Origin of the sequence: Neorhizobium sp. AL 9.2.2 (assembly GCF_013317225.1) — a bacterium.
GTDB lineage: Bacteria > Pseudomonadota > Alphaproteobacteria > Rhizobiales > Rhizobiaceae > Neorhizobium > Neorhizobium soli.
This window is the reverse complement of sequence record NZ_JAALXU010000007.1, coordinates 226,032-281,697: the sequence shown is the minus strand read 5'-3', so window position 1 is coordinate 281,697 and position 55,666 is coordinate 226,032. Positions and strand designations below refer to the sequence as shown.

Annotated in this window: 57 protein-coding genes (2 of these 57 only partly in view); 37 read left to right on the top strand and 20 right to left on the bottom strand. The window is 60.8% G+C overall.

The genetic code is table 11. The annotated features are described in order from the left end of the window. The 3 genes in view from G6K99_RS16275 to ccmA are tightly spaced (at most 41 nt apart) and all read right to left on the bottom strand, a layout consistent with a single transcriptional unit that may run on beyond the window. On the bottom strand, positions 1-366 hold the beginning of the coding sequence (locus G6K99_RS16275) for a heme ABC transporter permease (RefSeq protein WP_371816210.1). The gene continues 417 nt to the left of window position 1, outside the view; only the first 366 of its 783 coding nucleotides appear in the window; its start codon is at positions 364-366; its stop codon lies off the left edge, out of view. A 41-nt stretch (positions 367-407) separates the two neighbouring features. Continuing rightward, complete coding sequence (gene ccmB / locus G6K99_RS16270; protein WP_062581626.1) at positions 408-1,067, bottom strand: heme exporter protein CcmB; 660 nt, start codon at positions 1,065-1,067, stop codon at positions 408-410. Next, positions 1,067-1,711 (bottom strand): heme ABC exporter ATP-binding protein CcmA, encoded by a 645-nt coding sequence (gene ccmA, locus G6K99_RS16265; RefSeq protein WP_174197156.1) that lies wholly within the window; start codon positions 1,709-1,711, stop codon positions 1,067-1,069. The genes ccmB and ccmA overlap by 1 nt, the downstream gene beginning before the upstream one ends. 281 nt (positions 1,712-1,992) lie before the next feature. Between ccmA and acnA the strand changes: the two genes are divergently transcribed. The 4 genes from acnA to G6K99_RS16245 all read left to right on the top strand — a co-directional run bounded on the left by acnA (position 1,993) and on the right by G6K99_RS16245 (position 7,278). Next, positions 1,993-4,686 carry an aconitate hydratase AcnA gene (gene acnA, locus G6K99_RS16260; protein ID WP_062462356.1) on the top strand — a complete coding sequence of 898 codons (2,694 nt, stop codon included), beginning with the start codon at positions 1,993-1,995 and terminating at the stop codon, positions 4,684-4,686. 193 nt (positions 4,687-4,879) lie between these two features. After that, complete coding sequence (locus G6K99_RS16255; protein ID WP_202048834.1) at positions 4,880-5,617, top strand: sulfite exporter TauE/SafE family protein; 738 nt, start codon at positions 4,880-4,882, stop codon at positions 5,615-5,617. A 177-nt stretch (positions 5,618-5,794) separates the two neighbouring features. Continuing rightward, the gene (locus G6K99_RS16250) at positions 5,795-6,562 is read left to right on the top strand and encodes a thioredoxin family protein (protein ID WP_174197155.1); all 768 of its coding nucleotides are present in this window, start codon (positions 5,795-5,797) and stop codon (positions 6,560-6,562) included. Between the two features lie 326 nt (positions 6,563-6,888). Further along, entirely contained in the window at positions 6,889-7,278 is a 390-nt protein-coding gene (locus G6K99_RS16245) for a DUF2794 domain-containing protein (RefSeq protein WP_062462366.1), read from the top strand. A gap of 6 nt (positions 7,279-7,284) precedes the next feature. Here the strand turns inward: G6K99_RS16245 and G6K99_RS16240 are convergent, their stop codons facing one another. The 4 genes from G6K99_RS16240 to G6K99_RS16225 form a co-directional block, all read right to left on the bottom strand. Continuing rightward, positions 7,285-7,842, bottom strand: a complete 558-nt coding sequence (locus G6K99_RS16240; RefSeq protein ID WP_062462370.1) for a GNAT family N-acetyltransferase — start codon at positions 7,840-7,842, stop codon at positions 7,285-7,287. Positions 7,843-7,965: 123 nt separating this feature from the next. Continuing rightward, the gene (locus G6K99_RS16235; protein ID WP_062581634.1) at positions 7,966-8,712 is read right to left on the bottom strand and encodes a Bax inhibitor-1/YccA family protein; all 747 of its coding nucleotides are present in this window, start codon (positions 8,710-8,712) and stop codon (positions 7,966-7,968) included. Between the two features lie 156 nt (positions 8,713-8,868). Next, positions 8,869-11,412 carry an ABC transporter permease gene (locus G6K99_RS16230; RefSeq protein ID WP_174197154.1) on the bottom strand — a complete coding sequence of 848 codons (2,544 nt, stop codon included), beginning with the start codon at positions 11,410-11,412 and terminating at the stop codon, positions 8,869-8,871. Next, positions 11,409-12,119, bottom strand: coding sequence for an ABC transporter ATP-binding protein (locus G6K99_RS16225; protein ID WP_062581638.1), 711 nt, complete (start codon positions 12,117-12,119; stop codon positions 11,409-11,411). The genes G6K99_RS16230 and G6K99_RS16225 overlap by 4 nt, the downstream gene beginning before the upstream one ends. Before the next feature lie 75 nt (positions 12,120-12,194). Here G6K99_RS16225 and G6K99_RS16220 point away from each other — a divergent pair, with 75 nt between their 5' ends. The 4 genes from G6K99_RS16220 to G6K99_RS16205 all read left to right on the top strand — a co-directional run bounded on the left by G6K99_RS16220 (position 12,195) and on the right by G6K99_RS16205 (position 14,303). Then, positions 12,195-12,845, top strand: a complete 651-nt coding sequence (locus tag G6K99_RS16220) for a GDSL-type esterase/lipase family protein (protein ID WP_174197153.1) — start codon at positions 12,195-12,197, stop codon at positions 12,843-12,845. Positions 12,846-12,911: 66 nt separating this feature from the next. Next, positions 12,912-13,499, top strand: a complete 588-nt coding sequence (gene thpR, locus G6K99_RS16215; protein WP_092659293.1) for an RNA 2',3'-cyclic phosphodiesterase — start codon at positions 12,912-12,914, stop codon at positions 13,497-13,499. A 20-nt stretch (positions 13,500-13,519) separates the two neighbouring features. Then, on the top strand, positions 13,520-13,837 hold the full coding sequence (locus tag G6K99_RS16210) for a 4a-hydroxytetrahydrobiopterin dehydratase (protein WP_092660928.1): 318 nt from the start codon (positions 13,520-13,522) through the stop codon (positions 13,835-13,837). 64 nt (positions 13,838-13,901) lie between these two features. Further along, complete coding sequence (locus G6K99_RS16205) at positions 13,902-14,303, top strand: DUF1232 domain-containing protein (protein WP_174197240.1); 402 nt, start codon at positions 13,902-13,904, stop codon at positions 14,301-14,303. An 18-nt stretch (positions 14,304-14,321) separates the two neighbouring features. On the opposite strand, the gene G6K99_RS16200 is transcribed toward G6K99_RS16205, so the two are convergent. Next, complete coding sequence (locus G6K99_RS16200) at positions 14,322-14,885, bottom strand: sigma-70 family RNA polymerase sigma factor (protein WP_062462388.1); 564 nt, start codon at positions 14,883-14,885, stop codon at positions 14,322-14,324. Between the two features lie 417 nt (positions 14,886-15,302). Here G6K99_RS16200 and G6K99_RS16195 point away from each other — a divergent pair, with 417 nt between their 5' ends. From G6K99_RS16195 to G6K99_RS16185, 3 genes are all read left to right on the top strand, one after another. Then, the gene (locus tag G6K99_RS16195; protein ID WP_062462391.1) at positions 15,303-15,830 is read left to right on the top strand and encodes an invasion associated locus B family protein; all 528 of its coding nucleotides are present in this window, start codon (positions 15,303-15,305) and stop codon (positions 15,828-15,830) included. 237 nt (positions 15,831-16,067) lie between these two features. Further along, complete coding sequence (gene rlmN, locus G6K99_RS16190; protein WP_174197152.1) at positions 16,068-17,306, top strand: 23S rRNA (adenine(2503)-C(2))-methyltransferase RlmN; 1,239 nt, start codon at positions 16,068-16,070, stop codon at positions 17,304-17,306. Positions 17,307-17,580: 274 nt separating this feature from the next. After that, entirely contained in the window at positions 17,581-18,684 is a 1,104-nt protein-coding gene (locus G6K99_RS16185) for a hypothetical protein (RefSeq protein ID WP_371816208.1), read from the top strand. Between the two features lie 55 nt (positions 18,685-18,739). Here the strand turns inward: G6K99_RS16185 and G6K99_RS16180 are convergent, their stop codons facing one another. Continuing rightward, positions 18,740-19,381 carry a LysE family translocator gene (locus tag G6K99_RS16180; protein ID WP_062462396.1) on the bottom strand — a complete coding sequence of 214 codons (642 nt, stop codon included), beginning with the start codon at positions 19,379-19,381 and terminating at the stop codon, positions 18,740-18,742. Between the two features lie 71 nt (positions 19,382-19,452). Beyond that, positions 19,453-20,310, bottom strand: a complete 858-nt coding sequence (locus tag G6K99_RS16175) for an SDR family NAD(P)-dependent oxidoreductase (protein WP_174197151.1) — start codon at positions 20,308-20,310, stop codon at positions 19,453-19,455. Positions 20,311-20,459: 149 nt separating this feature from the next. Here G6K99_RS16175 and G6K99_RS16170 point away from each other — a divergent pair, with 149 nt between their 5' ends. The 3 genes from G6K99_RS16170 to G6K99_RS16160 all read left to right on the top strand — a co-directional run bounded on the left by G6K99_RS16170 (position 20,460) and on the right by G6K99_RS16160 (position 22,338). After that, positions 20,460-20,711, top strand: a complete 252-nt coding sequence (locus G6K99_RS16170; RefSeq protein ID WP_244631497.1) for a type II toxin-antitoxin system ParD family antitoxin — start codon at positions 20,460-20,462, stop codon at positions 20,709-20,711. Next, positions 20,671-21,003, top strand: coding sequence for a type II toxin-antitoxin system RelE/ParE family toxin (locus tag G6K99_RS16165; protein WP_371816220.1), 333 nt, complete (start codon positions 20,671-20,673; stop codon positions 21,001-21,003). Before G6K99_RS16170 ends, G6K99_RS16165 begins: the two co-directional genes overlap by 41 nt. 111 nt (positions 21,004-21,114) lie before the next feature. Next, a complete protein-coding gene (locus G6K99_RS16160; protein WP_092659300.1) occupies positions 21,115-22,338 on the top strand; it encodes an argininosuccinate synthase in 1,224 nt (407 codons plus the stop codon). Positions 22,339-22,397: 59 nt separating this feature from the next. On the opposite strand, the gene G6K99_RS16155 is transcribed toward G6K99_RS16160, so the two are convergent. Further along, entirely contained in the window at positions 22,398-23,573 is a 1,176-nt protein-coding gene (locus G6K99_RS16155) for a multidrug effflux MFS transporter (protein WP_174197238.1), read from the bottom strand. Positions 23,574-23,610: 37 nt separating this feature from the next. Then, positions 23,611-24,114: a MarR family winged helix-turn-helix transcriptional regulator gene (locus G6K99_RS16150; protein WP_174197150.1), complete on the bottom strand. Its 504-nt coding sequence runs from the start codon at positions 24,112-24,114 to the stop codon at positions 23,611-23,613. Positions 24,115-24,302: 188 nt separating this feature from the next. Between G6K99_RS16150 and G6K99_RS16145 the strand changes: the two genes are divergently transcribed. From G6K99_RS16145 to ppa, 4 genes are all read left to right on the top strand, one after another. Next, on the top strand, positions 24,303-26,393 hold the full coding sequence (locus G6K99_RS16145; RefSeq protein WP_174197149.1) for a M3 family metallopeptidase: 2,091 nt from the start codon (positions 24,303-24,305) through the stop codon (positions 26,391-26,393). A gap of 150 nt (positions 26,394-26,543) precedes the next feature. Next, complete coding sequence (gene typA / locus G6K99_RS16140) at positions 26,544-28,367, top strand: translational GTPase TypA (RefSeq protein ID WP_062581654.1); 1,824 nt, start codon at positions 26,544-26,546, stop codon at positions 28,365-28,367. A gap of 200 nt (positions 28,368-28,567) precedes the next feature. Then, entirely contained in the window at positions 28,568-29,074 is a 507-nt protein-coding gene (locus G6K99_RS16135) for a GNAT family N-acetyltransferase (RefSeq protein WP_062462422.1), read from the top strand. 115 nt (positions 29,075-29,189) lie between these two features. Beyond that, entirely contained in the window at positions 29,190-29,723 is a 534-nt protein-coding gene (ppa, locus tag G6K99_RS16130; RefSeq protein ID WP_062462425.1) for an inorganic diphosphatase, read from the top strand. 146 nt (positions 29,724-29,869) lie between these two features. Here ppa and G6K99_RS16125 read toward each other — a convergent pair whose 3' ends face one another. Continuing rightward, the gene (locus G6K99_RS16125) at positions 29,870-30,163 is read right to left on the bottom strand and encodes a YggT family protein (protein ID WP_062462428.1); all 294 of its coding nucleotides are present in this window, start codon (positions 30,161-30,163) and stop codon (positions 29,870-29,872) included. A gap of 142 nt (positions 30,164-30,305) precedes the next feature. On the opposite strand from G6K99_RS16125, the gene G6K99_RS16120 reads away from it, so the two are divergent. Next, entirely contained in the window at positions 30,306-31,541 is a 1,236-nt protein-coding gene (locus G6K99_RS16120) for an MFS transporter (RefSeq protein ID WP_174197148.1), read from the top strand. A gap of 1 nt (position 31,542) precedes the next feature. On the opposite strand, the gene G6K99_RS16115 is transcribed toward G6K99_RS16120, so the two are convergent. From G6K99_RS16115 to hemC, 6 genes are all read right to left on the bottom strand, one after another. Further along, positions 31,543-32,310 carry a glutamine amidotransferase gene (locus tag G6K99_RS16115; protein ID WP_174197147.1) on the bottom strand — a complete coding sequence of 256 codons (768 nt, stop codon included), beginning with the start codon at positions 32,308-32,310 and terminating at the stop codon, positions 31,543-31,545. Between the two features lie 26 nt (positions 32,311-32,336). Beyond that, on the bottom strand, positions 32,337-32,831 hold the full coding sequence (locus tag G6K99_RS16110; RefSeq protein ID WP_062462449.1) for a TerB family tellurite resistance protein: 495 nt from the start codon (positions 32,829-32,831) through the stop codon (positions 32,337-32,339). A gap of 27 nt (positions 32,832-32,858) precedes the next feature. Further along, positions 32,859-34,484 (bottom strand): heme biosynthesis protein HemY, encoded by a 1,626-nt coding sequence (locus G6K99_RS16105; protein ID WP_174197146.1) that lies wholly within the window; start codon positions 34,482-34,484, stop codon positions 32,859-32,861. 21 nt (positions 34,485-34,505) lie between these two features. Beyond that, complete coding sequence (locus tag G6K99_RS16100; RefSeq protein ID WP_244631496.1) at positions 34,506-35,873, bottom strand: COG4223 family protein; 1,368 nt, start codon at positions 35,871-35,873, stop codon at positions 34,506-34,508. An 83-nt stretch (positions 35,874-35,956) separates the two neighbouring features. Next, on the bottom strand, positions 35,957-36,670 hold the full coding sequence (locus G6K99_RS16095) for a uroporphyrinogen-III synthase (protein WP_174197144.1): 714 nt from the start codon (positions 36,668-36,670) through the stop codon (positions 35,957-35,959). A 4-nt stretch (positions 36,671-36,674) separates the two neighbouring features. Continuing rightward, positions 36,675-37,604, bottom strand: a complete 930-nt coding sequence (gene hemC, locus G6K99_RS16090) for a hydroxymethylbilane synthase (RefSeq protein WP_062462652.1) — start codon at positions 37,602-37,604, stop codon at positions 36,675-36,677. A 66-nt stretch (positions 37,605-37,670) separates the two neighbouring features. On the opposite strand from hemC, the gene tsaD reads away from it, so the two are divergent. The 5 genes from tsaD to G6K99_RS16065 are packed head-to-tail and all read left to right on the top strand — an operon-like array spanning position 37,671 to position 41,182. Continuing rightward, positions 37,671-38,768: a tRNA (adenosine(37)-N6)-threonylcarbamoyltransferase complex transferase subunit TsaD gene (gene tsaD, locus G6K99_RS16085; protein WP_174197143.1), complete on the top strand. Its 1,098-nt coding sequence runs from the start codon at positions 37,671-37,673 to the stop codon at positions 38,766-38,768. After that, complete coding sequence (locus tag G6K99_RS16080) at positions 38,765-39,766, top strand: NAD(P)H-dependent glycerol-3-phosphate dehydrogenase (protein WP_371816207.1); 1,002 nt, start codon at positions 38,765-38,767, stop codon at positions 39,764-39,766. The genes tsaD and G6K99_RS16080 overlap by 4 nt, the downstream gene beginning before the upstream one ends. Before the next feature lie 22 nt (positions 39,767-39,788). Continuing rightward, complete coding sequence (locus G6K99_RS16075; RefSeq protein ID WP_174197142.1) at positions 39,789-40,082, top strand: YciI-like protein; 294 nt, start codon at positions 39,789-39,791, stop codon at positions 40,080-40,082. 7 nt (positions 40,083-40,089) lie between these two features. Beyond that, positions 40,090-40,530, top strand: a complete 441-nt coding sequence (locus tag G6K99_RS16070) for an EVE domain-containing protein (RefSeq protein ID WP_062462467.1) — start codon at positions 40,090-40,092, stop codon at positions 40,528-40,530. Between the two features lie 7 nt (positions 40,531-40,537). Beyond that, positions 40,538-41,182, top strand: a complete 645-nt coding sequence (locus tag G6K99_RS16065) for a methyltransferase (RefSeq protein ID WP_174197141.1) — start codon at positions 40,538-40,540, stop codon at positions 41,180-41,182. A 5-nt stretch (positions 41,183-41,187) separates the two neighbouring features. On the opposite strand, the gene G6K99_RS16060 is transcribed toward G6K99_RS16065, so the two are convergent. After that, a complete protein-coding gene (locus G6K99_RS16060) occupies positions 41,188-41,682 on the bottom strand; it encodes a hypothetical protein (RefSeq protein WP_174197140.1) in 495 nt (164 codons plus the stop codon). Between the two features lie 285 nt (positions 41,683-41,967). On the opposite strand from G6K99_RS16060, the gene sdhC reads away from it, so the two are divergent. The 13 genes from sdhC to lpdA form a co-directional block, all read left to right on the top strand. Continuing rightward, positions 41,968-42,360 carry a succinate dehydrogenase, cytochrome b556 subunit gene (gene sdhC, locus G6K99_RS16055; RefSeq protein WP_062462475.1) on the top strand — a complete coding sequence of 131 codons (393 nt, stop codon included), beginning with the start codon at positions 41,968-41,970 and terminating at the stop codon, positions 42,358-42,360. Between the two features lie 12 nt (positions 42,361-42,372). Then, positions 42,373-42,753 carry a succinate dehydrogenase, hydrophobic membrane anchor protein gene (sdhD, locus tag G6K99_RS16050; protein ID WP_062462477.1) on the top strand — a complete coding sequence of 127 codons (381 nt, stop codon included), beginning with the start codon at positions 42,373-42,375 and terminating at the stop codon, positions 42,751-42,753. Between the two features lie 6 nt (positions 42,754-42,759). Beyond that, positions 42,760-44,613, top strand: a complete 1,854-nt coding sequence (sdhA, locus tag G6K99_RS16045) for a succinate dehydrogenase flavoprotein subunit (protein WP_174197139.1) — start codon at positions 42,760-42,762, stop codon at positions 44,611-44,613. A gap of 17 nt (positions 44,614-44,630) precedes the next feature. Beyond that, positions 44,631-45,410 carry a succinate dehydrogenase iron-sulfur subunit gene (locus G6K99_RS16040; RefSeq protein ID WP_062462483.1) on the top strand — a complete coding sequence of 260 codons (780 nt, stop codon included), beginning with the start codon at positions 44,631-44,633 and terminating at the stop codon, positions 45,408-45,410. Between the two features lie 201 nt (positions 45,411-45,611). Beyond that, positions 45,612-46,151, top strand: coding sequence for a protease inhibitor Inh/omp19 family protein (locus tag G6K99_RS16035; RefSeq protein ID WP_062462486.1), 540 nt, complete (start codon positions 45,612-45,614; stop codon positions 46,149-46,151). A gap of 21 nt (positions 46,152-46,172) precedes the next feature. After that, on the top strand, positions 46,173-47,336 hold the full coding sequence (gene zapE, locus G6K99_RS16030; RefSeq protein WP_174197138.1) for a cell division protein ZapE: 1,164 nt from the start codon (positions 46,173-46,175) through the stop codon (positions 47,334-47,336). Positions 47,337-47,509: 173 nt separating this feature from the next. Further along, a complete protein-coding gene (gene mdh / locus G6K99_RS16025) occupies positions 47,510-48,472 on the top strand; it encodes a malate dehydrogenase (protein ID WP_062462492.1) in 963 nt (320 codons plus the stop codon). 34 nt (positions 48,473-48,506) lie between these two features. Then, the gene (gene sucC, locus G6K99_RS16020; protein ID WP_113111732.1) at positions 48,507-49,700 is read left to right on the top strand and encodes an ADP-forming succinate--CoA ligase subunit beta; all 1,194 of its coding nucleotides are present in this window, start codon (positions 48,507-48,509) and stop codon (positions 49,698-49,700) included. A 15-nt stretch (positions 49,701-49,715) separates the two neighbouring features. Then, complete coding sequence (gene sucD, locus G6K99_RS16015; RefSeq protein WP_174197137.1) at positions 49,716-50,618, top strand: succinate--CoA ligase subunit alpha; 903 nt, start codon at positions 49,716-49,718, stop codon at positions 50,616-50,618. 243 nt (positions 50,619-50,861) lie between these two features. Further along, the gene (locus G6K99_RS16010) at positions 50,862-53,861 is read left to right on the top strand and encodes a 2-oxoglutarate dehydrogenase E1 component (protein WP_062581691.1); all 3,000 of its coding nucleotides are present in this window, start codon (positions 50,862-50,864) and stop codon (positions 53,859-53,861) included. 61 nt (positions 53,862-53,922) lie between these two features. Beyond that, on the top strand, positions 53,923-55,179 hold the full coding sequence (gene odhB, locus G6K99_RS16005) for a 2-oxoglutarate dehydrogenase complex dihydrolipoyllysine-residue succinyltransferase (RefSeq protein WP_062462503.1): 1,257 nt from the start codon (positions 53,923-53,925) through the stop codon (positions 55,177-55,179). Positions 55,180-55,194: 15 nt separating this feature from the next. Continuing rightward, complete coding sequence (locus G6K99_RS16000) at positions 55,195-55,608, top strand: MAPEG family protein (protein WP_174197136.1); 414 nt, start codon at positions 55,195-55,197, stop codon at positions 55,606-55,608. Between the two features lie 31 nt (positions 55,609-55,639). After that, a protein-coding gene (gene lpdA / locus G6K99_RS15995) for a dihydrolipoyl dehydrogenase (protein ID WP_062581696.1) crosses the window boundary here: on the top strand, positions 55,640-55,666 show its start. 1,380 nt of this gene lie beyond the right edge of the window; 27 of the gene's 1,407 nt are visible here — the first part of the coding sequence; the start codon lies at positions 55,640-55,642; its stop codon lies off the right edge, out of view.

Genomic DNA, 55,666 nt, shown 5'->3' with positions numbered 1-55,666 from the left:
CATCGGCTTTCCCCAGAGCGAGCCGGTGGCAAGAGCGATCAGCGTAAAAGCGGCGCCGAGCGGGGCGGCGGTCTTGTGGGCAACGTCTGCCAGCGGATGGCGCCAGACCAGCGTGCCGATCGCCGAAAGCGCCATCACCGTGTAGCACATCATCGACAGCCATGCCGCGGGCACGTGCACATACATGATGCGAACCGTCAGCCCCTGCTGATAGTCGCCTTCGCCGCCAAAGCTCAGATAGAGGCCTGCTGCAAATAGAATCGCGGTCACCGCCGACAGCCAGGGCAGGACGCGCGACGCCAGGCCGAGAAACCGGGTCGGGTTGGCGAGATCGCTGAATTTGGTGATGGCAAGGCTTTCGGACATCAGGGCTTTTCTACTTCAAGACGAGAAGAGGTTCCACTTAATCAATCGTCGGCGTTTCTCAAAGCGAGTGCCGCGCCAAGGGGCCCGAGCACCGCAAAAAACATCGTGATTGCCACCAGTATCAGAAAAGGTGGCAGGAATGGAGCGGGATCCTCCACCGCCGCATAGGAGGCGCTGACCCCGAAGATCAGCACCGGTACGGCAAGCGGCAGGACGAGGATCGAGACAAGCAGCCCGCCGCGCGGCAGGGTCACCGCAACAGCTGCGCCGACGGCACCGATAAAGGTGAGCGCCGGCGTGCCGACCAGAAGCGTCAGCATGGTGGCGCCGATCGCCACTTCGTCCATGTTCATGAACAGGCCAAGCAGCGGCGAGGCGATGACCAGCGGCAGGCCGTTGCCGATCCAGTGGGCCAGGCATTTGACGAGCACGGTCAGGACCAGCGGATGCTCCTGCATCAGCATCACGTCCAGCGATCCATCCTCGCGGTCGGTCTGGAACATCCGGTCGAGCCCGAGCAGGGCGGAGAGGAGCGCCCCGATCCAGACGATCGCCGGACCGATTCGCGCCAGGAGATTGAGATCGGGACCGACGCCGAAGGGAATGACGGCGACAACCGTGATGAAGAACAGGACGCCGATCAACGCGCCACCGCCGGCACGGACGGAAAGCTTCAGGTCGCGCAGAAGGAGAGCGGTCATCACCAGACCTCCTCCGCAAAACCGGCAAAGCCTGCCATCTTCAGTTCCTGTGCTTTTTTCAGTCCGAGCGACTGGTGCGTTGCGGCGATCAGCATGCCGCCATTTCGCAGATGTGATTCGATGAGCCCGGTGAACACACGTTCGGCACTGACATCGAGGGCTGCGGTCGGTTCGTCGAGGATCCAGACCGGCCGGAAGGAGACGAGAAGCTTGGCAAATGCCATGCGGCGCTGCTGGCCGGCGGAAAGATATCCGAACGGCAGATGGGTGATGTCGGAAAGCCCGACCGCATCGGCCGCATCGTCGACCGAGAGACAGTTGCCGTGCGGGGACTGGCCGAGAAACTGCTGCCAGAATGTCAGGTTCTCATGCACCGAAAGCTCGGTTTTCATGGCATTGCGGTGGCCGAGGTAGTGACAGGCTTCGGCTGCCCGCGTGCCCTTGTCGGCCGTGTCCGCCTGCCAGATGACGGTGCCGCTTTCGGGGCGCAGGAGGCCTGCCACGACGCGCAGGAGCGTGGATTTGCCCGATCCGTTTTTCCCCGTCAGAACAAGGCTTTCGCCGCCAGACAATGCGAAGGACACGCCCTGGAAGATCAGATCTTCGCCGCGCCGGGCACTCAGATTTTCGGCAATCAGCCGCATATGGTCTATGCCTTTTCGGGCCGGATTAAGCCTTCGATCACATCGCTGCCAAAAAATGTTTGGCGACCTGCGTCAAAGTGTCTGGAACGCTTCTTAGAAATTATCTATAAGCATCGCAACACGCCAGCGGCCGGCGTGATTTTCATCTAGCGCCGAACTTGAGGATCATCAAAAGTCCTTTCGTGCGGACAGCGGAAATGGTCGTACCCGCATCCTGATGTGCATGAAGTGCATAGGCGTCCGCACGCGCGTGTTGGCTCTTACATCAGCGGGGTTTATCCGTGGCTAAATCTGTCGACAGTTTCAATTGTCGCTCCGTCCTTACCGTAGGCGGTAAGGACTATGTCTATTACAGCCTTCCGAAAGCCGAGCAGAATGGTCTGCCGGACGTTTCCAAGCTGCCCTTCTCGATGAAGGTTCTGCTTGAAAACCTGTTGCGCTTCGAAGACGGAAAGTCCGTTACCAAGGACCAGATCCTGTCGGTTGCCGAATGGCTCAACAACAAGGGTCTGGCCGAGGCTGAGATCGCTTATCGTCCAGCCCGCGTGCTGATGCAGGACTTCACCGGCGTTCCGGCAGTCGTCGATCTCGCAGCCATGCGCGACGGCATCAAGGCACTCGGCGGCGATCCTGAAAAGATCAACCCGCTGGTTCCGGTCGATCTCGTCATCGACCACTCGGTCATCGTCGACGAATTCGGCACGCCGACTGCTTTTGCCCGCAACGTCGAGCTCGAATACGAGCGCAACGGCGAGCGTTACCGCTTCCTCAAGTGGGGCCAGCAGGCGTTCAAGAATTTCCGCGTCGTTCCGCCCGGCACCGGCATCTGCCACCAGGTGAACTTCGAATATCTCGGTCAGACGGTCTGGACCAGTGAAGAGGACGGCGAAACCGTCGCTTATCCGGACACCTGCGTCGGCACCGATTCGCACACGACCATGATCAATGGTCTCGGCGTTCTCGGCTGGGGCGTCGGTGGTATCGAAGCGGAAGCCTCGATGCTCGGCCAGCCGGTCTCGATGCTTCTACCTGAAGTCATCGGCTTCAAGCTGACCGGCAAGCTCAAGGAAGGCGTTACCGCGACCGACCTCGTGCTGACAGTCGTGCAGATGCTGCGCAAGAAGGGCGTGGTTTCCAAGTTCGTCGAATTCTTCGGCCCAGGCATGGACAACATGCCGGTCGCAGACCGCGCGACAATCGGCAACATGGGTCCGGAATACGGCGCGACTTGCGGCTTCTTCCCGGTCGATGCCGAAACCGTCAGCTACCTCCACATGTCCGGTCGCACCAAGGAGCGCATTGCGCTCGTTGAAGCCTATTCGAAGGCTCAGGGCATGTGGCGCGACACCGACGGTGCCGAGCTGGTCTTCACCGACACGCTGGAACTCGACCTCAACGACGTCGTGCCGTCGATGGCCGGCCCGAAGCGTCCGGAAGGTCGCATCTCGCTCGAGAACATCGCATCCGGTTTTGCCGGCTCGATGGACACCGACTACAAGAAGCCGGGCCAGCTTGAAAACCGCTACCCGGTCGAAGGCACGGATTACGATCTTGGTCATGGCGATGTGGCGATTGCCGCCATCACGTCCTGCACCAACACGTCCAACCCATCGGTCCTGATCGCTGCCGGCCTTCTCGCCCGCAACGCAGTCGCCAAGGGTCTGACGTCCAAGCCTTGGGTCAAGACGTCGCTTGCACCGGGATCTCAGGTTGTTGGCGAATATCTCGCCAAGTCCGGCCTGCAGGATTCGCTCGATGCGATCGGCTTCAACCTCGTCGGCTTCGGCTGCACGACCTGCATCGGCAATTCCGGTCCGCTGCCGGCGCCGATCTCCAAGACGATCAACGACAAGGGCCTGATTGCCGCCGGCGTTCTTTCCGGCAACCGCAATTTCGAAGGCCGTATCTCGCCTGACGTCCAGGCCAACTACCTGGCTTCGCCGCCGCTCGTCGTCGCTTATGCGCTGGCCGGCTCGGTGCGCAAGGACCTGACCACGGAACCGCTCGGCATCGGCAGCGATGGCCAGCCGGTATTCCTCAAGGATGTCTGGCCGACCTCGAAGGAAGTCCAGGAGTTCATCCAGAAATACGTGACCCGCGAACTGTTCGAGAGCAAGTATGCGGACGTGTTCAAGGGCGACGAGAACTGGCAGGCAGTCCAGATCCCTGACGGCGACACCTATGCATGGGACGACAAGTCGACCTATGTGCAGAACCCGCCGTATTTCGTCGGCATGGGCAAGACGGGAACCGGTCTCAAGAACATCCACGGCGCACGCGTGCTTGGCCTGTTCGGCGACAAGATCACCACCGACCACATCTCGCCGGCCGGTTCGATCAAGGCTGCTTCGCCAGCCGGTGCTTACCTCTCGGAGAACGGCGTCGCCGTTGCCGACTTCAACCAGTACGGCACGCGTCGCGGCAATCATGAAGTCATGATGCGCGGCACGTTCGCCAACATCCGCATCCGCAACCACATGCTCGGCCCGAACGGCAAGGAAGGTGGCTACACCATCCACTATCCGTCCAAGGAAGAGATGTCGATTTACGATGCGGCCATGAAGTACAAGGACGAAGGCACGCCGCTGGTCATCTTCGCCGGCGTCGAATACGGCAACGGCTCCTCGCGTGACTGGGCTGCAAAGGGTACCAACCTGCTCGGCGTCAAGGCCGTCATCGCGCAGTCGTTCGAGCGTATCCACCGCTCCAACCTGGTCGGCATGGGCGTCGTTCCCTTCGTCTTCGAAGAGGGCGTGACCTGGGCCTCGCTCGACCTCAAGGGTGACGAGACGGTCGAGATCGTCGGTCTCGAAGGCGATATCAAGCCGCGCGAATGGAAGATCGCAAAGATCACCTATGGCGACGGTTCGGTGAAGGAAATCAACATCCTTTGCCGCATCGATACGCTGGACGAGGTGATCTACATGAACAACGGCGGCATTCTGCAGACCGTTCTTCGCGATCTGGTCGCGTAACAAACATCATCCACCCGCCGGTCAGACCGGCGGGTGGAATTTCTTACGCGCGATCGGCTCACCCTCGTAGCTGCGCTTGTCGCAACACTTCGTCAGCCCGGATTCCTGGGCTGTACGCTCAATTCCCCTGACCAGCACGGGGATGCGGTGGTGAGCATTTCGCCTTGGCCACCGACGTTAAGGTCTTCATTCCTTGTCCCTCATCATTTTCATCGGCATGGCCGTCACGGTTTTCCTGACGTCGCTCCTGTCTGGAATTTTCGGCATGGCGGGCGGGCTGATCCTCTTGTGGGTCCTGCTGTTTCTCTATCCGGTCGGCACCGCCATCGCGATCCAGGGCGTCATCCAGATGGTCTCCAACGGATCCCGCGCCTGGTTCTCCCGCGCCTATATCGACTGGAAGATCCTCTCGGTCCTGTGTTCCGGCGTGGCCGTCTCCGCCGTCATCCTGTTTCTGACGAGCTATACGCCAAGCTTGATCGTGGTCCTGATCGGTGTCGGCCTGATGCCGGTTCTCGTCTGGCTGCCGGTCAACAGGCTGCAGCTCGATGCATCCCGTCCTTCACATGCTTTTCTTGCGGGGTTGCTGTCCGGCGGCATGACGATCAGCGTCGGCGTGGCGGGTCCGACGGTCGATATCTTCTTCATTCGCACCGAGATGGACCGGCGCAAGGTCATCGCCACCAAGGCGTCGATCCAGACGATCTCGCATCTGGCAAAGATCGCCTTCTACTGGGATGCCGCTTCGAACCTTCCGACCGTCGACATGGTGGCGGTGCTGCTCGCAGCGCCAATCGCCATCCTCGGCGCACGCGCTGGCAACGGTATCCTGCAAAAGATGACGGACGCCAATTTTCGGAACTGGACCCGATGGGTGGTGACCGGCGTCGGCGCGGTCTACCTGACCCAGGGATTGCTGAGCTTTTTCTAACAGGCGGAACGGGCCGGACACGCGATCGCAGAGAGCGATCACATGTCGGATCCTCACCCGTTCGTGACTTCCTCTTGAACCGGTGCCGCGGTTACTTATCCGGCGTCCCACCGTTATGGCCTTGATTGCCCCTCGCAATCGTGGATAACAAACAACCTATCAAAGGGTTTGCCATTCATGCTGCTTCGTTTTCGCTCCATGGTCGTCGTTGCCGGTCTGCTGATAGCAGGCTCGGCTTCGGCAGGGGAATCGAAGGCCCCGAAGGGCGTCGTGGAACTGTTCACCTCGCAGGGCTGTGCCTCCTGTCCGCCTGCGGACACCACGTTCAGCCAGCTTGTGGCCCAGGGCGACGTCGTGGCGCTGTCCTATCACGTCGACTACTGGAACTATCTCGGCTGGACCGATACGCTTGCCTCCAAGGAGAATACCGAGCGTCAGTACGGCTATGCCAAGACGATGGGCCGCAGCGGCGTCTACACGCCGCAGGCCATCATCAACGGTCGCGATCATGTCAAAGGTACGGATCTGGTCGGCATCAACTCCAAGGTCGATGGTATGCGCAGCAAGGGAGAGGGGCTGGTTGTTCCCGTCTCGGCTGCCATGCACGGAGACGAGATCGAAATCGAGATCGGCGCCGGCAATGCACAGATACCGGCCGAGGCCGAAGTCGTCGTCGCCTACTTCACGAAGAAGCAGCAGGTCGAGGTGACGAAGGGCGAAAACAGCGGCAAGAACATGGATTACTGGCATAGCGTCTACGACGTGCAGTCCGTTGGCATGTGGAACGGCCAGACCATTTCGCTGAAACTGCCAGGCAAGCTGATGGGCAAGTCCAAGAAGGACGGTTGCGCAATCCTGCTTCAGGCATCGGGCCCGAACGGCGAGCCGGCCGAAATCATCGGCGCAACAATCCTGATGGCCGGGCGCAAGAAGCTGGACGACTGACAGGGCATACCAACACCGCTCACCAGCAAGCTGGTCGCGGAGCGCCGCGCGCTCATTCTTTTCGACGGGAAGTTTGTTGGCGGCCCGGTCCAAATCCACTGGGGGGCTGGGGGTAAGGGTCAGCGAACCGAACCGGGCCAAATGGCGCTAAAGAACGCGCCAAACCAACATCTACAATCTCGCTTGCAATTCGGGCGCTGTTTTGACCGAAATACGGCTTTCTCAGAAAACATCGCGGCAGCCGGTAACCTGGTATGGCAGCGTTGCAATTTCTAAAATGTCGGGGCACACTGTCACTGCTTTGACATCTATGATTGGGAGTCTTGATGACCGATCAGCCTGAATTTCCGAGGGGCCACCGGCCTCACGATGCTGCCGTCGTCGTCAATCTCAGCGAATACCGACAGAGCCTCGATCCTGCGCCCGTGACGTTTCACCGTCGAGAGCTCGACTCCATCCTGTGGATCTATGGTCGGATGGTGGGCGAGGGCGAGTGGAAGGATTACGCGATCGATCACCTGAAGGACAAGGCCGTCTTTTCGATCTTCAAGCGATCGGGCGAGCTGCCGCTGTTCAGGATCGAGAAGAACCCCAAGCTTGCCAACAAGCAGGGTGCCTATTCCGTCATCAACACGAACGGCGTGATCCTGAAGCGTGGTCACGAGCTGCCACAGGTGTTGAAAGTGTTCGACAAGGCGCTGAAGCTCATCGACTGAACTGGTTCACTCGGTGAACAGCGAACCGGGATAGACCGTCGGGTCAGGCGGTGTATCCCTAGCCTCGCCGAGTGCAATCTGCATCAGGACCGTGTCCAGCCACTGACCGTGCTTGAAGCCGGTGCCTTTCAGCGTACCGGTCATTTCGAAGCCTAGGCTCTTGTGGACCGCGACGGATGCGGGGCTTGCGCCACCGATCACGGCCACCATCTGGCGAAAGCCGAGCGCTGTGCAGCGGCTGAGCAGTTCCTGCAGCAGTGCCTTCCCGGCACCCTTTCCACGCGCCCCCGGAGAGAGATAGATCGAATCCTCTACCAGCCAGCGATAGGCCGGCCGCGTGCGGAAGGCGGATGCATAGGCATAGCCGATGAGGACGCCGGCGTCGTCGATGGCGGCGATGTAAGGATAGCCCTTCTCGCGGATGGCGTGGAAGCGCGCGGTCATCTCTTTCAGATCAGGCGGGGTGATCTCGTAGCTTGCGGTGCCGTTCAGCACACTGTCCCGGTAGATGGCCGTGATGGCGGGTAGGTCGTCGGTTGTGACGTCGCGAAGGTGCTGGGGCATGGCAGGACTTGGGGCTTGAAGTGAGGCAGCAAGCCTATGACGCAGCCTCCCGGCGGGCAACAAAAAAGGCGACCTTGCGGCCGCCTTCTTGTGTGTCGTCTGGTCTGTCTTCCATTCCGTGGATCAGTTGTTACGGTTGCCCATGAACTGAAGCAGGAAGGTGAACAGGTTGATGAAGTCGAGGTAGAGCGTCAGGGCGCCCATGATCGCCTTGCGGCCCATGACCGTCGCATCATCCGCGTCGTAGTACATTTCCTTGATCTTCTGCGTGTCGTAGGCGGTAAGGCCTGCGAAGATCAGCACGCCAATCGCGGAGATCGCGAAGCCGAGTGCCGAAGACGCCAGGAAGATGTTCACGATCGAGGCGATGATCAGGCCGAACAGGCCCATGATCAGGAACGAGCCCATTGCCGACAGGCTTCTCTTCGTCGTGTAGCCGTAGAGCGACAGGGCGCCGAACGAAGCTGCGGTCACGAAGAACGTCTGCACGATGCTCTGGCCGGTAAAGACCAGGAATATCGACGACAGCGAAAGACCCATCAGGGCGGCGTAGCCCCAGAATGTTGCCTGCGCGGCGCTTACGCTCATCTTGTTGATCCTGAAGCTCAGGAAGAACACGACAGCGAGCGGCGACAGCATCACGACCCAACGCAGCGGGCTTGCAAACAGCAGCTGGCCGAAGGGGGTCAGCTGGCCATCGGCGACGGCCATCTGCCAGGTCGCGAATGCCGCGATGCCGGTGATTGCCAGGCCGAGTGCCATCAGGTTGTAGACCTTGAGCATATAGGCGCGCAGGCCTTCATCGATCATCGCACCCGATTGCGCACCCGTCTGGGCGGCTCGGTTTTGATAGTTGTTGAAGTCAGCCATAGTATCCTCTTCAAGCTCCGGAATTAGTCACGGTGTCGGGCCCTAACGGTCAGACCCAGGCGCCGCTGCGGAGCCCAGCAAGCCTACCATCAAATATGAGGCGATAACCGCGCCTATACAAGGGGGAAGCGCGCCAATGGATCCCGATCGGCCCGATCACAATTCCCGGAGGACCGGGGCAGCCTTCTGGCCGAGCACGCGCCACGTGCCGATAAGCCCGATGCCGACCGTCAACACAAGCGCCCCCACAACCGTGGTGATCGCCACATCCGGCAGGAAGGTGGAGGGAAGGCGCATGATGCGCGACACGATGAACCAGGCAGAGACCCCGCCGGCCAGAAGCGCAAATACGGCGGTGGCGAAGCCGAGGATCATGTATTCGTAGCTGAAGGCGCGAATGAGCATCGATCGTGTTCCGCCGAGAGTCTTCAGGATCACCGCATCATGGGTGCGTGCGCGGTTTCCGGCGGCGAGTGCGCCGGCAAGCACCAGAACCGAAGCGATCAGCGCGACGGCGGCCGCCGCCCGGATCGCGGTTGCGAGCTGGCCGATCAACTGATCGACGATATCAATCGCATCCTTGACCCTAACACTCGTAATGGTCGGATAGGCATTGCTGACGGAGCGCAGGATTGTCGCTTCCTGCTGCGCCGTTGCCGATGGATCGGTGAGGGTCGCAAGCCAGGCATGCGGTGCACCTCGGAACGTGTTGGGCGAAAACACCATCACGAAGTTGATGGAAAGCGATTCCCACTGGACGTTGCGGAAGCTGGAGATCTTGGCGGTGATGTTGCGGCCGAGCACGTTGACGGTGACGGTATCGCCGAGTTTCAGGCCGAGTTCGCCCGCTTCTTCCGCCGAAAATGAAACGAGAGGCTCGCCGTCATAGTCGGCCGGCCACCATTCACCCTGCGTCAGGGTCGAGCTTTCCGGCTTGTTCTTGGCGTAAGTGATGCCGCGATCGCCGCGCAGAACCCAACGGCCCTTTGCCGGAACATTCATCTGACTGACATCCTGACCGTTGAAGGCGAGGATGCGACCCCGCAGCATCGGCACCTCGAACAGCTTGGCGCCGGGTGCCTGCTCCTGCAGCAGCTTGCGGAAACCATCGACTTCGGCGCTCTGGACATCGACGAAGAAGAAGTTCGGCGCGTTGCGGGCGATGTTGCCGGTCAGCTGGTTGCGCATGTTGCCGTCGATCAGCGCCAGCGTCACCAGGAGTGCCAGACCGAGGCCGAGCGAGAGCACGACCGAGGGCGTCAGGGCGCCGGGACGGTGGATATTGCCGAGTGCCAGCCTCAAGGCCGGCGAACTGACGCGCGGGGCACGACGGGCAAGCCACGCAATGAGCGCCGCCACAAGCCGCAGCAGCACGAACGCGCAGGCGACCGCGCCGAGGAAGACCGAGGCGACGAAGTGATTTTCGGACGAGAAGATCGCAAGGATTGCGAGAGCGGCGAGTGCTGCGCCTGCGGCTGCCAGATACGGCCAGGATGGAAGCCGGCCCGTGTCGAAACTCTGTTCTCTGAACAAAGCTGTGGCAGGGACCTCGCGCGCATGTCCAAGCGGCAGAATGGCGAAGGCAAAGGTGATCAGCAGACCGAACAGGGCGGCAAGCCCAAGCGCCGACGGATAGATGTTGATGCCATCCGGTACCGGAAGCACGCCTTCGAGAAAGCGCAGTGCCACGATGGGCGACACGGCGCCGATGACGAGGCCGGCCAGAATGCCGATCACTGCCAGAACCATGATCTGGAACAGGTAGATCAGCGTGACAACAGTTGCGGGTGCGCCGAGGCACTTGAACGTGGCGATCGTGGTGCGTTTGGCATCGAGGAAGGCCCGCACGGCGTTCGCCACGCCGACACCGCCGACGATCAGCGCGGTGAGGCCGACCAGTGTCAGAAACTGCGAGAAGCGCTCGACGTTCTCGGTAAGCGAGGGGGCTGCGCGGTCGCTGCTTCGGATCGACCAGCCGGCGGCCGGGAACTCGCGGTTGGCGCGATCGGCCAACCCGGTTCGGCTGGCAGGATCACGCAGCTTGATCTTGTAGGCGTGTTCGACAAGGCTGCCGTTTGCCATCAGGCCCGACGCCTGCAGCGCTTCCCGGCTGACCATCAGGCGGGGCGCAAAGCCGAAGCCATCGGACACCGCGTCCGGTTCCGACGCGATCGTGCCGCGCAGGACGAGCCTGATATTGCCAAGCAACAGTTCGTCGCCAGTCTTGATGCCGAGGCGCTCGAGCAGAAGCGGAGCGGCCAGTGCGCCGAAGGTCTCGCCCTGTTTGGCGACGAGTTCCTGCAGGGGCGCGGCCGGCTCGGCCTTAAACTCGCCGTAGAGCGGATAGGCGCCGTCGACGGCCTTGACCTCGACCAGCGCCTGTTCGGATCCATCCGGCTTGCGGGCCATGGAGCGAAGGCCGGTTGAGACAGACATTTGGCCGAGCCCGCTCAAGAAGGCGCGTTCCTGTTCGGTCGCTTCGCGGTTGTTCAGCTCAAAACGAATATCGCCTGCAAGCAGTTGCTGGCCCTGGCCGGCAATCGCTTCGGTAATGGCGCGCGAAACGGAATTGACGGCGGCGATGGAGCCGGTGCCAAGGGCGATGCAGGCGAGGAAGATGTAGAAGCCGCTAAGGCCGCCGCGCATTTCCCGCAATGCCAGGCGCAGTGCAATTTTCAGCCGGGGGACCGCGACCATCATACGGATGCGACCTGAACGGCCGGAGCGCCTGCTCCGTCGTCGATGATTTCGCCGGAGCGGACGCGGATCTGGCGCGAGCAGCGGGCAGCGAGCGAAATGTCATGGGTGACGAGGATCATCGTCATGCCGCGCTCGGCCTGCTTGGAAAACAGAAGGTCGGCGATCTGGCGCCCGGTCTCGGTGTCGAGATTGCCGGTCGGTTCGTCCGCGATCAGCACGGCGGGCGAGGGGGCGAGTGCGCGGGCAATCGCTACGCGCTGCTGTTCACCGCCAGAGAGCTGGCCGGGATAGTGGTGCAGGCGTTCACCCAGGCCAACGGCTGTCAGCTCGCGGCGGGCGATCTCGAACGGATCCTTCGCATTTGCAAGCTCCAGCGGGACCGCGACGTTTTCGAGCGCGGTCATGTTGGCGATGAGGTGAAACGACTGGAAGACGATACCGATATTGCGGCCGCGGAAATCCGCCAGCGCATCTTCGGAAAGGTTGTGAAGCGCCTGGCCGTTAATGACGATCTCGCCGCTGTCGAGACGCTCGAGGCCGGCCAGCACCATCAGCAGTGTCGATTTGCCCGAACCCGAGGGGCCGACGATGCCGACCGCTTCTCCTGCGTCGACGTCAAGATCCATGCTCTTCAAAACGTGAACGGATGCCGCCGCGCTGCCGAGGGTGAGATCGGCTTTTCGCAGCGTGATGATGGTTTTAGTCAATGCAGACCGTCCTATATAGGCTTCAAGAGCAATTCATGCCGCGCTGCGGTTAAGCCCAAATCTAGGAGACCGATCGTGCGTTTTAAAGCAAGACCGCTTCAATTCCTCGTCATGATACTGGCAGCACTGACCGCAGCCCCGGTTTTCGCTCAGAACAAGACCCTCCAGATCGTCGGCTTTGGAGACAGTCTGATGGCCGGCTATCAGCTGGCGCCGGCAGAATCCTACACCGCCCAGCTCGAGGCGGCGCTGAAGGCGAAGGGCCTCAATGTGGCGATCAACAATGCCGGCGTGTCCGGCGATACCAGTTCCGGCGGGCGTGGACGCATCGACTGGTCGGTTCCAGATGGCACTGATGGCGTGATCCTTGAGCTTGGCGCCAATGATGCGCTGCGCGGCATCGCACCCGAGCAGACGGAAAAGAACCTCGATGCGATGATCACGCGGCTGAAGGCGCGCAACATTGCGATCTATCTGGTTGGCATCATGGCGCCGCCGAACATGGGCAGCGACTATGCGCAGAAGTTCAACCCGATCTACGAACGGCTCGCCAAGAAACACGCGCTGCCGCTTTATCCGTTCTTCCTCGATGGCGTGACCACGGTTGCCGGAATGCAGCTCGAAGACGGCATGCATCCGAACGCAAAGGGTGTCGCAGCCATGGTCGAAAAGAGCCTTCCTTCGGTCGAAGCGTTCCTTGGGGACATCGGTAGTCAGCAAAAATAATATCTTGCGCGGAAGCGAGTTGCATGTTCCGCTGTTAGCATCTGCAAAAGATTCGAGGAGGTCCCTATGCCGAGACTTTTCATCGCCCTCGAAGTTCCACGCAATGTCGCGATGAGCCTGTCGCTGCTCCGTGGCGGCATCCCCGGCGCACGGTGGATCGATGTGGAGAACTATCACATCACCCTTCGCTTCATCGGCGACATCGACGGACGGACCGCAGACGAGATCGTCGACCGGCTGGACCGGATCGACCGTCCGGAATTCCAGCTAAAGCTGACAGGTATCGGTTCGTTCGGGTCCAAGAAGCCGCATTCGATCTTTGCCGGTGTCTCCCCGTCGCCCGAACTTCACGCGCTGCAGGGGGAAACCGAGCGGATCTGCCAGCGTCTCGGACTGGCGCCGGATCCGCGGAAATTCACGCCGCATGTCACTCTGGCACGTCTCAAACACTGCCGACTCGATGAAGTCGTACATTACCTTTCAGGGCGCGGGAATTTTCACACCGCGCCCTTTGTCGTTCCGCGTTTCGTGCTGATGTCTTCCAAGGAATCCTGCGGTGGCGGGCCCTACCTGACGGAGGAAATCTTCCCGCTGCGCGAGCTCAGCTACGGCTATGCCCAGGACGAGATGGAAACAGCCGAGCACCGTTTCTAGTCTCTGGCGAAGGTATGCTGATGGCTTATGAGGTGCTGGACAGAGAAGCGATCGAGCGCGAGATCGCCACTCTCGATGGCTGGACGATGGGCCCTGATGGCGACGCGATCACGAGGAGCTTTGTCTTTGCGTCGTTTCGCCAAGCCTTCGGGTTCATGGCGGAATGCGCGTTGGCGGCTGAAAAACTCGACCATCATCCGGACTGGTCCAACAGCTATTCGCGTGTCGAGGTGCAACTCACCACGCATGCGAAGAAGGGGCTGACAGATCGTGATTTTAAGCTGGCGCGAGCCATGGACGAGGCATTTCGCGCACGGATCGTCACGCCCCGGAATTGAACTTCACACCGGCATTCCCATATGCTGATGCATTGAAGCGAGCATCTGGAGTGACGGAATGAGCGTGGATGAGGTCAAGATCGGCGAGATCCTTCTGCCCGGCGACGAAAAAACGCAGGATCGCCGGGAAAAGCAGGTGCGTGCCAGGTTCTGGCCGACGATGCGGCGAGCCGCGCGGCAAATTCCATTCAGCCGCGATCTGGTCGCCGCCTATTACTGCGCCGTGGACCGAAAAACACCCTTGCGCGTTCGCGGGACCTTGCTGGCAGCGCTCGCCTATTTCATTCTCCCCATCGACATCGTCCCGGATTTCTTTGCGGTCGTCGGCTTCAGCGATGATATCGCGGTTCTTGCTGCGGCCCTGCGCATGATCCAGGGCCATATCAACGACGGACATTACGACGCAGCAGACAGCGCGCTTGCCGATCACCCCGATATTGCAGCCGGAATGAAGACGAGCGGCTGATCCGGCCGCCCCGCCGCTTCAGTTCGGTGAAGTCTCTTCCAGTGCTCGCCGCAGGCGCTCGAACGCCAGCCTGATGCGCGACTTTACGGTGCCCAGCGGAAGCCCGGTCGAAGCGGCGATTTCGGAATGGGACTGACCCAGGAAAAAGGCGGCCCGCACCAGCTTCATCTGCTCGTCCGGAATCTGTGAAAGGGCATCGCGGACCCGCTCGTCGCGCTCCTTGCTTTCAAACAGGGTGTCGACGCCCGGTACCTCCGCCAAGGCAAGAAATGTCTCCTGGCCGTCAAACTTGCGGTTTCGGGCGCGGCGCTTTGCATCGATGTGGCGGTTTCGTGCGACCCGGAACAGCCAGGTCGACAGGCTTGATCTTGCGGGATCATAGAGGCTGGCACGATGCCAAAGGATGGTCATGACATCCTGGACGAGTTCTTCTGCCTCGTCCGAATTCATGCCGCGCTTCATCAGCCAGGATTTCAGGCGTGGCGCGAAATGATCAAAAAGCGCAGTGAACGCGTCTTGATCACGCGTTGCAGCCACTGCCCTGACCAGGCGGGCGAAGCGGTCTCTCTCGTCCCCTAGCATCTAACCGGCAGTAGGCTTTCTTTGTGAGTAGGCGTCAGCTTTGCGACTATCCTACCGTATCAGTAGAAAAACGGGTAGCGGTTTTAAGCAGGATTTATACGTAGTTTCAAAGTGCTGCGGCCTGCGTCATCGGACGGACAAACTCTTGCCCAAATCGTTGTTGAGTGATGCGCCCAGAAAACCCGACGTCTGGAACGGGCATCATCAAACGCAACCCTGCGCCGCATTCGACCACATCCCGGTTCACTACATATTCAGCATCCAACCGATAGTGTTGACTCTTTGGTAACCGGAATGAAGTCAAAATGGGACCCGACCGTTGGGACGCCGCATATGACGCCCAGACATGACGCCGAGAAGGCATGTCCGTACTGGCCCGGCTCGGGCCCTTGAAATTACGAAAATTGGCAGGAGATCATGGCCGCTAGAACCGTCGCAATCGCATTGGCGCTTACTCTCGCCGGAATTGGCGCAGGACTTGGCGCCGGCACGGGTACCGCTTCCGCCCAGACGCCGAACCGCATCCAGCAGTTCAAGGCGTGGGGTGCGTATTCCTACAAGCAGGGCGCGGCTACGGTCTGCTACGTCTTGTCCGTCCCGACGACCAAGGAGCCAGCAAGCGTCGATCACGGCGATATCTTCTTCATCGTGTCGCAGCGCCCGGGCCAGAACATCTCCTACGAACCGCAGGCGATGATGGGCTACACGATGCAGACCAATTCCAAGGTCACCGTGACGATCGACAACAAGAACTTCACGATGTTCACCAAGGACAAGGCCGCCTGGGTCGAGAACGCCGCCGAAGAACCGGCTCTCGTTGCTGCGATGCGCACCGGTCAGAAGATGAGCGTCAGCGCCGTATCCGGTCGCGGCACCAAGACGTCCTACGCCTATTCGCTGCAGGGCATTTCAGCGGCTCTGAAGCAGGTCGAATCCTGCAAGTAAGCAGAGATTGCCACCACCGCATTGGAAGGCCGGTCATCGACCGGCCTTTTGCGTTTGACGAAGAATAGTGACGTGGCGTCGTTTTGATGATAAAGCGCCCGTCAAGATTAGTCCTGCGCGACCGTTCCTCGGAAAGTCGCTTACCCGGGACGCCATGATTTCACAGAAAGACATGCCACGGCGATGCGCGAAACCTGCGCTGGGCGAAGGCATGTTATTCGAACGGGATATGAAGAAATGTCGGTCTCCGAGGCCTTTGCGCCTGTCGCCATCAAGAAGCCGCTCGTCGCCAATCCGGACCTCTATAGCGAAAAACCGTCGCTGATCGGCCTGTCGCGCGAGGATATGGGCGCGGCGCTGCGAGAAAAGGGCATACCGGAAAAGCAGGCGCGGATGCGGGTCAGCCAGCTCTGGCACTGGCTCTACATTCGCGGCGTGTCGGATTTCGACGCGATGACGAATGTCGCCAAGGACATGCGCGAAATGCTGAAGACGCATTTCACGATTGCGCGTCCCGAAGTGGTGGAAGAGCAGATCTCCAATGACGGCACGCGCAAGTGGCTGCTGCGCTTTCCGCCGCGCGGTGCCGGCCGTCCGGTCGAGGTCGAAACGGTCTATATTCCCGAAGAGGGCCGCGGCACGCTGTGCATATCCAGCCAGGTCGGCTGTTCGCTCACCTGTTCCTTCTGCCATACCGGCACCCAGCGCCTCGTGCGCAACCTGACGGCCGAGGAAATCCTTGGCCAGCTGCTTCTGGCGCGCGACCGGCTGGGGGATTTCCCCGGTGCCGACACGCCGCCCGGCGCTTTCGTGCCGACTGGCGACCGCAAGGTCACGAATGTCGTCATGATGGGCATGGGCGAGCCGCTCTACAATTTCGAAAGCGTCAAGACGGCGCTGCTGATCGCGACAGACGGCGACGGGCTTTCGCTGTCAAAGCGTCGTGTCACGCTGTCGACGTCGGGCGTCGTGCCGGAAATCTATCGGACCGGCACGGAAATCGGCGTGATGCTGGCGATCTCGCTGCATGCGGTCCGCGACGAACTGCGCGACATGCTGGTGCCGATCAACAAGAAGTATCCGTTGAAGGAACTGCTGGAAGCCTGCCGCCAGTATCCGAGCCTGTCCAACGCCCGTCGCATCACATTCGAATATGTGATGCTGAAGGACGTCAACGACAGCCTCGAGGATGCCAAGCTGCTGACCCAGATGCTGAAGGGCATTCCGGCTAAGATCAATCTCATCCCGTTCAACCCGTGGCCCGGTACCAATTACCAGTGCTCGGACTGGGAGACGATCACCAAGTTTGCCGACTTCATCAACCAGGCAGGCTATGCCTCGCCGATCCGCACGCCACGCGGCCGCGACATTCTCGCCGCCTGTGGTCAGCTGAAGTCGGAATCGGAGCGCATGCGCAAGACGGAGCGTCTCGCCTTCGAAGCGATGATGATCGCCGGCCATGGCGAAGACGACTGACGCCGGGAGGGCTTCGATTGCTGGCTGAACCGGCTCGAAGCCTGGAAACCTCTCATCAGTCCTTTCGTTTCTGACACCGAGCGCTCGAGGGGCGGCAAAAATGCCGCCTGGCGCGGCGCAAATGCGCTTGATTCCGTTGTAGGGGTCATATGCAGACTGCAATAATCTGATATCGATGTGGCTCATCCAGGTGCAACCGGAAGATGCCGCCATGTTTCAGCATCCCATTAGGAAGTCTGCATTTTATGTCTCACTAACAGTCGGAACGACAGTGGTGGCCTTAATTGCCACAACCGCCGAAGCGCATGTGAAATGGTTCGCACCCTACATCGTGGGTGCGCCACTGCAGCCGGTCGAAACTGTTCTGCGTGATATCTGGTTCTGGGTAGCGATCGCACTCGTTCTCGTTTGTTTCGCCGCAGCCCGAGCGATCGAAACTAGCCGTTTTGGACCGTTGATCTTCGAAGCGCTTGATCGCTTTACCTCGCCGCTCTGGGCGAGGATCGACGATTATGTCCGCGTCGTCATTGCCTCGTTCTTCGTCGCGATCTTTGCCACGGGTGGCGTTTACCTGACGCCGGACCTGAAGACGCCTGCCGAATGGGTGTCCTGGCTGCAGTTGCTGATCGCTGCCCTGATCTTCTCGCGGCGGACCATGCCTTTCGCCGGCCTTGGAATTGTTGCCCTATGGCTGCTCGCGGCGCGGGACTACGATCTCTTCCACTTGTTCGACTATTTGGCGCTCGGGCTCGGCGTTGCCGCCTACCTGATCATCGAGCCGATGAAAGACGACTGGCGTGTCCACCGTTTTGAAGTGCTGCGCTGGGGGCTAGCTATCGCGCTGATGTGGTCGAGCCTCGAAAAATTTGCCTATCCCGAATGGTTCTATCCGCTGGTGGTGGAAAAGCCCTTTCTCACGATGGGCATGCCCCGCGATGTCTTTATTCCCATGGCCGGTATCGCCGAATTCACCATGGGCTTCGGTCTTCTCTGGACCGCGCTTATCCGTCGCCTTTCGGCCATGGCAATGATCGTCATCTTCACCTCGGCCGTCTTGCCGTTCGGGCGTATAGATCTGATCGGCCACGGGTTGATCACCGCCATCCTGGTGGCGGTGGCCTGCGATCAGAACCGGGCAGACGGGCTGCTGCCCGGACTGAAGCAGAAGCTTTCGGCCATCCCTGCCGGGCTGGCTGTCGCCATCGTAGTTTTCATGAGTGGCTATTGGGGCCTGCATCTCGCCTTCTATGGTGCCGGAGGCTTTTCCGGGCCGGTGGCGGCCGAAAAGACCACCCATTCCCACAGCGTCGAATACCCGCATGGCCCGCAGTCCGACATCGGAATTGGTGCCCCGCCCACCCGCGGCCAGGGGGAGTAACAGAAGAGTCGTCCTGCGACGCGAAGCGAAGGTAGTTTGAAACGAAAGGGCGACCTTATCTCGACTGCGTCATGAAGATCTTCACGGCGAAGACCGAGAACACGCCGGCGAAGGTGTAGTCGAGGCCGCGCAGGACTTTCGGATTTCTTTGCAGCCAGTTCGCAAGCCGATCGGCAGCAAGCACGACGATCAGGTTCACCGGCATGCCGATGGCGATGAAGAAGATCCCGAAGAAGACCAGCTTGCCCGTCACATGCGGATCTGTCGCCGTCACGAACTGCGGCAGGAAGGTCATGAAGAAGATGATCACCTTCGGATTGAGGATATTCACCCAGAAGCCGATCGAGATATTTGCGAGCGGGCTTGCCGTTGCGCGCTCCACGGTTTCGACGGAGAAGCTGGAGCCGAAGCGGATCGCCTGGATCGCCAGCCACAGCAGATAGGCGGCGCCGCCTGTTTTCAGGATGAAGAAGGCGGTGGGCGAGGCGGTAATCAGCGCCGAGATTCCGAAGGCGACCAGAAGCGTGTGGCAAACGACACCGAGACTGGTGCCGAGCACCACGAACAGTGCCGATCTGCGCCCCTGCGCAAGCGCCCGGCTGATCGACAGCGTCATATCAGGCCCAGGCGTCAGAGCCAGAAGCAAGCCGGCTGCGGTGAAGGCCAGAAGCGATGCAAGGCTTGGCAGGAATTCCATTGATGTCCTCGACAGCCGGATAACGGTTGTCGCTTTTTATCCGGCTTTCGAAGTCCTGCCAAACCTGCCGATCAACTGCCGCTGATGAATTTTTTTGATGCATCCGTGAAGTCCGGATGCCAGCGCGACAGAGGTGGGCGGTTTTCGATGATGTCGCCAATCGCCCAGGCCATACGCCGCTCGTCCGTCTTGCGGTCGACGTCGTTGTCCGGGCAAAGGATGTAGAAATCCCCGCGTTCGAGGCTTTCCAGCATGAACTGCACCGTCTGTTCGGAGGTCCAGGCGGCATCGGGCTTTTCGGTGCGGTCTCCCTTGGTCAGGCCGGTATAGACGAAGCCCGGAATGAGAAGGTGAGCGCTGACCTTGCACTCGGGCATGTTGCGCAATTCGTGCTGCAAGGCTTCGGTGAAGGCTTTCACGCCCGCCTTGGAGACATTGTAGGCGGGATCGCCGGGCGGCGTGGTGATGCCCTGCTTCGACCCGGTGTTGATGATGAGGGCCGGTTCGCCATGGGCGATCATGCCGGGGCCGAAGGTCCTGCTGCCATTGACGACGCCCATCAGGTTGACGGCCAGAACGTTGTCCCAGTTGACCTGCGGGCCGAACAGGCTGCTGCCGGGCTGGATGCCGGCATTGTTCATGAGCACGTGCACCCGGCCGAAGCGCTGCAGAACGGCACGTTCCAGAGCTTCGATCTCCGCCGGCTTCGAGACGTCGGTGCCGATTGCAACGATATCGGCCTCGCCATCGTCGGCAAGGGCGGCCACCTCGCGGCAGGCCTCTGACAGCCGGTCGCCCTCGAGATCCGCGAGGACGACGCACATGCCGAGTTTCGCAAATTCCTTGGCAGCGGCAAGGCCGATACCGGAGGCGGCGCCGGTGACGACGGCGACATTGTCTTTCTTCAGAGCAGGGTGAGTGATGGACATGGGAAGTCTCCTCTTTGACGCTTCTGTTGAAAGGTTTTGGCGTTCGAAGGTTTGGGCTATTCTGAGACCAAAGGTGTTCAACGGCTCGGCGCGATATGGTATCCTCCGCGGGATCCGTCAACATGACGCGAGATCAAACCGGAGCCGGCATGATGGGCGAACTTAGATCTATCAAAGTTGACGAAAAACTGGCCGCCTTTGTTGAAAAGCAGGTCGAGAACGGACGTTATGGCTCCGCCAGTGAAGTGATCGAGGACGCGCTGCGCCTGATGCAGGAAAGCGACGCGGCCTCGCTGGAGGCCATCCGCGCGGCAATCCAAGAAGGCGAAGATTCTGGTGAGCCAGAGCCGTTCGATTCCGATGAGTTTCTGGAAGAAATGCATCGCAAACATGTCCGGTGAAGCCAAGGGTTACAAGCTTGGGCCGCGCGCGAGACGTGACCTCGCTGAGATCTGGCGATACACGTTCGAAACTTGGTCTCTTGCCCAAGCGGACGCCTATTACGGCGACATCATCTCTACTGTGCAAGCCATTGCGAGTGGTCGCAAGCGGGGCAAGCCGATCGACCAAATTCACCAAGGGTATCTGACGTGCTCGTGTGGCTCCCACTGGATTGTCTACCGACAGAGAGGCGCCCAGGTCGTGATCATCCGCATCCTCCATCAACGCATGAACCTGTCGCGTCATCTCTGATGGGATCCCTTCCGGGTTTTTCTTGCGCGGCTTTTGAAACTCGCTAAAAGTGCGCCATCCCAGACACAACGGTTGATCCAACCGCCACCACCCGCAGACGGACAATTCGACATGGCACTTCCGAAAGACGTAAAAAAGGTCGTCCTCGCCTATTCCGGCGGTCTCGACACCTCGATCATCCTGAAATGGCTGCAGACCGAACTCAATGCTGAAGTGGTGACCTTCACCGCCGATCTCGGTCAGGGCGAAGAGCTGGAACCGGCGCGCAAAAAGGCTGAGATGCTCGGGATCAAGGAGATCTATATCGAGGACGTCCGCGAGGAATTCGTCCGCGACTTCGTCTTCCCGATGTTCCGTGCCAATGCCGTCTATGAAGGCGTCTATCTGCTCGGCACGTCGATCGCACGGCCGCTGATCTCCAAGCACCTGATCGAGATTGCCCGCAAGACCGGTGCCGATGCGATCGCGCACGGCGCGACCGGCAAGGGCAACGACCAGGTCCGCTTCGAGCTGTCGGCCTACGCGCTCAATCCCGATATCAAGGTCATCGCGCCTTGGCGCGACTGGGCTTTCAAGAGCCGCACCGACCTTCTGACGTTTGCCGAACAGAACCAGATCCCGGTTGCCAAGGACAAGAAGGGCGAGGCACCGTTCTCGGTCGATGCCAACCTGCTGCACTCGTCTTCCGAGGGCAAGGTTCTGGAAGACCCGGCGGTCGAGGCTCCCGAATACGTGCATATGCGCACGATTTCGCCGGAATCTGCACCGGATCAGGCGACTACCATCAAGGTCGGCTTCCGCAAGGGCGATGCCTGCTCGATCAACGGCGTCGAGATGTCTCCGGCAACGCTTCTTGCCGCCCTCAACACCTATGGACGCGACAACGGTATCGGTCGTCTCGATCTGGTCGAGAACCGGTTCGTCGGCATGAAGTCGCGCGGCATCTACGAAACCCCCGGCGGCACGATCCTGCTCACCGCTCACCGTGCCATCGAATCCATCACGCTCGACCGGGGTGCAGCGCACCTCAAGGACGAGCTGATGCCGAAATATGCCGAGCTCATCTATTACGGCTTCTGGTACTCGCCGGAGCGCGAGATGCTGCAGGCCATGATCGACAAGAGCCAGGAGCATGTGGAAGGCGAAGTGACGCTGAAGCTCTACAAGGGCAACGTCATGGTCATCGGCCGCGAGAGCGCGAAGTCGCTCTATTCCGACCAGCTGGTCACGTTCGAGGACGATCAGGGCGCCTACGATCAGAAGGATGCAGCCGGCTTCATCAAGCTGAATGCTCTGCGCCTGCGTACGCTCGCCAAGCGCAACCAACTCCGCTAAGCGCCCTCGCATCGGATTAGTCTTAGAGGCCCGCTTCCGAAAACGGAGGCGGGCTTTTGTCATTGGCGGCGGTTGATGATCCGGTACGCGATGTAGCTGCCGACGGCGATATATTCCATGGCGGGAATGATCGTGCCGATCGCCGTCAGCGGGTCGCCGAAAAAAGCGGCGAGAAGGCCGCCGACAAAGCCGCCGCCCATCTGGATGAAACCCATCAGTGCGGAAGCGGAGCCTGCCGTCTTTGGGAAGGGCGCAAGGCCGACCGTCACCGTGTAGGGTGAGATGAACGCGATGCCGAAGGTGGAGACGCCGACCGGTAGCATGATCGACAGGAAGGATGGCGGCAGCAGATATACGGAAAGCGCCATCATCGTGCCCCCGATACCGCTGAACATGAGCCCGATCACCACCGTCGTCGGCCCGCTGATGCGCCCGGACACAAGCCGCAGTGCAATCGACCCGCTGAGAAAAGCGCCGGTCTGGACGAGCATGCCGAGGCCGAACTGCGTCGGGGTCAGCCCCACTTCACCGATCAGCACAAAGGGCAGCATCGTGCCCTGCGCATAGAGCGCGCCGATAGCGCCGCCGAGGACAAGAGACGGAAAAAGGAACCTCAGGTCGGTGAGAAGGGAGAAGTAGGTCGAAACGAGGATCGAGGGTCTGAGCCGGCTGCGGTCGGGAACCGTTGTTTCCTTGAGGAACAGCAGGCAGCTTGCAAGCAAGATAACCCCGAAGATGACCATCAGCACGAAGACGGATTTCCAGCCGAATACCGACAGCGACAGGCCGCCGATCGTGGGGCCGATTGCTGGACCCACCGCCAGCATGATGCCGATCATGTTCATGATTCGGGTGGCTTCAAAACCGACGAACTGGTCGCGAACCGCGGCACGGGCAACGGTCATGCCGACGGAAGCGCCGATCCCCTGCACCAGCCGTCCGGCCAGGATCCAGTCGACCGAGGGCGCAAAGACCGCCATCAGCGAGCCGACGAGATAGATCAGCAGGAATGCGATGCTCGCGGACCGGCGACCGAATGCGTCTGAGGCCGGTCCTGCCAGAAGCTGTGCGACGGCGAAGCCGCCGAAGTAAAGCGTCAGGCTGAGCTTGATCGCCGCTTCCGACGTGCCGAAGGCTTTCACGAGTTCCGGCATCGCCGGCGTGTAGATCGCCATCGAGACCGGGCCGATCGCCGTCAGCAGCGCGCCGAGCAGCGTGGTTCGCAGCGCGGTCATCCTGTTGGGCGGTGTCGTTGCGGAGGCGGCCAGCGTATCAGCCGTCATCAATGTCGGCCTGAGACGAATTGAAGCTTTGCAGGTTGCCGTTGAAGATTTTCATGGCCGCTGCGATGCGTGTCGCGGTTTGGGCATCGAACCCTTCGGTGGCGCAGGTGATGATGGCGCGCAGTTCCTGCTGGATTGACGCCAGCATGTCGGCAGAGGTCGGCGTCAGCATGATGCGCTTTGCCCGTCGGTCGGCGCAGCATTGCTGCCGTTCGATGAGGCCAAGCGACTGAAGCCTGTCGAGATAGGCGCAGAGCGTCATCGGTTCGACGCCCATGCGCGACGCGATGTCGAGCTGGCGGCTGCCATCGACTTGGGCGATATGGATCAGTGCTCGTGCTTCGCCGGCGGTAAGGCCGAGGCCCGCCTGGGCGATGCGTCGCTCGAAAGCCGTGCGCAGAAGCCTCGCGGCATCGGCGATCAGGAAGCCGAGGGTTTCACCCTGGGCGACCAAGCCTGGCGTTTCCGGGCGATGTTCGTTCGCGAGCTTCATAAGGCAGCCTTACTATCTTTCCCCGACGACGCAAATCGAAATGCCTGGAAACCGTGTGCCGGGCGATTTCGCAACGATGTGCGTTCCAAAAATCTGCATCAGCGGATGAAGCTCTTGCCGTGCCTGCCTATATATGGTCGCTCTACGCAATTAGACGGTATCGAAGCAGCACAGTGAAGGACGACCCAATGGCAACTTTCTCAGCGAATTCCGCGCTTGTCGACTGGAACGGGCATCATGGCCTGCCGCGCTTCGATCAGGTCAAGGACGAGGATTTCGCGCCGGCCTTCGATGCCGCCATCGCCTTGCACGAGGCGGAAATCGCTGAGATCGCGGGAAATTCCGCTGAGCCCACATTCGAAAACACGATCGTTGCACTGGAAATCGCCGGTGACGAGCTGTCGCGCGTTTCGTCGATCTTCTGGGGCAAGGCGGGCGCGCATACCAACGATACGATCCAGACGCTGGAGCGCGAAATCGCGCCGAAAATGTCGCGCCACTATTCGAAGATCGGCACCAATGCCGAACTGTTCGCGCGTATAGACGCCCTCTGGCAGAAGCGGGACGACCTTGATCTGACCGTCGAGCAGCAGCGGGTGCTGGAACGTCACTGGAAGGGGTTCGTCAAATCAGGCGCCAATCTGCCTGAGGACCAGCAGAAGCGGCTGTCGAGCATCAACGAGACGCTTGCCGGTCTCGGCGCCAGTTTCGGCCAGAATGTTCTCGGCGACGAGAAAGGCTGGTCGTTGAAACTGACCGAAGAAGCCGATCTCGAGGGTCTGCCGGTTTTTGTGAAAGAAGCGATGGCGGAAGCTGCCAAGGAGCGCGGCGAGGGCTCAGGCTATCTCGTCACGCTGTCGCGCTCGATCATCGAGCCTTTTTTGACCTTCTCGACCCGCCGGGATCTGCGCGAACAGGCGTTCAAGGCCTGGGTGGCGCGCGGCGAAAATGGCGGCGAGCGGGACAATGTCGCGATCGTTCGCGAAACGCTGGCGCTGAGGGCCGAAAAGGCCAAGCTGCTCGGCTATGAGAATTACGCCGCGTTGAAGCTCGACAACACGATGGCGAAGACACCGAAGGCGGTGAACGGTCTGCTCGGCCAGGTCTGGCAGAAGGCCCGAACCAAAGCGCTGGAGGAAGAGGCAAGTCTTTCAGGTCTGATCTCGGAAGCGGGCGGCAATCATCCGGTCATGCCCTGGGACTGGCGCCACTACGCCGAAAAGCTGCGCGAGCGGACGTTCTCTTTCTCCGAGAGTGAGCTGAAGCCCTATCTCCAGATCGAGAAGATCATCGAGGCGTCCTTCGATGTGGCCGAGCGGCTGTTCGGCATCAAGGCTGTCGAGGTGAAGGGCTTGCCGGTCTATCATCCTGATGTCCGCGTGTTCGAGATCCATGACGAGGACGGCAATCTAAAAGCGCTTTTCCTCGGCGATTATTTCGCCCGCTCCTCGAAGCGCTCCGGCGCCTGGATGAGTTCGTTCCAGTCGCAGCACAAGCTGACGCTGAAGAACGGCATGCAAGGTGAGCTGCCGATCATCTACAATGTCTGCAATTTCGCAAAGCCTGCCGAAGGCAAGCCGGCGCTTCTGTCGCTCGACGATGCGCGCACGTTGTTTCATGAATTCGGCCATGCGCTGCACGGCATGCTGTCCAACGTGACCTATCCCTCGGTTTCGGGCACTGGCGTCTCGCGCGATTTCGTGGAGTTGCCGTCGCAGCTTTACGAACACTGGCTGACGGTGCCGGAAATCTTCGAGAAATATGCCGTCCACTACAAGACCGGCGAGCCGATGCCGAAGGCGCTGCTCGACAAGGTTCTTGCCGCGCAGACATTCAATGCCGGTTTCTCAACGGTGGAATTCACCTCGTCGGCACTGGTCGATATGGCTTTCCACACCCAGGAAAGCACGGTCGAAGACCCGATGGCGGTGCAGGCCAAGGTGCTGGCCGAGCTCGACATGCCGGCCTCGATCGTCATGCGCCACGCCACGCCGCACTTCCAGCACGTGTTTGCCGGTGACGGATACTCGGCCGGCTACTATTCCTACATGTGGTCGGAAGTCCTTGATGCGGATGCATTTGCCGCGTTCGAGGAGGTCGGCAATGCTTTCGATCCGGTGACGGCGCGCAAGCTCAAGAACAATATCTATTCGGTCGGCGGCTCGATCGATCCGGAAGAAGCTTATGCAGCCTTCCGCGGCAAACTGCCGGATCCGACCGCAATGTTGAAGAAGCGGGGCCTCTCCATCATGGCCGAGCTTTCGGGCGGAGACGGCTGACAAAAGCCATTATCTTTAAAAGATGAAGAGCGGGCGTTGATCGCAGATCGCGCTCGCCCCCTTTCGCATTTGCGAAAAACAGGGTATGAGCGCGCCAACGAAATAGGTGCGGTCCGTCGATCTGCGCCCCGAAACATCCGAGATCTAAAAATGGCTATGCGGAATATCGCGATTATCGCGCACGTCGACCACGGCAAAACGACCCTTGTCGATGAACTTCTGAAGCAGTCCGGCTCGTTCCGCGACAATCAGCGCACCGTCGAGCGCATGATGGATTCGAACGACCTCGAAAAAGAACGCGGCATCACCATTCTCGCCAAGGCAACTTCGGTCGAGTGGAAGGGTGTTCGCATCAACATCGTCGACACTCCCGGCCACGCCGACTTCGGTGGCGAAGTCGAGCGCATCCTGTCGATGGTGGATGGCGCCATCGTTCTGGTCGATAGCTCGGAAGGCCCGATGCCGCAGACCAAGTTCGTGGTCGGTAAGGCGCTGAAGGTCGGTCTTCGCCCGATCGTCGCGATCAACAAGATCGACCGTCCGGACGGTCGCCACGAAGAAGTCATCAACGAAGTCTTCGACCTGTTCGCGAACCTCGACGCCACCGACGAGCAGCTCGACTTCCCGATCCTCTACGGTTCGGGTCGCGATGGCTGGATGAACGTCAACCCAGAAGGTCCGAAGGATGAAGGTCTTGCACCACTGCTCGATCTGGTCCTGAAGCACGTTCCGGAGCCGAATGTCGGCGAAGGCCCGTTCCGCATGATCGGTACGCTTCTCGAAGCCAACCCCTTCCTCGGTCGTCTCATCACGGGCCGCATCGCATCCGGCTCGATCAAGCCGAACCAGGCCGTCAAGGTTCTGTCGCAGGACGGCAAGACCGTCGAAACCGGCCGTATCTCCAAGATCCTCGCATTCCGCGGCATCGAGCGTCAGCCGATCGAAGAAGCCCATGCAGGTGACATCGTCGCGATCGCCGGCCTTTCCAAGGGTACGGTTGCCGACACGTTCTGCGATCCTGCGGTCACCGAAGCGATGACGGCTCAGCCGATCGATCCGCCGACCGTTACCATGTCCTTCCTCGTCAACGATAGCCCGCTTGCCGGCACCGAAGGCGACAAGGTTACCAGCCGCGTCATTCGTGACCGTCTGTTCAAGGAAGCCGAAGGCAACGTTGCGCTGAAGATCGAAGAGTCTGACGGCAAGGATTCGTTCTTCGTGTCCGGCCGCGGCGAATTGCAGCTTGCCGTTCTGATCGAGACCATGCGTCGCGAAGGCTTCGAGCTTGCCGTTTCGCGTCCGCGCGTCGTCATGCACAAGGACGAAGCAACCGGCCAGACGCTGGAGCCGATCGAAGAAGTCGTGATCGACGTCGACGAAGAGCATTCCGGTATCGTCGTGCAGAAGATGTCCGAGCGCAAGGCCGAGATGGTCGAGCTTCGTCCGTCCGGCGGCAGCCGCGTTCGCCTGGTATTCTACGCGCCGACCCGCGGCCTGATCGGTTACCAGTCGGAACTTCTGACCGACACGCGCGGCACGGCGATCATGAACCGCCTGTTCCACGACTATCAGCCTTACAAGGGTGCGATCGTCGGTCGAGTCAACGGTGTTCTCCTGTCGAACCAGTCCGGTGAAGCCGTCGCCTACGCGATGTTCAACCTGGAAGACCGTGGCCCGATGATCATCGAGCCAGGCGAAAAGGTTTATGCCGGTATGATCATCGGCATCCATACCCGCGACAACGACCTCGAAGTCAACGTTCTTAAGGGCAAGCAGCTGACCAACATCCGCTCGGCCGGCAAGGACGAAGCCGTTCGCCTGACGCCGCCGATCCGCATGACGCTCGACCGCGCGCTGTCCTGGATCCAGGACGACGAGCTGATGGAAGTCACGCCGAAGTCGATCCGCCTGCGCAAGATCTATCTCGACGCAAACGACCGCAAGCGCTTCGACAAGTCGAAGGCCGCTCTCTAACAGCGCGCCTCCTAAGACCATCCAAGACCCCGGCAGAAATGCCGGGGTTTTTTTGTGGCTTGGTCTGGGCCACGCTTGTGGCGAAGGTAAAAAATGCGTTAACCTCCTTGCCATCGTCCACATGAGAAGCTTGTGGGCAATCCACTTTACCCCGGTCTCGGGAATGGCGGAGAGCCCATGGCAGGACCTAGAATCGCGTTATGAAAACGTTATCGATCGATGTCAGGCGTGCGGAGCCGCAAGACGCCCCGGCTATCTCCGAGGTGCACCGCCAGGCATGGTCGCAAGCCTATGCCGGCCTCATTCCGCACAAGCCGCTGATCCAGATGCTGGAGCGCCGCGGCGAGGGGTGGTGGCGCAAGGCCGTCCGCGGGCCGGCGACGCTTCTGGTTCTGGATATCGGCGGCGTGATCGCCGGATATGCGACGATCGGCCTCAACCGCGCCCGTGCGCTTCCCTATGACGGCGAGATCTACGAGATCTACCTGCGCCCGGAATATCAGGGCGTCGGCCTTGGCCGCCGCCTGTTCGGCGAAAGCCGCAGGCTTTTGAAATCGCTTGGCTGCAAGGGCTTGGTCGTCTGGTGCCTGGAAGACAGCGAGCATGCCGTCCGGTTTCTGCGATCCCATGGCGGGGCGGATTTGGCAGAGGGCATGGAGGACTTCGACGGAAAGTCCCTAAAGAAGATTGGTTTCGTCTGGCACTGACTTCGGGGCGGAAAGGTGCGCCACGACTTAACCTTGGCGGCAAACCTGTGTTGCCTTGCCAGCCAATTCCCGCTATCGACGGTTCACAAGTTCGTAAACCTCATCGGGGAAGACTATGCGCATCGATGCAATTTCTGTTGGCAAGAATCCGCCTGAAGACGTCAACGTAATCGTTGAAGTACCTGTCGGCGGCCAGCCCATCAAGTACGAGATGGACAAGGAAGCCGGCGCGTTGATCGTCGACCGTTTCCTGTACACACCGATGACCTATCCGGGCAATTACGGCTTCGTGCCGCATACGCTGTCCGAGGATGGTGATCCGATCGACGTTCTGATCTGCAACACCCGCCCGCTGGTACCCGGTTGCGTCATCAATGTCCGCCCGATCGGCGTGATGGTGATGGAAGACGACGGCGGCAAGGACGAGAAGATCATTGCCGTGCCGGTTCCGAAGCTGACCCAGCGCTACGACAAGATCAAGAACTACACCGATATGCCAGAGATCACGCTGAAGCAGATCGAGCACTTCTTCACGCACTACAAGGATCTGGAGCCCGGCAAGTGGGTGAAGATCGAAGGCTGGAAGGACGTTGACGTCGCCAAGAAAATGATCGTCGCGGCGATCGAACGCTTCAACGCTCAGAAGTAATCTTTACCGCTGACCGCTTCCAAAATCCTCCGGTTCGTCTCGAGCCGGGGGATTTTTTGTTTCGCTCGTAAGCCCAAAACAAAAACGGCCCGCGCGGGAAATTTCCCAGCGCGGGCCGACCGTGTCCGTGCTGAAAGTCTTTGGCTTCAGCCTGCGAGAGCAGGATAGATCGAGGTCCACATCAGCGAGCGAATGAAGAAGATGATCAGAAGCACGATGATGGGCGAAATGTCGATACCACCGAGGTTCGGCATGACCCGGCGGATCGGCGCAAGGACAGGCTCGGTGACATTGAAGAGAAACCGGCCGATTGCATCGACAAACTGGTTGCTCGAATTGATCACGTTGAAGGCGAACAGCCAGGAAAAGATGGCGCTGGCGATCAAGATCCAGGTGTAAAGGTTCAAGGCCAAGTCAATGGTCTGAAACAGGGCGAGCATTCACGTCTCCATTTCTTTGTTGACAGACATGTAGACATTGGCGAACTAACGGGCAAGTGCCGTCTATGGCCCGCGTCGCAGGATGTTTAACGGCGGCGTGTGCATATCGTGGGTTTCCGGCTTCGCTGAAAGTACAGGTTCCATGTCCATACCCACATCGGGTGATCGCTTCGCCGCCTTTCGTCACGCAGCTTATACGCGTTTCTTTCTCAGCCGGTTCTTCGCAGCCTTCGCGATCCAGATCGTCAGCGTCTCCGTCGGCTGGCAGATGTATGACGAGACGCGCAATCCGCTCTATCTCGGTCTGATCGGGCTCTTCCAGTTTCTGCCGTCGCTGCTTTTGATCCTGGTGACGGGATCGGTCGCCGATCGCTACAACCGACGCATGATCATGGCGATCTGCATGGTCGTCGGCGGACTGTGTTCGGCGGCGCTTTTGGCGCTTACCATCACCGACTCATTCACGCCGTGGCTGGTGTTTTCGATCCTTGTCGTCTTCGGCATCGAGCGCGCTTTCATGGGGCCGGCGGTGCAGTCGCTCGGACCGAACCTCGTGCCGGAAGAAGACCTTCCCAATGCGATCGCCTGGAATTCGTCCTCCTGGCAGACGGCATCGATCCTCGGACCGGTTTTCGGCGGGCTTCTCTATGGCGCGAGTTCGATCGCGGCCTATTCGGTCGCCTGTTTTCTCATGACGGTTGCCGCCATCCTCGTCTTCCTCATTCCGAAGCCCGCGCAGCGCACGCCGTCCTCCAAAGTCAGCTGGAACGAGATGCTGGCCGGTTTCCGCTTCATCGCCGGCGAGAAGATCGTGCTCGGTGCGATCTCGCTCGATCTGTTTGCGGTGCTGCTTGGTGGCGCGGTGGCGCTGATGCCGATCTTTGCCCGCGACGTCCTTGAGCTTGGCCCCTGGGGCCTCGGCCTGCTGCGTGCTGCGCCCGGTATCGGCGCGATCGGCGTTGCGGTCTGGCTTGCCATCCATCCGATCCGCCACCATGCGGGCACGGCGATGTTCATCGGCGTAGCGCTGTTCGGGTTGGGCACGCTGATCTTCGGCCTGTCGGCCACTCCGTGGATCTCGATTGCGGCCTTGATGCTGATGGGTGCGGCCGACATGATCTCCGTCTATGTGCGTGAGACGCTGATCGCGCTCTGGACGCCTGATGAGGTGCGCGGCCGGGTGAATGCCGTCAACATGGTGTTTGTCGGCGCATCGAACGAGCTGGGCGAGTTCCGGGCCGGAACCATGGCGCACGCGATCGGCGCGGTCCCTGCCGTCGTCATCGGCGGCATCGGCACACTCGCGGTCGCCGTGATCTGGTCGATCGGCTTTCCAAAACTTCGCAAGATCGATAATCTGGAAGCGCCGCAGCGCTGAGTTATCCGTTGCCCTGGGCGGGATAGGTGGGCAGGGCCGGGCGGCTTGCCTCGGCGGCGGGTCGATCGAAGACGATGTCGAGGAAGGTCCACAGCCAGTCCTTCAATGCGTGGTCGAAGATCATCCGTCCTTCCAGATGCTGGTTTCCCTGCTGGGCATTCGGCATGCCAAAGCGTTCGGCACCGTGCACCACCCAGCGATGCATCATGGCGCGGGTCAGTTCCGCATGGAACTGGACGCCCCAGGCATTCTCGCCGTAACGGATCGCCTGATGCGGATAGGCGTCGCCTTCCGCGAGCAGCTTTGCGCCCCGCGGCACGTCGAAGCCTTCGCGGTGGAAGTGGTAGACCATTTTCGGCCAGTGCATGAGAAGCCGGCCGTGTTCGGTGGCGCGCAGCGGATACCAGCCGATCTCGGTCACTTCGCCCTTCTGCGGCCCAACGCGGCCGCCGAGATTGCGCACCAGCATCTGGGCGCCGAGGCAAATCCCGAGATAGGGCTTGTTCTCCTTCAACGGCACGTCGATCCAGTCGATTTCCGTCTTGATGAAGGGGTCCGGGTCGTTGGCACTCATCGGACCGCCGAAGACGACGGCGCCTGCGTGGCCGGACATCGTGTCGGGGAGGGGATCGCCAAGAGCGGGCCTGCGGATATCCAGCGCAAAGCCCTTGTCGACCAGCATCTGGCCCACGCGGCCAGTGGACGAGGTTTCCTGATGCAGGATCGCGAGTATGGGGAGTTTAGAGGATGGGCGGGAAGGGGTTCTCATGACGTCACGTCCTGGAGCGTTCCTGGCTAGACCTTTTCTTCCTCTTCCCCTGCGACCGGGTGAGCCGAGGTCCGCGCGGCGGCCTCCTGCCGCTGCAGAACCCGATCACGGGCAGAAACGCCCAGGAGATCGGCGATCCGCCATATCACGTGATCCTCGATCTCGCTGCGCTGACCGTCCGCGTAGACGATATCCCAGAGGATGCCGAGAAGCTCGATCCGGTCCTCTTCGTCAACCAGATGCTTTCTGAGATCCGAGGTGAACCGGTAATAGTCGACAGCTTCGCTTCCAGCCTGCCGGCCCGCCTCGATCAGCGACTGCAACCCTTCCGGGCTTAGATCGTAACGATCTCGCATGAGGTCGCGGAACTTCTGCTGCTCTTCCTCGGACATGTTGCCGTCGGCTTCCATGACCTGGAAACAGAGCGCCACGAACGCAACGCGAGGGTCGTCTGGCGCAAATTCATCCGTATGGTGCGGGGCTGTCAGCGTGTGGAGGAAGGCCTGGATGCGATCGAGCATATGTTATCTAGGCCTTCTCCGGTTTTTCTAATAAAGCCTCAGCCTCGTGGGAGACTTCTCGGCACTTGAGTCCTTGACACCGGGATCATCGGGCGGACGACCGAAAAAGGGAACGGGCTCGTCCTGCTTTTCTGCCTCCGGGGGCTGCTCCGCTGTCACATTCGTGGCCGTAGGTGTTTTTGCTGCAACAGCTAAGTCCTCCTGCGGCACCACGACGGGCTGCATGTCGGCAGCAACCTGATTGGTGCTCTCGTTTTCCGGTGTTTCGACAGCCGGCGTGACGTCTTCGCGAATCGTGATTGCCGGAAGCGTTGCGATCGCCTCGTCTGCGGCCAGGGTGCCGTCTTCCACGGGTCCTTCGATCTGGCCGAACGGGACTTTCCATTCGAAGGCATCAAGACGTCCGGTGACCGGCGAGAGCGGCAACCATTTGTCCGAAACGATACCGTCGGCAACCCAGGCAGGATCACGGCCAGCACGCAGCGCTTGCGCCATCCAGTGACGGACACGGCCCTGATCGCCGGTATCCGCTTCCTCGATATCGGCCAGCAGGAGATAGGCGGCCTCACGCGACTGCATGCGGGCTGCAGCTTCTGCCTTGGCGCGCGCTTTGGGGAACTGCTGGGCATCGAGAGCTGCCTGCGCGACGACCAGCAGCGATTCGATGTTGTTGGGACGCAGTGCTTCGAGCTTTTCGGCACGCTTCAGACGGTCAAGCGTGCTATCGCCGCTGCGGGCGCGGACATAGGTGCGGCCGAGATCCGGATGCGGCTCGATCTTCCAGGCGCTTTCGAGGATGCTTGCTGCCTTGCGGATATTGTCTTCGCGCAGATAGGCCTTGGCTGCAATGATCGCGGCCGGCACGAGGCCCTTGGCGAGCTTCAGAGCGGCCTTTGCATCTTCGCGGGCACCGTTCGGGTCGCCTTCCAGGCGTTCACTGGCCTTGGCGGTCAGAAGAACGGCTTTCAAGCGCTCGGCTTCGCCGCGTTCGAGCACACTTGCCGCCCGCTGTTGATCGAGTAGCTGGATGGCCTCGTCCCAACGGCCGGACTGGCTGCGCGATTCGAGCGTCGCCTGGGCTGCCCAGGGCAGGTAGGGCGCATGTTCGACGGCTTTTTCGGCATACTGGCGAGCAGCTTCGTTGGCGCCGAGACGGCGTGCTTCCATGTAAAGGCCGCGAAGACCGAGTTCACGGGTTTCCGGGTCTTCGGACATCTGTTCGAACTTGGCCCGTGCGTCCGCATGGCGGCCTTCGATCAGGGCCGCCTGCGCTTCCAAAAGGTGAATGAGCGGTTCCTGATCGGCGCTGAGCAGGCCGCGCGTGCGGATGCTCATCTTGCGGGCGAGAACCGCATTGCCAGCACCGGCCGCAATCAGGCCGGTCGACAGCGCCTGATAGCCGCGGTCACGCTTGCGGGTGCGGAAATAGCGGCGCACCGACAGCGGCGATGTCCAGATCACGCCGATGACCCACCATACGATCATGACCGCCGCGATCAACGCCACGACCATGGAAGCGGCTACCATGATGCTGGTTTCGATCAGATGATCCTGCCAGGTGATCGAGATCAGCCCTGGGCGATCCGCAATCCAAGAAAAGCCCCAGCCGAGGCCCAGAACCACGAGAAGAAAAATGAAGAGCCTGATGATCATCCGTTTCTTTCTTCTTCAGCCTTAAGAGCCTGATTTCGTGCCAGCAAGCGCGCGCGAAAGAGTTCCGCTCACGAGATTTTCAACCTGTACCCGCGCATCGAGCTTCCGCTTGAAATCGGTAGACGCCGATTTTGCGGCGTCCGGCAGCGTATCCCACTGCTGGGCAGCTGCCTGAAGGTCGCCGCTGCGCAACCGGTCCTCGATGCGGGAAACGATCGCATCGACCGTTTCACCCTCGACATCGCCGACGCGGCGAACCTTGACCACCGACATGGCGGAGGACAGAAGTCGGCTGGCAATGCCCTGGTTCGGATCCGCTGGCACAGAGGCCTGAATGATCGCATCGGCGACAGCGGGAAACTCGCTCTGCAGCTGTTCACGCGACGGCGCGCCGTCTGCGGCGAATGTCTTGAGCTCGGCGATCGCGGGATCGTCGCCGGCAATGTTCGTATAGGCCTGAAGCTCTGCCTCGAACGAGCCGCCACGATCGATGGCGGCCTTCAGTCCGGCAGCAGCGACGGCGCGGGCAACCTGCTGTTCCGGGCCGCGATCGTTGATCTGGGCTTCGGCTGCTTCCAGCCGACGGGAAAGCTCGGCGGCCTGTGTTGCTGCCGCAGCTTTGGTATCGGCGAGCTGCTGCTGAATTGCATTCAGGCTTTCTTCGGTCGGACCGCCGGTATTTTGCGCAACAGAGCTTTCCAGCGCCTGAATGCGGCTTGCGAGTTCCGCATCGGGAGATGCGGGCTGGTTGCGCAGCGTCTGAATTTCCTGGCGAAGAGCTTCGACTTCGTCCGACAGTTCGGTCGAGCCGGATGCTGCGGGGGTCGATGAGGGAAGATACCCGGCATATTGCATGCTGCCCGCAAGCAGAAGCGCGACGATGCCGCCGAAAATGCCGGCAGCAATCAGCGTGGACGCCGAGGTCCCACCGGAGCGGGTGGCTGGCTGGGCGTCCGATGCCTTGTCAAAGGTTTCATGCTTAGCGGCAGGTTCGTCAAAACCGGGCGTGGGCGACGGGGTGAATTCCTCGGTCGGCGAGGGGGCAGCGTCACGAGCAGCGTCTGTCGCAATCGGCGCGTCCGGCTCGGTCACAACCGGATCGGCTGTTCCCGTCACACCTGGCTCGTCTCGCCCATGGGAGCTATCCGGCTGGCCGATCACGTGGGACGTGTCGGTCTCTTCAGGCACGGTCGATGTCACCGGCTCGCCGGCCAGCGGGATGGCATCCGTCGTCTCAGAAGCTTCGACTTTTTCCGAAGCGGTTTCCGGGATGTCGCTGTCATTGCTGCGCACAGGCTCGGCCACCACGCCAGCGCCATCGGCCGTCAGGTCGATCGTGACCGGTTCTTTCTCCGCCATCGATCGGCGGGGTGGTTTTTCCGTTACCATCTCGACCTCTTTTCGCATCTGCTCAGGGAAAGTAGTTGGTGGGGCAGGGTAAGGAAAGGGGAGCGAGAGAATTTGGCTTGGCACTATGGTGAAAGAAACGCGAAAAGTGCGTCTTCGTCGGGTGTTTCAGCGACGAAGATAGCAGGATGAAATTTTTCAGGCACCGCGGTAGCGACGTTTTTGCTGAGGCAGATGACCTGCAAATGTTCGATCGAGGCTGCAAACGGCTGCACGAGTTCGAAGAACAGCGCGGCGTTGTGGCGCGAATAGAGAAGGACTGCGTCGGCCGCCGGGCGGGTCAGAAGCGGTTCGATGATCTCGGTCCGGTAGCCGACCTTGACCATCCGGTAGATCTCGATCGTTTTGCAGGCGATGTCGCGGGCGTGTAACCCGTCCTCCAAATCCGGCGAACGCGGATTGCCGGCAAGATAGAGGAGACTGGATGTTTCGCCGACATCCTGGGCGATCCTCTCCACCAGATCATGCCCGGTGCCATCGCCGCAGCGGATATCGGTAAAGCCGAGGGTGCGTGCTGCCTCGCCGGTCGCTTCGCCGACGGCGTATATCTGCGTGGACAGGCGATGCCGGAGTTCGTGTCCAAGTTCGCCAAGCACGCGAACGGCTTCGGCGCTGGTCACGACAAGTGCGGAATGGAGTTCGGACAGCGCTTCTCGGGCGATCTCCAGGTGATGCTCGGCGCGGGTGAGCGGCAGGAAGACCGGCTGATGGCCGAGGGTTTCGAGCCGTGCTGCGGTTCGCCGGGCGGAATGGTCAGGGCGGGTAACGATGACCCGCATGGCGTCAGACCCAGCCTTCGAAGAAGCCCGGTCCGGCAGCGGCGCGGACGGTTTCTCCGGCCTGGCGACCAAGCGTTTCCGCATCCGCCCGTCGGCCGCTGATGTCGACCGCATGTTCTGTCGATCCGTCCGGCGTCAGGATCAGGCCTGAAAATTTCAGATGATCACCGTCGCAGATCGCGTAGCCGCCAATCGGCGTCCGGCATGAGCCATCGAGGGCTGCCAGAAACGCGCGCTCGCAACTGACCGCGTCAAAGGTGGGACAGTCGTTGACGGCTTTCAGCAGGTCATCGATGGCCGTGTCGCCGATGCGGCTCTCGAGGCAGATCGCGCCCTGTGCAGGCGCTGGCGGAAAATCGACGGGGTCGAGCAGTTCGGTCGCAACTTCCTCGCGGGCCAGCCGCTTCAGCCCGGCATACGCCAAAAGCGTCGCGTCCACATGGCCTTCATTGAGCTTGCGAAGGCGCGTGCCGACCGATCCGCGAAAAATCGCGACCTGGATATCGGGACGAAGACGGCGCACCAGCGCCTGACGCCGAAGCGATGCGGTTCCGACGGTCGCACCGTCAGGCAGAGCCTTGAGGCTCGGCGCCGTGCGGCCGATGACAGCGTCGCGGATATCCTCGCGGGGCAAGTAGGCGGAGATGTAAAGGTCTTCCGGAAGCTTGGTCGGCATGTCCTTGGAGGAATGCACCGCGAAGTCGAGATCTCCCGAGGAGAGCTTTTCTTCGAGCTCCAGCGTGAACATGCCCTTGCCGCCGATCTCGCTCAGGGCGCGGTCGGTGATGCGGTCGCCGGTCGTGGACAGGACGACAATTTCGAACATTTCCTCCGGAAGGTCATGGGCTGCCATCAACCGTGCACGGGTTTCGGCCGCCTGGGCGAGCGCCAGCGGGCTGCCCCGCGTTCCTATCCGGAAAGGTTTTGTTTGCATCCGCGTCATTCCATTGTTACCGGAAGCCCTCGTAAACCTGTTTTCCTCTTCAATCAACGATAGGTCATGGCGGCATTTCTTCGCATCCTCGGCATTGAAACAAGCTGCGACGAAACCGCGGCCGCAATCGTCGTGCGCCACGAGGACGGTCGCGGCGAGATTCTCTCCGATGTCGTCTTCTCGCAGCTCGACGAGCACAGCGCCTATGGCGGCGTGGTGCCCGAGATTGCGGCGCGCGCCCATGTGGAGGCGCTGGACGGCCTGATCGAGGAGGCACTGTCGCGCGCTGGCGTCTCGCTGGATGAGATCGATGCGGTGGCGGCGACCTCCGGTCCCGGCCTGATCGGCGGACTGATCGTCGGGCTGATGACGGCGAAGGCGATTGCGCGCGCCACCGGCAAGCCGCTGATGGCGATCAACCATCTCGAGGGACATGCGCTGACGGCGCGGCTGACGGATGGATTGTCGTTCCCCTATCTGATGCTGCTGGTCTCCGGCGGGCATACGCAGCTGGTTCTGGTGCGTGGCGTCGGCGATTATGAGCGCTGGGGCACCACGATCGACGACGCTCTGGGCGAAGCCTTCGACAAGACGGCAAAGCTGCTCGGCCTGCCATACCCGGGCGGTCCCGCCGTCGAGAAGGCGGCGCTGACGGGCGATCCCGATCGTTTTCAATTGCCGCGGCCGCTGGTCGGCGAAGCCCGGCTGGACTTCTCGTTCTCCGGTCTCAAGACCGCCGTGCGTCAGGCTGCGACCGAGATCGCGCCGCTGTCCGAGCAGGATATCGCCGATATCTGCGCCTCGTTCCAGAATGCGATCTCGCGAACGCTGCGCGACCGGATCGGGCGTGGACTTGCGCGGTTTGCCAAGGAATTCGGCCATCTGGATGTCGGTCCTGCGCTGGTGGTTGCCGGCGGCGTTGCCGCCAACCAGGAGATACGTCGAACGCTGCAGGCGCTCTGCATCGAACACGGATTTCGCTTTATCGCGCCGCCGATGAAGCTGTGCACCGACAATGCAGCGATGATTGCCTGGGCAGGGCTTGAACGGCTGGCCGAAGACATGCCGTTCGACGGCATGGATGTCGCGCCGCGCTCGCGCTGGCCGCTGGATGCCAATGCGCAGACGCTGCTTGGCTCCGGCAAACGGGGTGCCAAGGCATGAACGGGGCAGAGATGCCGCAAGAACGGATCGTCGTGATCGGGGCCGGGGCCTTCGGTACGGCACTCGCAGCCGTCATCGCGCTCGAAGGTCGTCACCCGGTAACGCTGATCGGCCGCAATACCGGCCTGATGGCCGATCTCAGAAACGACCGTGTGCATGACGCGGCACTTCCCGGCGTGACGTTGCCGGATGCGCTCGAATTCTCCGCTGAACCCGACGCCATCTCGGATGCGAGCATTGTGCTGTTTGCCATGCCTTCGCAGGCGCAGAGCGATGCGGCGCGGTATTACGGTCCGTATCTCGCAAAGGATGCGGCGGTCGTTACCTGTGCCAAAGGCATAGACCGCGTGTCAGGGCTTTTGCTGACGGACGTTCTGGAGGCATCGCTTCCGAGCCACCCGATCGCGGTTCTCTCCGGCCCCGGTTTTGCATTCGACATTGCGCGCGGGCTTCCGACGGCGATGGCGCTTGCGGCGGAGGACCAACTGCTCGCGGAGCGTCTGGCGACCGTGCTGTCCAGCCGGACCTTCCGGCTTTACGCCTCGTCCGACCGGATCGGCGTGCAGCTCGGCGGGGCGATGAAGAACGTGCTGGCGATTGCCTGCGGCATCGTCGAGGGCGCAGGCCTTGGTGATTCGGCCCGTGCCGCGCTCATTTCGCGCGGACTTGCGGAAATGTCGCGTCTGGTCGAGGCGATGGGCGGCAAGGCGGATACGGTTCGGGGCCTGTCCGGTCTCGGCGATCTGGTTCTGACCGGAACCAGCCACCAGTCCCGCAATCTGCGCTTCGGTATTTCGCTCGGGCGAGGGGAACCGGCATCGGCTTCCGGCGGGCCGCTGGTCGAAGGCGCCTTTGCCGCGTCGGTCGCTGCCCAGCTCGCGCAGACCCACTCCGTCGATCTGCCGGTGACGGAGGCCGTTGCCGCAATCATCGACGGACGGCTTGGCGTGGCCGACGCGATGGAACGCCTGATGACCCGCCCGATCACAACGGAATAGATCAAAACCCAAGGAGAGAACGATGCTGTTTGCCTTCCTCTGCACCGACAAGCCCGGCCATCTCAACGTCCGGATGGAAACCCGTCCGGTCCATCTCGAACATCTCAACAAGCTCACTGCCGACGGCACGCTGAAGTTTGCCGGGCCTTTCCTTGACGATGAAGGCAAGCCGAACGGCAGCCTGGTCGTGGTTGAAGCCGCCGATATGGCGGCTGCCCGCACGCTTGCCGAGGCCGATCCCTATTACCTCGCCGGCCTGTTCGAAAAGGTCGATGTGAAGCCGTGGAACTGGACGATCAACAAGCCTGCGGAGTGAGATAACCATGGCCTATTGGCTCTATAAATCCGAACCGGATGTCTGGTCCTGGGAGCAGCAGAAGGCCAAGGGAAAAGCCGGCGAGGAATGGACCGGCGTGCGCAACTATCAGGCCCGCAACAACATGCGGGCCATGAAGATTGGCGACAAGGGGTTCTTCTATCACTCGAACGAGGGGCTGGAGATCGTCGGCATCGTCGAAGTCTGCGCGCTGTCGCATCCGGATTCCTCGGCCAAGGGCGATCCGAAGTGGGACTGCGTCGATATTCGCGCCGTCGAGGACGTGCCGAAGCCGATCACGCTGAAGGATATCAAAGCCAATCCGCAGTTCGAAAAGATGGCGCTGGTCACCTCGATGCGGCTTTCGGTGCAGCCGGTGACGGAAGAGGAATATCTCGAGATCTGCCGGTTGGGTGGTGTCAAGAACCCGCCCCGCTCGCCGGACTGACGCGTCCTTGAAAACCGACCCTGCGACCTTCATCCTCGCCAACACGGATATCACGGCGCCGCCGCATGTTCCTGAGATCCGGCTTCATCTGGCGACCGAGGCGCATGATCTGTGGCTGAAGACGGAGGAAGAGTTGCAGGCGATCGGTCTGCCGCCGCCGTTCTGGGCCTTTGCCTGGGCCGGCGGGCAGGGGCTCGCCCGCTATATTCTCGATCATCCCGATACGGTTGCGGGCAAGCGGGTGCTGGATTTCGCCTCAGGATCCGGGCTGGTGGCGATTGCGGCGAAACAGGCTGACGCAGCGCATGTGTTGGCCGCCGATATCGATCCCTGGACGGAAGCGGCGGTGAGGCTCAACGCTGCAGAGAACGACGTCTCTATATCCTTCACGTCGCAAGATCTGATCGGGCGAGAGATCGAGGCGGATGTGCTGCTCGCCGGCGACGTGTTCTACGATCGCGGCATGGCCGATCTGTTGATACCGTGGTTTACCCGGTTATCGGAAGCGGGAAAGGTCGTTCTGGTCGGTGATCCCGGCAGGAGCTACTGCCCCAAGGATCGGCTTACCGAGATGGCCGTCTACCAGGTACCCGTCACCCGGGCACTTGAAGACAGCGAGGTCAAAAAGACGACCGTGTGGCAGTTCGCCTGAGACGACTATCGGCCGCCGCGAATGACGCAGACGCCGGCTTCAAACGAGCAGGATTTGTTCGAGGCCACCGCGTTGCCGCCCATCTCCTGCGCCACATCGATCACCTTGGCTTTCGGGGCGAGTGCCACACTGCGGCGTTCCTGCTGCGGCCAGTAGATATCGTCGCGCACAAGATAGGTCCCATTGCCCGGGACCGAGTATGCCTGGATCGAACCTGCATAAGTATCAATCCCGCGCGTGAAGGATGACGAGCCCCGATCAAAGCGACCCGATGCATAAGTACGGGTCATCCGGTTGATCTCGGCAGGACGGTTGCGTCGTCCGTCACCCTGGCGATCCCAGCGATTGTTTTCGACGAACTGGTGGCGATGGCCTCTGTCGTATCCACGGTCGGCATAGCCCTGATGGTGATGCCTGCGATCTGCCGCAGAAGCGACTGATGCGAAGGCTGCAAGCACTGCTGCGGCGATGACAAGGGGCTTGATCCGGTGACTGATCATGACGAACTCCGCGACACACAGGTTAACGAAACATTAACATGGAGCGAAAGCGGGTTTCTGGCAAGAAACCAATTGTTCGGGTTTGCCAGATATCGTGCCGCGATCTGGCAAACCCGAGACCTTGAGAAAAACACAATCGATTAAATTCTCGATCGTTTAGAATTGTTCTTGTCGTTGGGGAATTCCAAGATTAAACCACGCGAATGATGCAATGCACATTTTCTCGGCAGCGTGCATTGCCAAGGGCTCCCGCTCTTTGACGCATTACGACGCCGCGAGGTTCTGATGGCGAATGTGACTAACAACCGGCCTCTGTCGCCGCATCTCTCAATCTACAAGCCAATCCCCACAATGGTCATGTCGATCGTTCACCGTATCACCGGTGGCGCTCTGTATTTCGGCACGATCCTTGTCGCGTGGTGGCTGATCGCTGCAGCAAGCGGCCCGGCTTACTACGACTGGGCCAACTGGGCGCTCGGCAGCATTCCCGGCAAGCTGGTTCTTCTCGGCTATACATGGGCGCTGATCCACCACATGCTCGGCGGCTTCCGCCACTTCATGTGGGACTTGGGCCGTGGCTTCGAGAAGGAATTTTCGACCAAGCTCGCCATCGCCAACATCATCGCATCGCTCTGTCTGACCGTGCTGGTCTGGGTGGTCGGCTTCATCGTTCGCTAAGGAACAGCTTCCATGGATATGCGCACCCCGCTCGGTAAGGTCCGCGGACTGGGCTCCGCCAAAGACGGCACGGAACATTTCTGGCGTCAGCGGATGACCGCCGTCGCCAACGTGCCGTTGATGACCTTTTTCGTGATCTTCATGATCATCTATGCCGGCAAGCCGTTTGCCGAAGTGGTCGAGGCGCTGTCGAACCCGTTCGTCGCTGTTGTCATGGGCCTTGTCGTGATCTCGGGCATCATCCACATGAAGCTCGGCATGCAGGTCATCATCGAGGACTACGTGCACAGCGAGTTCGCGAAGGTCCTGTTCGTCATGCTCAACACATTCTTCTCGATCCTGATCGCCGGGCTTTGTCTGTTCGCCGTTCTGAAGATCGCTTTCGTAGGATAATCCGTCATGGCATCCGTCACCCCCATCGCTCCAGGCGCCTCTCAGACCGGCAAGGCCTATACCTATGTCGACCATTCCTACGACGTGATCGTCGTGGGTGCCGGCGGTGCAGGATTGCGCGCCACGCTCGGCATGGCCGAACAGGGCTTCAAGACGGCCTGCATCACCAAGGTCTTCCCGACCCGTTCGCACACGGTCGCAGCGCAGGGCGGCATTGCCGCCTCGCTGCAGAACATGACGCCCGATTCGTGGCAGTGGCATCTCTATGACACCGTCAAGGGTTCCGACTGGCTTGGCGACGTTGACGCCATGCAGTACATGGTCATGGAAGCACCCAAGGCCGTTTACGAACTCGAACATTACGGCGTGCCTTTCTCGCGCAACGAAGAAGGCAAGATCTACCAGCGCCCGTTCGGCGGCCACATGCAGAATTTCGGTGCAGGCCCGCCGGTGCAGCGCACCTGCGCTGCCGCTGACCGCACCGGCCACGCCATCCTGCACACGCTCTACGGCCAGTCGCTGAAGCACAACGCGGAATTCTTCATCGAGTATTTCGCGCTCGACCTGATCATGTCGGATGATGGTCGCTGCACAGGCGTCGTTGCCTGGAACCTCGACGACGGCACGATCCATCGCTTTACCGCCAAGATGGTGGTTCTGGCGACCGGCGGTTACGGCCGCGCCTATTTCTCGGCAACCTCCGCCCATACCTGCACCGGCGACGGCGGCGGCATGGTGGCGCGTGCCGGCATGCCTCTTCAGGACATGGAATTCGTCCAGTTCCACCCGACCGGCATCTATGGTTCGGGCTGTCTCATCACCGAGGGTGCACGCGGCGAAGGCGGCTACCTCGTGAATTCCGAGGGCGAACGCTTCATGGAGCGCTATGCGCCATCCGCGAAGGATCTGGCCTCCCGTGACGTGGTCTCGCGTTGCATGACGCTGGAAATCCGCGAAGGCCGCGGCGTCGGCAAGAACAAGGACCACATCTTCCTCCATCTCGACCATCTCGATCCGGCCGTGCTGCACGAACGCCTTCCCGGCATTTCCGAAAGCGCCAAGATCTTTGCGGGCGTCGACGTGACGCGCGAACCGATTCCGGTTCTGCCGACCGTGCATTACAACATGGGCGGCATCCCGACCAATTACTGGGGCGAAGTGCTGAATGCAGACGCCAACAACCCTGAACGCATCCTGCCCGGCCTGATGGCCGTGGGTGAAGCCGGTTGCGCTTCGGTGCACGGTGCAAACCGTCTCGGCTCCAACTCGCTGATCGATCTCGTCGTGTTCGGCCGTGCCGCCGCCATCCGCGCCGGCCAGGTGATCGACCGCGAAGGACCGATCCCGGCACTGAACACAGCCGCCTGCGACAAGATCATGGACCGCTTTGACAGCCTTCGCCACGCCAGCGGCTCGACGCCGACGGCGATCCTGCGCGACAAGATGCAGCGCACCATGCAGGATGATGCCGCCGTGTTCCGCACACAGGAGTCGCTGGAATCCGGTTGCAAGCGCATGTCGGCAATCTGGGGCGAAATGCGCGACGTGAAGGTCACCGACCATTCGATGATCTGGAACTCGGATCTCGTCGAGACGCTCGAACTGCATAACCTGATGGCGAACGCGATCACCACGGTCTACGGTGCCGAAGCGCGCAAGGAGAGCCGCGGCTCTCATGCACGCGAGGACTATACGGACGGCGCGTTTTCCGGCCGCGACGACGTGACCTGGCGCAAGCATACGCTCGCCTGGGTCAACGACGCGGGCGACGTAAAGCTCGACTATCGCCCGGTCCACACGGACCTGATCGCCGACGGCATCGATCCTTACAAGATCGAGCCGAAAGCGCGCGTGTATTGATCTGAGGAAACTGGAACATGGTTGAACTTGCTCTGCCGAAGAATTCCCAGATGACCGAAGGCAAAGTCTGGCCAAAGCCGGATGGTGCCACGAACGTTCGGGAATACCGCGTCTACCGCTGGAGCCCGGATGACGGCCAGAACCCGCGCATCGATACGTTCTACATCGATATCGACGATTGCGGCCCGATGGTTCTCGATGGTCTTCTCTACATCAAGAACAATATCGACCCGACGCTGACGCTGCGCCGTTCGTGCCGAGAAGGCATTTGCGGTTCCTGCGCCATGAACATCGACGGCACCAACACGCTTGCCTGCACCAAGGGCATGGACGACGTGAAGGGGACGGTCAAAGTCTATCCGCTGCCGCATATGCCTGTGGTCAAGGACCTGGTTCCGGACCTCACGAACTTCTACGCCCAGCACCGCTCGATCGAGCCCTGGCTGAAGACCGTATCGCCGACGCCTGCCAAGGAATGGAAGCAGAGCCACGACGACCGCCAGAAACTCGACGGTCTCTACGAGTGCATTCTCTGCGCCTGCTGCTCGGCATCCTGTCCCAGCTACTGGTGGAACGGCGACCGCTATCTCGGTCCGGCTGTTCTGCTTCAGGCCTATCGCTGGCTGATCGACTCCAGAGACGAAGCCAAGGGCGAGCGCCTCGACAACCTCGAGGATCCGTTCCGGCTCTATCGCTGCCACACGATCATGAACTGCGCGCAGACCTGCCCGAAGGGTCTGAACCCTGCCAAGGCGATTGCCGAAATCAAGAAGATGATGGTCGAGCGCCGCGTCTAGTAAAACCTTACAGTATCCCGACCCTGCAGACGCACGGTCGGGATTATTCGATTAAAACAGCTCGCGTAATCGTGACAGTTGTCGTGCCTTCGCCAAATAGCGCCGGTATGACTTGATTAACTAAGTCCTTTTACGGTAACTCCGTCTCAATTGAATGGATCAGTTCCATGCAGAGATGCGGCTGAAAGCAGGAGTTTTGTGATGCAGTTCAGATATGTGGCGACAGGCGTTGTTCTTGCGCTGGCTCTTGCCGGTTGCCAGAGGACGTCCAATACCTCCCCTTATGCTGATCTGCCAGCACAGCCCTCCCGGCCCGCGCCGCTTCAGGCACAGCCTGTTCAGGGTGTGCAGGGCGGCCAGCTTCCACCTCCGGGTGGTGCAGCCCAATATCCGACGGCGCCTCAGGGAGGCCAGCAGATGGCATCAGTCGATCCGAATGCTGCGGCGCCTGCCAATGCTCTCGATATTACCAAGCAGCAGATGGTCGGCAACTGGCGCGTTGCCAATGGCGGCTCGTCCTGCGACATGTTCCTGACGCTCACCAATCTCGGCAGCGGATCGCGCGGCGGCACTCGTGGCTGCTCCGGCGAACTGACGACGATGGGTTCGTGGGAAGTGTCGGGCAAGATGGTTCAGTTCAAGAACCGCGCCGGCGACGTCATCGGCCGCGTCTACAAGAGCGGCGATACCCGTTTCGACGGCACCACCAATTCGGGCCAGCCTCTCGGTCTCAGCCGGTAAACGGTCTGCGGAGGCGGCAGGGTGGAGCCGATCCCGGACTACACATCGAGCGTCGGTGAAGAGCTGAAGGCACTGGCGGCGTCCGGGGTGCTGACTCCGGACACTGCGCAGATGCAGGTGGCCGCCAAGCTCGACCACATTCTCAAATGCTTCAGAGACACGAAGCCAGCCAAGAAGACGAGTGCTCTCGGCTGGCTGTTTGCCCGCGGTGGCGGCAAGCCGCGGGAAATCCGCGGGCTTTATGTTCATGGTAGCGTCGGTCGCGGCAAGACCATGCTGATGGACATGTTCTTCAAAAAGGCATCCATCGCAAAAAAGCGGCGTCTGCACTTTCACGAATTCATGGCCGACGTGCATGGACGTATCCACGAGCACCGTCAAAAGCTGAAACGCGGCGAGACGAAACAGGCAGATCCGGTGCCGCCGATCGCTGCGGCCCTGTTCGCAGAAGCGGAACTTCTCTGCTTCGACGAATTCTCGGTGACCGATATCACCGATGCGATGATCCTTGCGCGGCTCTTCACCGAATTGTTCAGCCTCGGCTGCGTTCTCGTCGCGACCTCGAACGTGGCCCCCGACGATCTCTACAGGGATGGCCTCAACCGCGGTCTGTTCACGCCGTTCATCGCGCTGCTCGGCCGCTACGTGGATGTCGTCACGCTGGACTCGCCAACCGACTACCGGATGCAGAAGCTGGCGAGCCTGCCCGTCTATGTGACGCCTCTCAGCCCCCAGGCGGATCTGGCGATCGAAAACACCTGGCATCAGGTGATCGACGGCGAGAAGGCGAGCCCTGTCGAGTTGCCGATGAAAGGTCGCACCATCAAGGTGCCGCTGGCGTCCGGCCGGGCTGCACGGTTCAGCTTCTCGGACTTGTGTGAAAAACCGCTAGGCGCGTCGGACTATCTGGCGATCGCCGATCGCTTTGACGCTGTCTTCATCGAGCACGTCCCGCAGCTCGGACCCGAAAAGCGCAACGCAACCAAGCGCTTCATCAATCTTGTCGATGCGTTCTACGACCATTCGGTCAGACTCTACGTCTCCGCCGCGAGCGAACCGGATCAGCTTTTGTTGGAGAAGCGCGGCACCGAGGGGTTCGAGTTCGATCGAACAATCTCCCGTCTCTGGGAGATGCGGAGCACCGATTACCTCGCCCTGCACAACGCAAAGCGTCAAGAAGCCTGACACTTTCATGACAGAATTTCTTACGTTTACGTAAGGTAATTGATATCTAACCGATTGAAAAATATCACTCCGAAATAATCGATTGCGATTTTTCCGATATGGCGCTATCGGTGGCGCCGCACGTGAACCTGCTATGACTTGACGCAGGTAAAGTCTTGAGAGGAAGCTTTTCGATGGCGCGCAAGAAAATTGCACTTATTGGTTCGGGCATGATCGGTGGCACGCTGGCACATCTTGCCAGCCTGAAGGAGCTGGGCGACATCGTCCTCTTCGACATTGCCGACGGTATCCCGCAGGGCAAGGGTCTCGATATCGCCCAGTCCGGTCCCGTCGAAGGCTTTAACGCCAAGCTTTCCGGTGCCAGCGACTACTCCGCCATCGAAGGCGCTGATGTCTGCATCGTCACTGCCGGCGTTGCCCGCAAGCCCGGAATGAGCCGCGACGATCTGCTCGGCATCAACCTGAAGGTGATGGAACAGGTCGGCGCCGGTATCAAGAAATATGCCCCGAACGCATTCGTCATCTGCATCACCAACCCGCTCGACGCGATGGTCTGGGCGCTGCAGAAGTTCTCCGGCCTGCCGAAGAACATGGTCGTCGGCATGGCCGGCGTGCTCGACTCGGCTCGTTTCCGCCTGTTCCTGTCGGAAGAGTTCAACGTCTCCGTCCAGGACGTCACCGCCTTCGTTCTCGGTGGCCATGGCGACACGATGGTGCCGCTCGCCCGCTACTCGACCGTCGGCGGCGTTCCGCTGACCGATCTCGTCAAGATGGGCTGGGTCACTGCCGAGCGTCTCGAAGAAATCATCCAGCGCACCCGTGACGGTGGCGCAGAAATCGTCGGCCTGCTGAAGACCGGTTCTGCCTACTACGCTCCCGCTGCATCGGCGATCGAGATGGCCGAATCCTTCCTCAAGGACAAGAAGCGCGTTCTGCCTGCCGCTGCTTACCTGTCCGGCCAGTACGGCGTGAAGGACATGTATGTCGGCGTTCCCACGATCATCGGTGCCGGTGGTATCGAGCGGATCATCGAAGTTGAATTCAACAAGGACGAAGAAGCTGCCTTCCAGAAGTCGGTCGGCGCTGTTTCGGCTCTCTGCGAAGCCTGCATCAATATCGCGCCTGCGCTGAAGTAATCGCCTTCGGGCGCACGGATTTAAGGATACCTCGATGAACATTCATGAATATCAGGCCAAAGCCCTCCTGAAGGGTTATGGCGCACCGGTTGCGGAAGGTGTTGCAATCTTCTCCGCAGAAGAAGCCGAAGCTGCTGCAAAGCAGCTGCCGGGTCCGCTTTACGTGGTGAAGAGCCAGATCCATGCTGGTGGCCGCGGCAAGGGCAAGTTCAAGGAACTCGGACCGGACGCCAAGGGCGGCGTTCGCCTGGCTTTCTCGATCGATGAAGCCAAGAGCCACGCCAAGGAAATGTTCGGCAACACGCTGGTAACCGCGCAGACCGGCGACGCCGGCAAGCAGGTCAACCGCCTCTATATCGAAGATGGCGCCGACATTGCCCGCGAACTCTACTGCTCGCTGCTCGTCGACCGCTCGGTTGGTCGCGTTGCCTTCGTCGTTTCGACCGAAGGCGGCATGGACATCGAAGCTGTCGCTCACGACACGCCCGAGAAGATCCACACGATCGCGATCGATCCGGAAGCCGGCGTGACTGAAGCAGACATCGCTGCGATCTCTTCGGCGCTTGAGCTGTCGGGTGCTGCTGCGGAAGATGCGAAGTCGCTGTTCCCGCTGCTCTACAAGGCCTTCAACGAGAAGGACATGGCGCTCCTCGAGATCAACCCGCTGATCGTCATGAAGGACGATCATCTGCGCGTTCTCGATGCCAAGATGTCGTTCGACGGCAACGCGATCTTCCGCCATGACGACGTCAAGGCGCTGCGCGACGAGTCGGAAGAAGACGCCAAGGAAATCGAAGCGTCCAAGTGGGACCTCGCTTACGTGGCGCTCGACGGCAACATCGGCTGCATGGTCAACGGTGCCGGTCTCGCGATGGCGACGATGGACATCATCAAGCTGTACGGCAAAGAGCCTGCAAACTTCTGCGACGTTGGCGGTGGCGCCGGCAAGGAGAAGGTCGCGGCTGCCTTCAAGATCATCACGGCTGACCCGAAGGTCGAGGGCATCCTCGTCAACATCTTCGGCGGCATCATGAAGTGCGACGTCATCGCCGAAGGCGTTGTCGCAGCGGTTCAGGAAGTCGGCCTCAAAGTTCCGCTCGTCGTGCGCCTCGAAGGCACCAATGTCGAGCTGGGCAAGAAGATCCTCAACGAATCGGGTCTTGCGATCACGGCTGCTGACGATCTCGACGATGCTGCCAAGAAGATCGTCGCGGCGATCAAAGCCTAATTTGGGGACCTGATAATGTCTATTCTCGTTAACAAGAATACCAAGGTCCTGGTTCAGGGCCTGACCGGCAAGACCGGCACGTTCCACACCGAACAGGCGCTTGCCTACTACGGCACGCAGATGGTCGGCGGTATCCATCCGAAGAAGGGTGGCGAAACCTGGACCGGTTCGAAGGGCGAAAGCCTGCCGATCTATGCGACTGTCGCCGAAGCCAAGGAAAAGACCGGCGCCGATGCGTCCGTGATCTACGTTCCGCCGGCAGGGGCTGCTGACGCGATCATCGAGGCGATCGAAGCCGAGATCCCGTTCATCACCTGCATCACCGAAGGCATTCCGGTCATGGACATGGTTCGCGTCAAGGCTCGCCTCGACCGTTCCAACTCGCGCCTGCTCGGCCCGAACTGCCCGGGCGTTCTGACGCCGGAAGAATGCAAGATCGGCATCATGCCGGGCTCGATCTTCCGCAAGGGTTCGGTCGGTATCGTGTCGCGCTCCGGCACGCTGACCTATGAAGCCGTGTTCCAGACGTCCAACGAAGGCCTCGGCCAGACGACGGCTGTCGGCATCGGCGGCGATCCGGTCAAGGGCACCGAGTTCATCGACATCTTGGAAATGTTCCTCGCAGACGAAGCCACGCAGTCGATCATCATGATCGGCGAAATCGGCGGCTCGGCTGAAGAAGAAGCGGCACAGTTCCTGATCGACGAAGCCAAGAAGGGCCGCAAGAAGCCGATGGCAGGCTTCATCGCCGGCCGGACCGCTCCGAAGGGCCGCACCATGGGCCATGCCGGCGCTGTCGTTTCCGGCGGCAAGGGCGATGCGGAATCCAAGATCGCTGCCATGGAAGCAGCGGGCATCAAGGTTTCGCCTTCGCCAGCACGTCTCGGCACGACGCTGGTTGAAGTCCTCAAGGGCTAACGCCACATAAAGGTCACCCATCGCCGATAGATAGACGGCGATGGACCAGACATCAAATGACCCGCGGGTTGCTGCATGCGACCTGCGGGTAAGTCGCTCAAGGGTAGGTCTACCCGAGGTAGGTCTACTAAAGAGCGGCGCCGCTCGCAGCGGTATCGAGCCATACGTCAGAGAATGCGGTTTCCGGTCAATTCATCCGGTGCCGATCAGGTCAGGAGGCGGGCGCGGCGCCCGCGGGAAGCAATGGCACGGCAAGAAGCCAACGAACAGTTCCTCATCACGTCTTTCCTCGATGGTGCGAACGCTGCCTATATCGAGCAGCTCTATGGGCGCTACGAAAGTGATCCAACGTCGCTTTCCGAGGAATGGCAGGCCTTCTTCAAGGCGCTGGCGGACAGCCCCGAAGATGTCAGGAAGGCCGCGCAGGGCGCCTCCTGGAAACGTTCGAACTGGCCGATCCCCGCCAATGGCGATCTGATCTCGGCACTCGACGGCAACTGGCCGATCGTCGAAAAGGCGATCGAGACCAAGGTCAAGGCAAAGGCGGAAGCATCCGCTGCAGTGACCGGCCAGCCGGTGCAGCAGACCGACGTTCTGCAGGCGACCCGCGACAGCGTTCGCGCCATCATGATGATCCGCGCCTACCGCATGCGCGGCCACCTTCATGCCAAGCTCGATCCGCTCGGGATCGCGAGCCCGGTCGACGATTACAACGAGCTGTCGCCGAAGTCCTACGGCTTCGAAGAGAGCGATTACGATCGCAAGATCTTCATCGACAACGTTCTCGGCCTTGAATACGCGTCCGTTCGCGAAATGATCGAGATCCTCGAGCGCACCTATTGCTCGACCATCGGCGTCGAATTCATGCACATGTCCAACCCCGAGGAAAAGGGCTGGATCCAGGAGCGTATCGAAGGTCCCGCCAAGGGCGTCACGTTCACGCCTGAAGGCAAGAAGGCAATCCTTTCGAAGCTGGTCGAAGCCGAAGGCTACGAGCAGTTCCTCGACGTGCGCTTCAAGGGCACCAAGCGTTTCGGCCTGGATGGCGGTGAATCGCTTATCCCGGCGTTGGAGCAGATCATCAAGCGCGGCGGTCAGGAAGGCCTCGAGGAAGTCATCCTCGGCATGGCCCACCGCGGTCGTCTGAACGTCTTGACCAACGTCCTCGGTAAGCCACATCGCGCCGTGTTCCACGAGTTCAAGGGCGGTTCGTTCAAGCCCGACGAAGTCGAGGGTTCGGGCGACGTGAAGTACCATCTGGGTGCCTCGTCGGACCGTGAATTTGACGGCAACAAGGTTCACCTGTCGCTGACCGCCAACCCGTCTCACCTGGAAATCGTTAACCCTGTCGTCATGGGCAAGGCTCGCGCCAAGCAGGACATGCTGACCAAGGTCTGGGACAAGGACAACATCATTCCGCTGTCCGAGCGCGCCAAGGTTCTGCCGCTGCTTCTGCACGGCGATGCGGCCTTTGCCGGCCAGGGCGTGACGGCTGAAATTCTCGGCCTGTCGGGTCTGCGCGGCCACCGCGTGGCCGGCACGATGCATGTCATCATCAACAACCAGATCGGCTTCACCACCAATCCTGGCTTCTCGCGTTCGTCGCCTTATCCGTCGGACGTTGCCAAGATGATCGAGGCGCCGATCTTCCACGTCAACGGTGACGATCCGGAAGCGGTCGTTTACGCGGCCAAGATCGCCATCGAATACCGGATGAAGTTCCACAAGCCGGTCGTGGTCGACATGTTCTGCTACCGCCGCTTCGGCCATAACGAAGGCGACGAGCCTGCGTTCACGCAGCCGAAGATGTACAAGGTCATCCGCGCGCACAAGGCCGTGGCGGAGATCTATGCCGAACGTCTGATCGGCGAAGGTGTCATCACCGAAGGCGAATTCGAGAAGATGAAGGCCGACTGGCGCGCCAATCTCGAAACAGAGTTCGAGGCCGGCCAGAGCTACAAGCCGAACAAGGCCGACTGGCTTGACGGCCAGTGGTCCGGCCTGCGTTCCGCCGACAATGCCGACGAGCAGCGTCGTGGCAAGACCGCGATGCCGATCAAGGATCTGAGAGAGATCGGTCGCAAGCTTTCGACCATTCCGGAAGGTTTTAACGCCCACCGCACGATCAAGCGTTTCATGGATAACCGTGCGCAGATGATCGAGACCGGTGAAGGCATCGACTGGGCAATGGCGGAAGCGCTGGCGTTCGGTTCGCTGACCGTCGAAGGCACCAAGATCCGTCTTTCTGGTCAGGATTGCGAACGCGGCACGTTCTCGCAGCGTCACTCGGTTCTCTACGATCAGGAAACCGAAGAGCGCTACATCCCGCTTTCCAACCTGCAGGCTGGCCAGGGCAAGTACGAAGTCATCAACTCGATGCTGTCGGAAGAGGCAGTGCTCGGGTTCGAATATGGCTACTCGCTGGCGCGTCCAAACGCGCTGACGCTCTGGGAAGCCCAGTTCGGCGACTTCGCCAACGGTGCGCAGGTCGTGTTCGACCAGTTCATCTCGTCGGGTGAGCGCAAGTGGCTGCGCATGTCGGGTCTCGTCTGCCTTCTGCCGCATGGCTATGAAGGGCAGGGCCCGGAGCATTCCTCCGCCCGCCTGGAACGCTGGCTGCAGATGTGCGCCGAAGACAACATGCAGGTCGCAAACGTCACGACGCCATCAAACTACTTCCACATCCTGCGCCGTCAGGTGAAGCGCGACTTCCGCAAGCCGCTGATCCTGATGACGCCGAAGTCGCTGCTGCGCCACAAGCGCGCGACCTCGACGCTGGCGGAAATGGCGGGCGAAAGCTCGTTCCACCGCCTGCTGTGGGACGACGCGGAGATGATCAAGGACGGTCCGATCAAGCTCCAGAAGGATGCGAAGATCCGTCGCGTCGTGATGTGCTCGGGCAAGGTCTATTATGATCTGCTGGAAGAGCGCGAAAAGCGCGGCATCGACGACATCTACCTGCTGCGCATCGAACAGCTCTATCCGTTCCCGGCCAAGGCGCTCATCAACGAGCTCAGCCGCTTCCGCAATGCGGAAATGGTCTGGTGCCAGGAAGAGCCGAAGAACATGGGTTCGTGGTCGTTCATCGATCCGTATCTGGAATGGGTTCTGGCGCATATCGATGCCAAGTATCAGCGCGTCCGTTACACGGGCCGTCCGGCAGCAGCATCGCCTGCAACCGGCCTGATGTCCAAGCATCTGGCACAGCTGGAAGCCTTCCTCGAAGACGCTCTCGGCGGCTGATTTTTCAGCCGTCTCCACCAATTGCTCCGAAACGATATCTGACAAACACGGAAAATAGATCATGGCCACCGAAATCCGCGTCCCTACCCTCGGCGAGTCCGTCAGCGAGGCAACCGTCGGCACCTGGTTCAAGAAGGTCGGCGACACGGTCAAGGCCGATGAGCCGCTGGTCGAACTGGAAACCGACAAGGTTACCGTCGAAGTTCCAGCCCCAGCATCCGGCGTTCTGACAGAGATCGTCGCTCAGAACGGCGAGACTGTCGGCCTCGACGCGCTGCTCGGCCAGATCTCGGCCGCTGGCGCTGGTGCCGGCACTGCCGCTCCTGCTGCACAGCCGGCCGAAGCTGCTTCGGCAAAGGCTGCCGAACCCGCAGCTGCTGCTCCGGCACCTGCCGCCGCCGCAGCGCCTGCCGGTGGCTCGTCCATGCCGCCAGCACCTGCTGCCGCAAAGGTTGCTGCCGACAACAACATCTCCACCTCGGATGTCGACGGTTCCGGCAAGCGCGGTCAGGTTCTGAAGGGCGATGTGATCGCCGCCATTTCCAAGGGCCCGGCGGCTCCTGCCGCACCGGCTTCGGTTCCGGCCGCTCCCCGCCCGGTCTCGTCGGCTGACGATGCATCGCGCGAAGAGCGCGTGAAGATGACGCGTTTGCGCCAGACGATTGCCAAGCGCCTCAAGGACGCCCAGAACACCGCCGCCATGCTCACCACCTATAACGAGGTGGACATGAAGGCCGTGATGGACCTTCGCAACCGCTACAAGGACGTGTTCGAGAAGAAGCACGGCGTGAAGCTGGGCTTTATGGGCTTCTTCACCAAGGCCGTCACCCACGCGCTGAAGGAACTCCCGGCCGTCAACGCCGAGATCGATGGCACAGACCTCATCTACAAGAACTACTGCCACGTCGGCATGGCCGTCGGTACCGACAAGGGCCTCGTCGTTCCTGTCATCCGCGATGCCGACCAGCGTTCGATTGCCGGCGTCGAAAAGGAACTCGGCCGTCTCGCCAAGGCTGCCCGTGACGGTACGCTGTCGATGGCAGACATGCAGGGCGGCACCTTCACCATCACCAATGGTGGCGTCTACGGTTCGCTGATGTCGTCGCCGATCCTCAACGCGCCGCAGTCGGGTATTCTCGGCATGCACAAGATCCAGGAGCGTCCGGTTGCGATCGGCGGTCAGGTCGTGATCCGTCCGATGATGTATCTGGCGCTGTCCTACGATCACCGCATCGTCGACGGCAAGGAAGCGGTCACCTTCCTCGTGCGCGTCAAGGAAAGCCTGGAAGATCCGGAACGTCTGGTTCTCGATCTGTAAGCTACGGAGAGCATAATGGACGCCGCTTCAGCCAACGCGACCTACCTTCTGGTACTTCTGTGCCTGAGCGTCGTCCTGCTTCTCGTGCATGTTCTGCTGCAGGGGAATTTCGCCACCAAGGAACGCGGCACGGCATGGAATGCCGGTCCGCGGGACGGCGACAACGAACCCAAGAGCGTGATGGCCGGTCGTGCGGCCCGCGCTTCGCGAAACTACCAGGAAACCTATCCCGCCTTTATCGGCCTTCTGCTGGCGATGATCCTTACCGGGGATTCGTCGGGCTTTGGCCTGTTCGGAGCTGCGGTCTGGCTGGTGGCGCGGATCGTCTACATTCCACTTTATCTCAAGGGCATTCCGTATGTCCGCTCGCTTGTATGGCTGGTCAGCCTCGTCGGCCTCGCGCTGATGATGATCGCACTGTTCGTGTGACCGCCTCCTGCTCAATCAAAAGGATAGTCTGATGGCTTATGATGTTGTCGTAATCGGA

Excerpts from the sequence above, each read along its gene's own strand:
- G6K99_RS16120 (WP_174197148.1), top strand. The coding sequence starts at position 30,306 with ATGTCCATACCCACATCGGGTGATCGCTTCGCCGCCTTTCGTCACGCA.
- G6K99_RS16080 (WP_371816207.1), top strand. The coding sequence starts at position 38,765 with ATGAACGGGGCAGAGATGCCGCAAGAACGGATCGTCGTGATCGGGGCC.
- sdhC (WP_062462475.1), top strand. The coding sequence starts at position 41,968 with ATGGCGAATGTGACTAACAACCGGCCTCTGTCGCCGCATCTCTCAATC.
- ccmB (WP_062581626.1), bottom strand. The coding sequence starts at position 1,067 with ATGACCGCTCTCCTTCTGCGCGACCTGAAGCTTTCCGTCCGTGCCGGC.
- G6K99_RS16150 (WP_174197150.1), bottom strand. The coding sequence starts at position 24,114 with ATGAAGCTCGCGAACGAACATCGCCCGGAAACGCCAGGCTTGGTCGCC.
- G6K99_RS16195 (WP_062462391.1), top strand. The coding sequence starts at position 15,303 with ATGGCCGCTAGAACCGTCGCAATCGCATTGGCGCTTACTCTCGCCGGA.
- G6K99_RS16125 (WP_062462428.1), bottom strand. The coding sequence starts at position 30,163 with ATGCTCGCCCTGTTTCAGACCATTGACTTGGCCTTGAACCTTTACACC.
- G6K99_RS16145 (WP_174197149.1), top strand. The coding sequence starts at position 24,303 with ATGGCAACTTTCTCAGCGAATTCCGCGCTTGTCGACTGGAACGGGCAT.
- mdh (WP_062462492.1), top strand. The coding sequence starts at position 47,510 with ATGGCGCGCAAGAAAATTGCACTTATTGGTTCGGGCATGATCGGTGGC.
- G6K99_RS16075 (WP_174197142.1), top strand. The coding sequence starts at position 39,789 with ATGCTGTTTGCCTTCCTCTGCACCGACAAGCCCGGCCATCTCAACGTC.
- G6K99_RS16230 (WP_174197154.1), bottom strand. The coding sequence starts at position 11,412 with ATGATGGTCGCGGTCCCCCGGCTGAAAATTGCACTGCGCCTGGCATTG.
- sdhA (WP_174197139.1), top strand. The coding sequence starts at position 42,760 with ATGGCATCCGTCACCCCCATCGCTCCAGGCGCCTCTCAGACCGGCAAG.
- G6K99_RS16110 (WP_062462449.1), bottom strand. The coding sequence starts at position 32,831 with ATGCTCGATCGCATCCAGGCCTTCCTCCACACGCTGACAGCCCCGCAC.
- ppa (WP_062462425.1), top strand. The coding sequence starts at position 29,190 with ATGCGCATCGATGCAATTTCTGTTGGCAAGAATCCGCCTGAAGACGTC.
- G6K99_RS16100 (WP_244631496.1), bottom strand. The coding sequence starts at position 35,873 with ATGGTAACGGAAAAACCACCCCGCCGATCGATGGCGGAGAAAGAACCG.
- sucC (WP_113111732.1), top strand. The coding sequence starts at position 48,507 with ATGAACATTCATGAATATCAGGCCAAAGCCCTCCTGAAGGGTTATGGC.
- G6K99_RS16010 (WP_062581691.1), top strand. The coding sequence starts at position 50,862 with ATGGCACGGCAAGAAGCCAACGAACAGTTCCTCATCACGTCTTTCCTC.
- typA (WP_062581654.1), top strand. The coding sequence starts at position 26,544 with ATGGCTATGCGGAATATCGCGATTATCGCGCACGTCGACCACGGCAAA.
- G6K99_RS16160 (WP_092659300.1), top strand. The coding sequence starts at position 21,115 with ATGGCACTTCCGAAAGACGTAAAAAAGGTCGTCCTCGCCTATTCCGGC.
- G6K99_RS16210 (WP_092660928.1), top strand. The coding sequence starts at position 13,520 with ATGGCTTATGAGGTGCTGGACAGAGAAGCGATCGAGCGCGAGATCGCC.
- G6K99_RS16070 (WP_062462467.1), top strand. The coding sequence starts at position 40,090 with ATGGCCTATTGGCTCTATAAATCCGAACCGGATGTCTGGTCCTGGGAG.
- G6K99_RS16000 (WP_174197136.1), top strand. The coding sequence starts at position 55,195 with ATGGACGCCGCTTCAGCCAACGCGACCTACCTTCTGGTACTTCTGTGC.
- G6K99_RS16035 (WP_062462486.1), top strand. The coding sequence starts at position 45,612 with ATGCAGTTCAGATATGTGGCGACAGGCGTTGTTCTTGCGCTGGCTCTT.
- G6K99_RS16200 (WP_062462388.1), bottom strand. The coding sequence starts at position 14,885 with ATGCTAGGGGACGAGAGAGACCGCTTCGCCCGCCTGGTCAGGGCAGTG.
- G6K99_RS16040 (WP_062462483.1), top strand. The coding sequence starts at position 44,631 with ATGGTTGAACTTGCTCTGCCGAAGAATTCCCAGATGACCGAAGGCAAA.
- G6K99_RS16240 (WP_062462370.1), bottom strand. The coding sequence starts at position 7,842 with ATGCCCCAGCACCTTCGCGACGTCACAACCGACGACCTACCCGCCATC.
- thpR (WP_092659293.1), top strand. The coding sequence starts at position 12,912 with ATGCCGAGACTTTTCATCGCCCTCGAAGTTCCACGCAATGTCGCGATG.
- G6K99_RS16095 (WP_174197144.1), bottom strand. The coding sequence starts at position 36,670 with ATGCGGGTCATCGTTACCCGCCCTGACCATTCCGCCCGGCGAACCGCA.
- G6K99_RS16250 (WP_174197155.1), top strand. The coding sequence starts at position 5,795 with ATGCTGCTTCGTTTTCGCTCCATGGTCGTCGTTGCCGGTCTGCTGATA.
- odhB (WP_062462503.1), top strand. The coding sequence starts at position 53,923 with ATGGCCACCGAAATCCGCGTCCCTACCCTCGGCGAGTCCGTCAGCGAG.
- G6K99_RS16135 (WP_062462422.1), top strand. The coding sequence starts at position 28,568 with ATGAAAACGTTATCGATCGATGTCAGGCGTGCGGAGCCGCAAGACGCC.
- G6K99_RS16115 (WP_174197147.1), bottom strand. The coding sequence starts at position 32,310 with ATGAGAACCCCTTCCCGCCCATCCTCTAAACTCCCCATACTCGCGATC.
- ccmA (WP_174197156.1), bottom strand. The coding sequence starts at position 1,711 with ATGCGGCTGATTGCCGAAAATCTGAGTGCCCGGCGCGGCGAAGATCTG.
- G6K99_RS16175 (WP_174197151.1), bottom strand. The coding sequence starts at position 20,310 with ATGTCCATCACTCACCCTGCTCTGAAGAAAGACAATGTCGCCGTCGTC.
- G6K99_RS16170 (WP_244631497.1), top strand. The coding sequence starts at position 20,460 with ATGATGGGCGAACTTAGATCTATCAAAGTTGACGAAAAACTGGCCGCC.
- rlmN (WP_174197152.1), top strand. The coding sequence starts at position 16,068 with ATGTCGGTCTCCGAGGCCTTTGCGCCTGTCGCCATCAAGAAGCCGCTC.
- G6K99_RS16060 (WP_174197140.1), bottom strand. The coding sequence starts at position 41,682 with ATGATCAGTCACCGGATCAAGCCCCTTGTCATCGCCGCAGCAGTGCTT.
- hemC (WP_062462652.1), bottom strand. The coding sequence starts at position 37,604 with ATGCAAACAAAACCTTTCCGGATAGGAACGCGGGGCAGCCCGCTGGCG.
- sucD (WP_174197137.1), top strand. The coding sequence starts at position 49,716 with ATGTCTATTCTCGTTAACAAGAATACCAAGGTCCTGGTTCAGGGCCTG.
- G6K99_RS16180 (WP_062462396.1), bottom strand. The coding sequence starts at position 19,381 with ATGGAATTCCTGCCAAGCCTTGCATCGCTTCTGGCCTTCACCGCAGCC.
- G6K99_RS16155 (WP_174197238.1), bottom strand. The coding sequence starts at position 23,573 with ATGACCGCGCTGCGAACCACGCTGCTCGGCGCGCTGCTGACGGCGATC.
- G6K99_RS16235 (WP_062581634.1), bottom strand. The coding sequence starts at position 8,712 with ATGGCTGACTTCAACAACTATCAAAACCGAGCCGCCCAGACGGGTGCG.
- G6K99_RS16105 (WP_174197146.1), bottom strand. The coding sequence starts at position 34,484 with ATGATCATCAGGCTCTTCATTTTTCTTCTCGTGGTTCTGGGCCTCGGC.
- sdhD (WP_062462477.1), top strand. The coding sequence starts at position 42,373 with ATGGATATGCGCACCCCGCTCGGTAAGGTCCGCGGACTGGGCTCCGCC.
- G6K99_RS16245 (WP_062462366.1), top strand. The coding sequence starts at position 6,889 with ATGACCGATCAGCCTGAATTTCCGAGGGGCCACCGGCCTCACGATGCT.
- tsaD (WP_174197143.1), top strand. The coding sequence starts at position 37,671 with ATGGCGGCATTTCTTCGCATCCTCGGCATTGAAACAAGCTGCGACGAA.
- G6K99_RS16165 (WP_371816220.1), top strand. The coding sequence starts at position 20,671 with ATGAGTTTCTGGAAGAAATGCATCGCAAACATGTCCGGTGAAGCCAAG.